Source organism: Streptomyces sp. NPDC033136 (assembly GCF_055578235.1).
Genome location: NZ_JBVIPD010000035.1, coordinates 1 through 55,901, shown reverse-complemented (window position 1 = coordinate 55,901; position 55,901 = coordinate 1). Strand labels below are relative to the sequence as shown.

Below are 55,901 nucleotides of genomic sequence, written 5' to 3'. Positions count from 1 at the left end.
GTCTCGACTGCCTTGCTCGCTCACCAAGCGCATCGGACATCGAGGCGCCCAGCGGGAGTTGTCAAGCGCCGGTCGCCTCGGAGCGGTGTCAGACCGGCGCGACAACTTGCCGACGGAGTCCCTCAAGCACACGCACGAGGAGTGTCACCTCCGGCTCCCTGCCCTCGACCGCCGCTCGGCCCTCCTCGTGCCAGCGGCTAAGTCGCCGCTGATACTCGGTCTCCGCCCTTGTGGCCTCGGCTCGGATTTCCCCGAGCGCAAGGTCCGACTCCATGTGCAGCCGGAGGAGATCCACGGGCGTGATGCGCAGGGGCGCGGCGAATATCTCGGTGCCGGGGTCGCTCGTGGCACGGAAGGGACCGAGGGTGAGTTCTACACACGCCTCTGGGCTGGGATCGTCCACCAGCTCGTCGGCATCCATCAGACGTAAGGACACCCGGGGCCTCAGCACTCGGCCGGCACTTCCAGCTCGGCCCACACGACCTTGCCCCAGCGCTTCCGGTCGTATCCCCATCTCCAGCTGAGGGCCTCCACCAGGAGCAGGCCGCGCCCCTCCTCGGCGTCGTCGTCGGGGCTGCCCAGCTCGGGGCCTTCCCTGCATGTGTCGGCGACGCCGATACGCACCACGCCCTGGGTTGGACGCGTGACCAGGACACGGACGTTCCGGCACCGAGTGTGGTCGATTGCGTTGTTGACCAGCTCGGCCACAATCTGCACCCCAGCCTCAGCCAACTCGCCTATGCCCCAAGTGCTTAGGGCTGCGGAGACGAGCAGGCGGGCCCGGCGAGCGGATTCCGGCTCGCACGGCATCGTCTCGGTGTAACCGGGGGCGCCGGTCGCAGTAGGTCGGGCTGCGGTCATGGTCACAGGAACATCCCTCCGGGGTGGACGCCCGCCCCCGCGACGGGGTGGCGCCGGGGGCGGGCTCTCCTCCAAGCCGTCGAGGAAGGGGGAATCAGGACCTCGACGGGCTGATACCGAGTCAACCGCCTGTGGCCCGAGAGGAACAGGAAAGGTCGTGCTCCCACCGCCGCCTCGAACCGGAAGACTTTGCATTCCCGTGACCTGGGGTCTGGTTCAGTCGGTGACTGCCGGTCTACGGTCGGTGGCATGGGAGCGAACGCCATCCTCAAGAGCCGGCTGGAGGAACTCGGCCTCACCCAGGATGAATTGGCTGGTCGGATGAACACTGCGCTGGCAGAGATCACCGGCAGACCCGGCGATGTCTCCGCCCGCACCGTCCGCAACCTGCTCAACGGAACGTCCCGCCGCCCCATCAGCCGTACATGCGCCGCGCTGGAGTGGGTGTTCGGGTGCCCCGTCGAGGACTTAGGGTTCAGCGCACCACGCACCATGCACCACCCGCAGGAGGACCCTGTGCGGCGTCGCACCTTCATCGCTTCGGCCACCGGGACCGCAGCCGCCGCGGTTCCCCAGATCGCCCAGCGCCGCGCGGTCGGCATGTCAGATGTGGCTCGAGCCGCCACCGGGATGAACGCCCTCGTCGCAGCCGACGACCGCCAGGGTGGTCACACGGAGTTGGAGAAGGCGGCAATGAAAGGCCGCGACGGCGTACTGGAGTTGCAGCAGCGCAACGCCGGCGAACGCGTCCGCCGAGCTCTGTACGCGCTGGCCGCTGAATACTCCACCATCGCGGCCTGGTCCTGCATCGACGCCCGCAACCTCGACCAGGCGCAACGGCACCTGAACGAATCCGCGACGTACGCCGGCCTATCCCAGGACGGCCCCACCGAAATGCGGGTGTGGGTCAACCTGTCCATGCTCGCCTACCAGCGCCAGAACTGGCCGGAAGCTCTCGCGGCAGCTCAGGCCGCACAAGCCTCCCCGGCCGCTCGACGTGACCCGTTCTTCGACTCCCTGGGTCGTATCCGCGCCGCCCTCGCCTACGCGGCACTCGGCGATGGCCGCATCGCTGGGCGATCCCTCGGATCGGCCCAGGACGCCTTCATCAAGACTCCGGAACGCGAGCGCCCGCGCTGGACAGCTTTCTACGGCCAGGCCGAACTCGATCACCTCGCCGCCATCGTCCACTACAACAGCGGACACCACGCCCACGCCGAAGCCATGGCTCACCGCGCCCTGGCCAAGATCCCGACAACCTTCCGGCGCAACAGGGCGCTCGCAACGGCCCAACTTGCTCTCGCGCAACTGCACCAGGGCGACGCCGAACAAGCCACAGTGACAGCCGCCGACGTCTTCACCATCATGGATGGCGATCCCCTGCCCGGCCGTATGCGCACGCTCATCGGCGACTTCCACCGGGGCCTGTTCGCCCTGTCCCCTTCCACCTCCTGCGCACGAGACTGGGCAGACCGAATGCGAACCGAATGGAGTCGAGCGTGACCGACCTACGTCACTTCCAGCACGGAAACCTCCCCGAAGGTTTCCGGCAGATGCTCATCGACGTACACGCCGACGCCTACGCCGACCAGATGGACGACCCCTTCCACCAGCGCTTCGCCTGGTTCGTCGACCACTGGAGCGGCATGGAGGGCTTCTCCTGTGTCGTGGCCTACGACGGAGAGGAACCCGTCGGCTTCGCCTACGGCGCCCAGCTCGCCCCTGGCCGGGAGTGGTGGCGCTCCACGGGTTACGAGCCGAACAACGGCTACACCTCTACCTATGCCGTGTCCGAGGTGATGGTCCGCCCCGGCTGGCGCAAGCAGGGCATCTCCGAGCGATTGCACGAGGCGCTGCTCAAGGAACGTACGGAAGAGCTCGCCGTGCTCCTGGTCGACGTCACCCACCCCAAGGTGCAGGAACTCTATGAGTCGTGGGGGTACTCCAAAGTCGGCGAGCAACAACCATTCGCCGACTCACCCGTGTACGCGGTGATGGTCCAAGACCTCCGGGACTGAACCACACTCAGAGAACGGCGAGTCGGCTGTCGAGCCGGCACGCACAAGTCGCTCGTATCGAGCCCGAGGGCACATCCAGGGCACATGAGCCCGGGAAACGGCGTAGACCAGTGAGAACTACGGAGAGACGTTTCCCCTGGTCAGCGCACACATCGCCAAGAAACCCCAGGCCAGCACCCTCCCGCCCTCAATCGGCTTCATGAGTGGCAGGACTTCTCGCATCGGCTGCATGAGGCGGGGCATCAGCCTTATTGCCTGGTGTGGCTCTGACCTGGGATTTCATGAGTAGCGGGCGGGGTTTCCGACCCCGCCCTCGTCATGTGATGGCCATGTAGCGGGTTCTGACCGCGTGTCCGGATGGGCGGCCAGCACCACGTAGCGCGCTCAGTCACATCAGGCCATGGTCACGACCAACTCCCCCGGTGGCGTCACCTGCGCTGCTCCGTCCGCTGTCACCGTGACGTCCAGTCGGTTCCCATCGACCTGGAACCCGTTCAGGGACAGCGGTCCGTAGTTCCGGGCGAACGTGGAGGCCACGGTGACCGTGCCGCCCGGGACGTCCGCGTTCAGGCCCAAGGCCGCTTGAAGCACGAGGACCGAGGACGCGGCCGCCCACGCCTGGGGACGGCAGGACGCTGGATAGGGGGCCGGGCCGGGGCCCGCCTCGGTGCCGTGGCCTGCGAAGAGTTCGGGCAGGCGGGCGTCGAATGCTGCCGACGCCGTCAACAGGCCGTCGGCCAGGGATGCCGCGGCGTCCGGGAAGCCGGCCCTGATCAGGCCGTGTACGGCGATCGCGGTGTCGTGCGGCCAGATCGAACCGACGTGATAGCCGTACGGGTTGTAGCCCACCGCGTCGCTGCTGTAAGTGCGCAGACCGTGCCCCGCGTCGAGGTCGGGCCCGGCGATCCGGGCGGCCAGCAGCGCACTCTCCTCCGCGTTGAGCAGGCCCGTGCCCAGGAGGTGGCCGAAGCCAGAGGTGACCGAGTCGACCGGCCTGCCGTCGCCGTCGAGCGCGACCGCCGGGTACGGACCCTTCTCGTCCTCCACCCAGAAACACGCCCGGAAGCGGGCGGCCAGCTGGTCCGCCCAGTCCTCCCAGGCGTCCGCGCCCGGGCGGCCGAACGCGCGCAGCAGCGCAGCTCCGGCGCGTGCGGCCTCGTAGGCGTACGCCTGGACCTCGCACAGCGCGATCGGAGCGTGGGCGCGGCGGCCGTCGCGGTAGCGGATGGAGTCGTCGGAGTCCTTCCAGCCCTGGTTGGACAGGCCGTGGCCGGTCTGGTCGACGTACTTGAGGAACCCGTCACCACTGGCGTCTGCCTGGTCACGCATCCACGCGAGCGCCAACTCGGCGTGGGACAGCAGTAGTTCGACTTCCTCCGGGGCCAGACCCCAGCGCCAGGCGTCGTGGAGCAGGGTGATCCACAGCGGTGTGGCGTCCACCGTGCCGTAGTACACCGGCGGGAGGGAGAGGCGGTCCGCGATCTGGAGGGTGTCGCGGCGCACTTCGTGAAGGATCTTGCCCGGCTGCTCCTCCGTGGCCGAGTCGGTGACCAGGCCCTGGCGCCGGGCGAGTGTCCGCAGGGTTCCGGCGGCGAGCTCGGTGCCGAGCGGGAGGAGCATGCGGGCGGCCCAGAGCGAGTCGCGGCCGAAGAGGGTCAGGAACCAGGGGGCGCCGGCGGCCAGGAACTGGTCCGGGCGGTCCGGGTCGGGCGACCGCGGGTCCGTCAGGCGCAGCCGGTCCAGGTCGGCGAGGGACTGCTCCAGCCACCGGTCGAAGCGACGGTCCGCGCTGCGCAGCACGGGGATGCGCCAGGGCAGTCGGCCCGCGGGCGGCGCCGGGAACTGGTCGCCGTCCGCGTAGGTGGCGGTGCAGGTCACTGTCGCCGTCCACGATGTGCCGGGCTTGAGGTCGATGTCGTAGGACAGTTCGCCCGTCGGCACCTGAAGCGCGTCCGGTGCGGGCTCGGCGGCCAGTCGTACGGTGAAGTCGTCCGTGGACCAGGCGAGGCCGACGGTGTCGCCGTCCGCGACCTGCGGCGACGCCTCCGCGATGACGTGTCCCGACTTGACCTGCTCCATGGTGGCGAGGTCCGTGCCCGCGCTCACCGTCAGCCGGAGGCGGACGTGCTCGCCGCCCGCGTTGGTGACCTCGAAGACCTCCTCGAAGCGGCCGTCGGAGGTGCTGCGGCGGCGGTGCAGGGCGACGGCCGGGTCCGGTGTCACCTCGCCGAGCCCGCGCAGGACCGCCCGGAAGCCGGCGCGGTCCGCGCCCCGCAGCCCGCCCTGAACGGGCGCCAGAGCGATGCCCTCGGCGGTGACGGTCAGCCGGGAAAGCGCCCGTCGGTCGCCGTGGTAGAAGCCGTCCGCACCCCCGCTGAGCTGCCCGTCTTCTCTCGAGATCACGAGGCTCGGCGCGTGCAGTGTGACGACCGCGTCATGCAGGAACGGCTGCAGGCCGCCGGTCGCGGAGGAGGGCGCCGTGACCGAGCCGTTGGTGTCCTGGGTCTTGACAGTGGTGTCCAAGGAAGTAGAACCTCTCAGCGTTAGATCGTTCAAAGGACACTAAGTCAAACGTCAGAGCGATGACAACGCTTTTGGAACGCTAAAACCGACCCACATCTCCTCAGCAAGCCGGAGAGCCGCATGCCCCGCGCCAAGAACACTGCCTCGGCCAAGAACGGCCCGGTGACCCTCGCGATGGTCGCCGCCCGGGCCGGGGTCTCCCCGCAGACCGTGTCGAACGCGATCAACTCGCCCGGCATGCTGCGCCCCGAGACCCTGGAGCGGGTGAGCCGCGTGATCGAGGAGATGGGCTACCGCCCCAGCCGCGCCGCGCAGACGCTCCGCACCCGCTCCAGCAAGCTGATCGGCTACGGCATCCTGCCCACACTGAGCAGCAACCCGGTCCTGGACCGGTTCCTGCACGCCTTGTCGCAGGCCGCCGATGAGGCCGGATACCGGATCCTGCTGTTCGCCTGCCCGCCCGGCGGCCCGACCCTTCAGGGGTACGAGGAACTGCTGGACCAGCACGAGGTCGACGGCTTCGTGCTCAGCGGCACCGCCCGCAACGACCCGCGCCAGGCGTGGCTCGCCAAGCGGGGTGTACCGTTCGTCGCCTTCGGCCGAATCTGGTCGGGGCGGCAGATCGGCGACTGGGTCGACGTCGACGGCGCCTCGGGCACGGACGCCGCGGTCGAGCACCTGGTCGCCCTCGGGCATCGCAAGATCGCCTTCCTGGGCTGGGAACGCGGCTCCGGCTCCGGTGACGACCGTGCCGAGGGCTGGCAGCGGGCCATGCGCCGGCACGGACTGCCGACCCGCGGGCGGCGCGCGCAGACGGTGGGTGACATCGACGCGGCCCGCACCGCCGTGAAACCGCTCCTGGACGCGGGCGCGACCGCCGTGATCGCGGCCAGCGACATGCTGGCCCTCGGCTGCTACCAGACGCTGCGCGAGCGCGGCGCCGCCCCCGGCCGCGATGTCGCCGTGGTCGGCTTCGACGACTCGCCGACCGCCGAGAACCTCTTCCCCGCACTGACCTCCGTCGCCCAGCCGCTGGAGGAGGTCGGCCGGGAGTGCGTACGGCTGCTGCTGGCGCGGATCGCCGCGCCAGACGCACCGCCGGAGCGCCTTCTGCTGGAGCCGTCCCTGGTCGTGCGCGACAGCAGCGGCGCACCGTGCGACGGCACCGCGGACACGACCGAGTTAGCCGAGTAGCAGCCGCTGGGCGCCCGGAGCCGAGTGCAGCCGCCCTGACCAGGCAGCCGCTCCGGCGCCCCCTCCCTTGCCCCGGACAGCAGCCGCCAGGCCGGGTGACCAGTCTGCCCGGCACCCCTTCATCTTCGAGACCTCTCCCTCTCCTCCCCCCCACCCCGGACCCGCATCCCGCGCGGACCGGGTGGAGCCGCACGTCACACCCGCATCCCACGGAGGATTTCCATGGTCAACCGAAAGGCCACCGCGGCCATCGTCACCTGCGCGGCGCTGCTGGCCGCCACGGGCTGCTCGTCGAGTTTCGGCGGCGGCAAGGAAGCACAGCAGGACACCGGCTCCGGCCAGAAACTGACGGTCCTCATCGGCACCTCGGGCGACGCCGAGACCAAGGCCGTCAGGGAGGCCGTGGCCGCGTACGCGAAGCAGTCCGGCAACACGGTGACCGTGGAGCTCGCCAAGGATCTCAACCAGCAGCTCACGCAGTCATTCGCCGGGGGCAATCCGCCGGACGTCTTCTACGTTCCGTCCGACCTGTTCGCCAACTACGCCAAGGGCGGCTCCCTCTACGCCTACGGCGACCAGGTGAAGGACGTCGACGACTTCGCCGCGCCGCTGCGGTCGTCCTTCACCTACGACGGGAAGCTGATGTGTCTGCCCAAGGACACCTCCACGCTCGCGCTGGCGATCAACACCGACCTGTGGAAGAAGGCCGGGCTGACGGACAAGGACTACCCGACCACCTGGGCCGAGCTGAAGACCGTCGCGGCCAAGCTCACCAGCGGTGATGTCACGGGCCTGGTGACCAACGACGAGTACGTGCGGCTCGGCGCCTTCATGAAGGAGGCCGGCGGTGCGATCACCAACGCCGACCAGACGAAGATGACCGCCGACAGCAGCCAGAACATCGAAGCGCTCACCTATGTGCAGTCGCTGCTGAAAGATGGCTCCCTGAAGTACGCCAAGCAGGTCGACACCGCATGGGGCGGTGAGGCGTTCGGCAAGGGCAAGGCCGCCATGACCATCGAGGGCAACTGGCTCACCGGCGCCATGAAGCTCGACTTCCCGAACATCAAGTACAAGGCCGTGCCCCTGCCCGAAGGACCAGCAGGGAAGGGCTCGCTCGCCTTCAGCACCTGCTGGGGTGTCGCCCAGGACAGCACGCACCGGGCCGCGTCCGTGGACCTGGTGAAGTATCTGACCTCCGCCACCCAGCAGCTGAAGTTCGCCGACGCCTTCGGCGTGATGCCCTCGCGCACCAGCGCCCAGGCCACCTACGCCGACAAGGTGCCCGCCGCAAAGGCATGGGTCGACGCGAACGCCTACGCCCAGGGCCCGGTGACCATACCCGGCTTCGAGAAGGTCCTCGGCCAGTTCAACACCGGCCTTCAGTCGCTGCGCACCGGCGATCCGGCGAAGATCCTCGCCGACCTGCAGCGCAACGGCGAACAAGCCCTGGCGAAGGGCGAATGAGCCGCCATGGTTTCCCGTCCGACGCGCCGCTCGAGCCGGGCGCCCGGCGGCGCCACCCCCACCGCCACCCCGGCGTCCGCAGCTGCGGACCCCCGAACGGCCGGCTCACCGGGCACACCTGACACGCCCGGTGGGACCGGTCCGCACGCGGCGCCCCGCGCACACCTCGCCCCGCGCGCGGGGCGCCGCCGGGAAGGACTCTGGGGCTGGCTGTTCGTCAGCCCCATGGTGATCATCCTCGGCCTGTTCCTGGTGCTGCCGATCCTGATGGCGGCTTGGGTGAGCCTGCTGAACTGGGACGGCCAGTCCAACCCGTTCAGCGGCCAGGCGACGTTCGTGGGCCTCGGCAACTACCGCGCACTCCTCACCGAGGACGGCCTGGACCGCACGCTGTTCACGACCTCGCTGCGCAACACCGCCTACTACGTGCTGCTCACCGTGCCGCTCCAGACCTGCCTCGCGCTGGGCCTGGCCATGATCGTCAACCAGCGGCTGCTGCGCGCCCGGGGCGCCCTGCGCACCACGTTCTACTTCCCGTCGGTCACCAGCTCCATCGCCGTCTCCACCATCTTCCTCTTCCTGTTCCAGGGCAGCGGCGCCGTCAACACGCTGCTGTCCTGGGCCGGGATCAAGGGACCCAACTGGTTCGCCGACTCGCGCGGCGTGCTCTCACTCCTGCTCGGCGCCCTCGGCATCGTCGACCCCGACAGGCCCTCGGGATTCCTGGCCGACCACTCCTTCATGGGCCTTTCGTGGTTCGAGTGGCTGTCCGGGCCGTCCGTCGCGATGTGCACGCTCATCGTGCTCGCCGTGTGGACGACGTCCGGCACCCTGATGCTGATCTTCCTGGCCGCCCTCCAGGACGTCCCCCGGGAACTGGAGGAATCGGCCGCCATCGAAGGCGTCAACCGTCTGCAGCTGCTGCGCCATGTGACGCTGCCCGCCCTGCGACCCGTACTCTTCTTCGTCCTCACACTCGGCATGATCGGCTCGTGGCAGGTCTTCGACCAGGTGTACGTCGTGAGTCAGGGCGGCCCGGCCAACACGACACTGACGCCCGCCTTCCTGTCCTACACGGCGGCTTTCGGTGACGGCGACTTCGGCCAGGGCGCGGCCATCGCCTTCATCCTGCTCGCCCTGATCCTGGCCATGACCGTGCTGCAGCGCTGGGCGCTGCGCGAGCGCGCCCCCCGGCCCAGCTCCCGTATCCGTCTCCGTCTCGGGAGGAACCGATGAAGGCCAAGGCCACGGCCGTCCGGGCCCAGGAACGCCCCGTGCTCGGACGGCACCCGACGCACCTGCGGATACTTGGATACACGCTCGTGCTGGGGCTCGGGCTGCTGTATCTGATGCCGTTCGTCATCCAGCTCGTTACCGGGTTCAAGACGGACCCGGACGCGGCGGCCCACCCCCTCGGACTGATCCCGTCCCCGCCGACGACCGCCTCCTACCAGCGACTGTTCGGGCTGAGCCAGAACGGGGACGGCGTCCCCTTCCTGCGCTGGCTGGGCAACTCGACGTTCATCGCCGTCGTGGCCACGGCCGGGCATGTGCTGTTCGACTCCATGGCCGGGTACGCGCTGGCCCGGCTGCGCTTCCGGGGACGCACGCTGCTGTTCGGCTTCGTCATCGCCGTGATGGCGGTGCCCGGCATCGCCCTGCTGATCCCGCGGTTCCTGGTGCTCAACACCCTCGGGCTCTTCGACACCTACACCGGCATGATCCTGCCGATGCTGGTGGGCGCGGGCGGCATCTTCATGATGAAGCAGTTCTTCGAGTCCATCCCGCGGGAAGTGGAGGAAGCCGCGCGGGTGGACGGCGCCGGGGTGTTCCGCACCTTCTGGTCGGTGGTCCTGCCGATGGCCCGGCCCGCCCTGATCACTCTGACCATCCTGTCGTTCCAGGGCTCCTGGAACGAGTTCACCCACTTCCTGGTCGCCACCCAGTCCGCCCAGTACGAGACGCTGACGACCGGACTGGCCCGGTTCGTCTCCGGTGGCCTGGGCAGCGGCACCCAGTACCCGCTGAAACTGGCGGCGGCCCTGCTGTCGACGCTGCCGGTGGCGGTGCTGTTCTTCTGCTTCCAGCGCTACTTCGTCCGGGGCGCCAACGCCGGAGCCGTCAAGGAGTAGCGGCGGGCGAACCCGTAGCGACCCGCACCGCGCCCCCACCGAAGGAGTGCACAACCGCATGCCGACAACCGGTAACACCGCACCGTGGTGGCGCAGCGCCGTCATCTACCAGGTCTATATCCGCAGCTTCGCCGACGGCAACGGTGACGGCGTCGGCGACATCGCCGGCCTCCGCTCCCGTCTGCCGTACCTCAAGTCGCTCGGTGTGGACGCCCTCTGGATCAACCCCTGGTACAAGTCCCCGATGGCGGACCACGGTTACGACGTGGCCGACTTCCGCGAGATCGACCCGCTGTTCGGCACCGTCGCCGAGGCCGAGCAACTCATCGAGGAGGCACACGGGTACGGAATCCGCGTCATCCCGGACATCGTCCCGAACCACACCTCGGACCAACACGCCTGGTTCCAGGCGGCACTGGCCGCCGGCCCCGGCACTCCGGAGCGGGAGCGCTACATCTTCCGCCCCGGCCGCGGTCCCGACGGCACTCAGCCGCCCAACAACTGGGTGTCGGTCTTCGGCGGCCCCGCCTGGACCCGGCTGCCCGACGGCGAGTGGTACCTGCACCTGTTCGCTCCGGAACAGCCCGACCTCAACTGGCAACACCCGGAAGTGCGGGAGGAGTTCGAGTCGATCCTGCGGTTCTGGTTCAGCCGGGGCGTGGACGGCTTCCGTATCGATGTGGCGCACGGCCTGATCAAGGACCCCGAACTGCCCGACCTGCCACCCCGCCAGGACACGGGACACCCGCACTGGGACCGCGACGGGGTCCACGACATCTTCCGGACCTGGCGCCGGCTGGCCGACGAGTACGGGGGCGACCGGGCGTTCGTGGCGGAAGCCTGGACGGACACCCCGGAGCGCCTCGCCGCCTACGTCCGCGGGGACGGCCTGCACACCGCCTTCAACTTCGATTTCCTGATGGCCAGTTGGGATCCGAAGGACCTACGTACGGTCATCGACGACTCGCTCACTCTCCTCAGCGCGGTCGACGCGCCGGCCACCTGGGTGCTCTCCAACCACGACGTCATGCGCCACGCCAGCCGCTACGCCCGCAAGACGGTCAGACGCTGGTCACCCACCGAGCCCTACCGACCCGACGGACCCCCCGACCCGGCCCTCGGCACCCGCCGCGCCCGCGCGGCGGCCCTGCTGATGCTCGGCCTCCCCGGCGGCGCCTACGTCTACCAGGGTGAGGAACTCGGCCTGCCCGAGGTCGAGGACCTCCCGGAATCCGTCCTCCAGGACCCCATCTGGGAACGCTCCGCCCACACCGACCGCGGCCGGGACGGCTGCCGGGTACCGATCCCCTGGTCCGGCCGGACCACCCCCTTCGGCTTCAGCCCCGACGGCGCCTCCGCCGCCCCCTGGCTCCCCCAACCCGCCAACTGGGGCGAGCGCACCGTGCAGGCACAGACCGGCGACAAGACGTCGATGCTGGAGCTCTACCGCACGGCCCTGCACCTGCGCCGCGAACACCCCGCCCTCGGCGACGGCACCCTCACCTGGCTGGACAGCCCCGAGGGAGTCCTCGCCTTCAGTCGCGGCCAAGGCTTCACCTGCGTGGTCAACCTCTCCGCCGAGCCGTACCCACTCCCCGAACACGCCTCGATCCTGCTCTCCAGCGGCCCCGTAGAAGACGACCTGCTGGCACCTGACCAGGCAGCCTGGCTCTCGGCATAGCCACCACAGGAAAGAACGTCGGACAACTGCCCGCCCCGATCCACCCCCTGAGACAGCCAGGGCCTGTCCGGTGCCCTCCCCGCCCACCGGACGGGCCCTGGCTCTTCCGCCCTTCCAAAGCGCGGCAACCTCTCGCCGCGCACAGTTGTGATCGTGAGGGAGATGCGGTGACTGCTGAGGTCCACAGCAACGCAAGCCGGTAGAGGTGCCCGAGGCCCTTCGGGGCTTCGACCGCCGGCAGCACCAGGGCGAGGCGGGGCGCCGGTGGCCGGCGGCCCTGCCGGACACCGGCGCCGAGTGGTGCGACCGGTGGAACCTGGAGGTCGACGGGCAGCCCATGCACGGTTACCACAGCCTCGTGGTGCCGGTCGGCCGAGACGGCGAGCCGCCGGCGCTGAAGCTGACCTGGCCCGACCGGCATACGGAGGAGCAGATGCCGGCGCTGCGTCTGTGGGACGGCCTCGGCGCGGTCCGGCTGGTCGACGCCGACATCGCGGCGGCCGTGGTCGGGGGCGTGGGCATCACCCTGCACGGCGTGTGGTGGTACACCGCACTCAACCACGCGTGCCCGCCGGACGCGCGGGGCAGGCTGCACGACGCCGCCGTCCCCGGATTGTGGAGCCCGTCGGGATGGCTGGGGCTGTGCCCGCTGCGGCGCTGGTCGGGGTGGGCGCCGTGGCCGGGCTGGGCGCTGGGGTGATCATGCTCGCCGGATCCCTTACGCGGCTCGTCCCCCGCTTCAGCCGCTACGGTGCGGCGGGACCCGTCCGCCGAAGGCACCCGCTTCGCCCGGCCGGCCGGAGCGGTCCCGGGGTTGCTGACCGACCGTGACCGGTACTCGACCCGTGACCAGTGATCGACGTGACCGATACCTCCGCAGGAGATCCCGCCATGAGCCCCAGCCAGGACAGTTCCGTGCCCACCGCCGAGCGGCCGGTGCCCGACCTGGACCTCGCGCGCCGGCTCGTGCGCGAGCAGTTCCCCCAGTGGGCCGAGCTGCCGCTTTGCCCGGTCGAGCCGCAGGGCTGGGACAACCGCACCTTCCGCCTTGGCTCCGACCTCGCGGTCCGGATACCCAGCGCGCGGGGTTACGACGCCCAGGTCGAGAAAGAGCACCGCTGGCTGCCGGTGCTCGCCGAAGTGCTGCCACTGCCGATCCCGAAGCCGGTCGCCAAGGGTGCGCCAGGCCCGCTGTTCGACGGTCCGTGGTCGGTGTACGCCTGGTACCCCGGGCAGACGCTGAACCGCGCCGGTGCCGGGGAAGCCGATCTGGCCGCTGTCGCGGTGGGCCTGGGCGAGTTCCTGACGGCCCTGCGCGCCACGCCGACGCAGGACGCCCCGCCGCCGGGGACGCACAACTCCTCGCGTGGCGCCGAATTCACGGTCTACGCCGACGAAGCCATCCTGGCTCTCGCCGGGCTCGTGCCCGAAGTGCGGGAGGTGGGCGAGCGGTGCGTCCGCCGCGCCACGGAGTCTTCGTGGATCGAGGCACCGGTGTGGCTGCACGGCGACATCGCACCCGGAAACCTGCTGCTGAGCGAGGGACGGCTCTCGGCGGTCATCGACTTCGGCTGCTCCGCCGTCGGGGACCCTGCCTGCGACCTGGTGGCCGCGTGGACGATGTTCGACCGCGAGACGCGTCCGCTGTTCGTCCGCGCGGCCGGTCTGGACCAGGACACCTGGCACCGCGCCCAGGGTTGGGCGGCCTGGAAGGCGGCGATCACCCTTGCCGGGGCCGACAGCACGCCGGAGGCGCGGTCGCTGGCGGAGCGAACCCTCGCCGAGCTGGCCGAGGACGTCGCGCAGCAAGCCTGAATCGGGCGGGAGTCAGGCCACCTGCACCACGATTCCCGACGCCTCGACAGTGCGGCTACGACAGCGACGACGGCTGTGAAGTGGCTGGTGCCGGGCTGCCGACAGGCAAGGTCGCGCGACAAGAAACAGGTTGCAGTTGGAGAACCTGACGCGGATGCTTTTCACCGTGAAGATGCACGCCAACCAGCTGACGGTGTCGCCTGAGACGGTGCGCACGTTGGTCGATCAGCAGTTTCCTGAGTGGCGGAGCCTGCCGGTCAGGAGCATCGCTGCGCAGGGTACGGTCAACGCCCTCTTCCGTATCGGTGACCGGTTCGCAGCTCGATTCCCTCTGGAGTCCGCAGAAGTCGAGCCGACCCGGCGCTGGCTGGAGTCCGAGGCGGAAGCAACTCAAATGCTGGCAGGTCGCACGCGTTTCCCCACGCCCGAGCCGGTCGCGCTCGGTGAACCCGGCGCAGGCTACCCGCTTCCGTGGTCTGTGCAGACGTGGCTGCCCGGGATCGTGGCCGCCGATGAGGACCCCGGCGAATCGGTGGCGTTTGCCCACGACTTGGCCGATCTCATCGGCGACCTGCGCGCTATCGACACGCGTGGCCGCACGTTTGCCGGTACAGGCCGAGGAGGCGACCTGCAAACCCATGACGCCTGGATGGAGACCTGTTTCAGGCACAGTGAGCAACTCCTGGACGTTCCTCGGCTTCGCCGTATATGGGCAACTTTGCGCGATCTGCCGCGAAGTGCGGCTGAGGACGTCATGGCCCATTGCGATCTGATTCCTGGCAACGTGCTCGTGTCCGCCGACCGTCTGGCGGGGATTCTCGACGTTGGCGGCTTCGGACCGGCTGACCCTTCTCTGGATCTCGTGAGCGCATGGCATCTGCTCGAGGCCGGACCGCGGCAGGTGCTCCGTGATCACCTGGGCAGCGACGACCTTGAATGGGAGCGAGGCAAGGCGTGGGCTTTCGTTCAAGCGATGGGGTTGGTCTGGTACTACGTCGAAAGCAACCCGGCCATGAGTCGGATGGGTCACCGATCCTTGGAGCGCATCCTGGCGGACAGTTCGCTTCGGTCATCGACGTGAGGACGATGGGCCGGCGATGAGATGGATGTCGGTCAGGCAGCAGCCTTCATCACGGCCGGGGCGATCGGTGCCCGTGCTGATCGTCGAGTCGGCTGCTTCTTCGCCCAGTCGACTATCCGGGCTCCCGGGACTTGAGATCCGGTCACAGCACCCGGAGTCCGCCGCGGGCCGCGATGCGTTCACGGATACGCGCGGCCATGTCGACGGACTCCTCGGGGCTCATGGCCAGCACACCGCCTTCGGCCACCAGGGCGTGGAACTGCTGCTGCTCATAGGGCACGTCCGGCGGCAGGCCGGCGATGTGCCAGTGCAGATGCGCGTTGCCCTGCTGGCTCCCCAGCGAGTACAGGTACGTCCGCTCGGCTCCCACGCAGTCCTCCACCGCGAGGGCGACCTCCCGAACGACGAGCATGAGCCGGACGTACGCCTCTTGGTCGAGATCACGAACGACATGCTCGACATGCCTCTTCGGCGCGACCAGGACCTTGCCGGCCAGGGTGGGCCACCGGTCGAGGAAGGCGACGTGGTCCTCGTCCTCGAAGACCGTGTGATGCCCGTAGTCGGGGTGCCCCGAGACAAAGGCACACACGAAGCACGGCCCACGACGCGCCCTGTCCTCGTAGGCGTCCAAGTCAGCTCGCTGCCGTTCCGTGGAGTTCCTCACGCGTTGATGCGAGGCACGGGGCGTGATCATCCACCGAGTATGGCGAGGCGGTAAATCCCGCACAAGGCGTCGTGGCCAGCCTCCAGATCAGCGTGGGCGGGGGGGCTGCGTCCCGACCGGCCGAAGGCACGTCCAGGGCACATCCAGGGCACATGAGCATGGGAAACGGCGTAGACCGATGAGAACTGCGGGGAGGTGTTCCCGCAGGTCAACGCACATCCCGCCAAAAACCCCAGGTCAGCACGCCACCTCTTCCAATCGCTGCACGAGTGGCAGGACTTCTCGCACCGGCTGCATGAGGCGGGGCATCAGCCCTATTGCCTGGTGTGGCCCTGAGCTGGGGTTTCGGTGGTCGTGGGCGGGGCCTTCGGGCCTCGCCCTTTTTGGTGCCGGGGAGGGGTCGTCGGGTGGCCACGGCACCTTGAGGGCACTTGGCTTCCGAGGACGCACCAATATGGCCCGGCACACCGGCCTTGCTCGGGGTTACCGCGAGGCCGGTGCCGCCGAGGACTTCGCGATTCACTGTGAGTCGGGGGTAGTTGACGAGGATGGTGGCGTTGGCGACGAAGGCGAGGAGTTCACCGCCGCAGGCGCTCGTCGCTCTCACCCGCAGCTGTCATGCCCCGGGATGCACGGCTCGGCTCCACCCTGGCTGGAGGCCACCAGAGTGTTCCCCACACGGGTACTTGCCGGTGCTCCGCTGGCTCCGGTGCTTCTCGTCAGAGCTGACCTTCGCGCGCGTGACCGATGACGAGCGGTTGCGGGCCTACGCGGACCTCAACTCGCGTGCGTACGGGTTCCGTCGGAGGACGGGTGGCACGGGATCGCCCGCTCCTCGTTCAGTCCGGCCCGCCGCCCACCGTGAACCCGATCACCGTCCCGCCCCCGTCCCGCCGGAGGGCGAACGGCGCTCCCCCGTGCGCGAGAGCCACCTCGCGGACGATGGACAGCCCCAGGCCGGAACCCGGCAGGGAGCGGGCGTCGGCGGCACGGTAGAAGCGGTCGAAGACGCGGTCGAGGTCACGCTCGGATATGCCGGGCCCGCGGTCGAGGACCTCGACCCGGATCGTGCCGGGCCGGGCGAGCCCGGACACGGCGATCTCGATCGGGGCCCTGCCGCCCTGGTCGAACTTCACCGCGTTCTCCACGAGGTTGGACAGCGCCCGGGTCAGCATCCCGGGACGCCCGTCGGTCGTGGTGTCGCCGCTCGAGCGCAGCACGAACTCCCGGCCGCTGCGGCGCCGGGCGAGCCCCGCCACCTCCTCCGCGATGCCGGCCAGGTCCACCCGCCGCGGCGGCTCGTTGTCGGACTGCCCGGCCGCGAGGTCGACCAGCTCGTTCACCAGGTCGGTCAGCTCCAGGGCCTCCTGGCCCAGGTCGGCGACCAGTTCATCCCGGGTGCCGGGCGGCAGCTCGTCGATCCGGCGGAGCAGGGAGATGTTCGTACGCAGCGAGGTCAGCGGCGTACGCAGTTCGTGGCCCGCGTCCTGGACCAGGCGGCGCTGGTCCTCCTCGGACTGGGCGAGCCGGCCCAGCATGCGGTCGAAGGCCCGGCCCAGCCGCCCCACCTCGTCGTGCCCGGCCACGGGCACCTGGATGCCCAGCCGGCGGGTACGGGCGACGTCCTCGGCTGCGTCGGTGAGCACGACCAGACGGCGCGTGATCCGCCGGGCCAGCCACCAGCCGAACAGGCCCGCGCCGACCACCACCGCGGCCATCAGAACCAGCGTCCGCTGCTGCAGCGCCCGCAGCAGATCCTCGACGTCGCTGAACTCCTGCGCGATCTGCACCGCGCCCCGGCCGCCGCCGAGGGAGACGGTCGCGACCCGGTAGACGTCGTCGCCCACGTCGACGTCCTTGTGCTGGACGACCCGCCCGGACGAGGCCGCCGCGGCGATCCGCACATCGGCACCGGTGACCGGCAGCCCCGGACTGCCCGGGTCGACGACATGCCCGTCCGGGCCGAGCACCTGTACGTCCGTCCGGGCGGGCCGCACCAGGTCGTGGCCCGGCGCGGCGGACGAGAAGTCGCCGGGCGTCATGTGGTTCTGCCGTACCTCGTCCCGCAGGTCCTGCACGACCTCGTCGAACACCGTCTGCTGGTCCACCCGCACCAGCCGCGCGGCCGCGCCGTAGGACAGGATGCCGACCAGGACCGTCACGGCCGCCGTCACCGCCGCGAACGACACCGCGAACGTGGTGCGCAGCGAGACCAGCTTCGGCCGCGGCCCGGCCAGCAGCCGGCGCGGGCGGCCCACTCAGCCCTCCCGCAGTACGTAACCCACGCCGCGCACCGTGTGGATCAGCTGCGGCGCGCCCGGCTCGTCGAGCTTGCGGCGCAGATAGCCGACGTAGACGGCGAGGTTCTTCGAGCCGGGGCCGAAGTCGTAGCCCCAGATGCGGTCGTAGATCGTCGAGTGGTCGAGGACGATGCCCGTGTTGCGGACCAGCAGCTCCAGCAGCTCGAACTCGGTGCGGGTCAGCTCCAGCTCGCGCGTGCCCCGCCAGGCCCGGCGGGCCTGCGGGTCCATGCGGATCCCGGCCGCCTCGACGAACCGCTCGGGCAGCGGCCCGGGCGCCTCGGCGGGCACGGCCGCGGTCCCGGCGCCGACCGGGCTGGTGCGGCGCAGCAGGGCGCGCAGCCGGGCGAATACCTCCTCCACGTCGAAGGGCTTCAGGACGTAGTCGTCGGCGCCCGCGTCCAGCCCGGCGATCCGGTCGGCGGTCTCCACGAGGGCCGTCAGCATCAGCACGGGCGTCCGGTTCCCCTCGGCGCGCAGCACCCGGCAGACCTGGAGCCCGTCGATGCCGGGCATCATCACGTCCAGGACGAGGACGTCCGGGCGGTTGCGGTGGGCCTGCGCCAGTGCCTCGACACCGTCGGCGACCGCCATGACCTGGTAGCCCTCCAGGGTCAGGGCGCGCTCCAGGGCGTTGCGGATGGCGCGGTCGTCTTCAGCGAGCAGCACGGTGTGGGGCACGCCGTCCAGTGTGCCAAGCCCCGGGGCCCCCGGGACCGTCCGCGCTGCGCCGGATCGTCCTTCTTACTGCCCTCTCACCAGGGCCCGCGGAGCCGGAAGCCGGGCCCTGCCGCCCTCTCACCCACGGGCCCCGGCGAGCCGGGACGCGTGCGTCGGGGCGTCCGGCACGTCCGCCGGGCGGCCGGCGGCGAACTCCTTGCGCAGCACCGGCACGACCTCCTCGCCCAGCAGGTCGATCTGCTCCAGCACCGTCTTCAGCGGCAGCCCGGCGTGGTCGACGAGGAACAGCTGGCGCTGGTAGTCGCCGGCGTAACTGCGGAAGGCCAGCGTCTTCTCGATGACCTGCTGCGGAGAGCCCACGGTCAGCGGCGTCTGCGCCATGAACTCCTCCAGCGACGGCCCGTGGCCGTACACGGGCGCGACGTCGAAGTAGGGCCGGAACTCCCGCACCGCGTCCTGCGCGTTCTTCCGCATGAACACATGCCCGCCGAGTCCGACGATCGCCTGCTCGGGCGTGCCGTGCCCGTAGTGGGCGTAGCGCGTCCGGTACAGCTCGACCATGCGCCGGGTGTGGTCGGCCGGCCAGAAGATGTTGTTGTGGAAGAAGCCGTCGCCGTAGTACGCGGCCTGCTCGGCGATCTCCGGCGAGCGGATCGACCCGTGCCAGACGAACGGCGGTACGCCGTCCAGCGGGCGGGGCGTGGCCGTGAAGCCCTGCAGGGGCGTGCGGAACTTCCCCTCCCAGTCGACGGCCTCCTCCCGCCACAGCCGGTGGAGGAGGGCGTAGTTCTCGACGGCGAGCGGGATGCCCTGCCGGATGTCCTGGCCGAACCAGGGGTAGACGGGGGCGGTGTTCCCGCGGCCCAGCATCACGTCGACCCGGCCGTCGGCCAGGTGCTGGAGCATCGCGAAGTCCTCGGCGATCTTCACCGGGTCGCTGGTGGTGATGAGGGTGGTGGCCGTGGAGAGGATCAGCCGCTCGGTGCGGGCGGCGACGTAGCCGAGCATCGTGGTCGGGGACGACGGCACGAAGGGCGGGTTGTGGTGCTCGCCGGTCGCGAAGACGTCGAGCCCGGCCTCCTCGGCCTTCAGCGCGATGGCGACCATGGCCTTGATCCGCTCGCGCTCGGTCGGCGTCCGGCCCGTGGTGGGGTCGGGTGTGACGTCGCCGACACTGAAGATCCCGAACTGCATGCTCGCTCACCCTCCAGGTTGTTTAGAGTTCAACCGTACAACGGGGTGGTATCCGGAGCACGGCCCCTCGGGAGCACGCCCCCGCGTGCACAGTCGTCCGCGTGCACAGTCGTCCACGTACGAAGCCGTCCACGTACGAAGCTGCCCGCGTGCGAAGCTGCCCGCGTGCGAAGCTGCCCGCATGTCGATCCTGCGTTCCGCCGCCCTCTTCGTCCTGGCCGCCCTGCTGGAGATCGGCGGCGCGTGGCTGGTCTGGCAGGGCGTGCGCGAGCACAAGGGATGGCTCTGGGCCGTCGGCGGCGTCCTCGCGCTCGGCGCGTACGGCTTCGTCGTCACGTTCCAGCCCGACGCCCACTTCGGCCGTGTCCTCGCCGCGTACGGCGGGATCTTCGTCGCCGGCTCGATCCTGTGGGGCGTGGTCGCGGACGGCTACCGCCCGGACCGCTGGGACATCGCGGGCGCGCTGATCTGCCTCACGGGCATGGCTGTCATCATGTACGCCCCTCGGGGAAACTGACCGGAGGCGCCTCAGAACGGCTCGTCGGGCAACAGCCCCAACTGCCCGAGGAATTCCATCTCGTCGAAGTACATCCGGTAGTCCACGATCCGCCCGTCCCGCACCGTGGCGATGTCCACCCCGCGGAGATGGATCTCCTTCTGCGTCGGGGGCAGTGTCTCGCCGTTGGGCAGCTCCAGCGGCCCGGTGTTCCGCCCGCTGTAGACCCCCTCGTCGATGGCCGTGTCACCGGCCTCGTAGGCGTGCAGCATCCGGAACGTCGCCTCGGGGACCGCCTCCGTCAGCGCCCGCCAGTACTCGACGATCGCGTCGCGCCCGCGCAGCTCGCCCTCGTCGGGCGTGAAGGCGACCGCGTCCTCGGCGTACAGCTCGCCGATGGCCTTCAGATCGGCGTGCGTGGTGACCGCGTCCGTGAGCCGGTCCATGATCTCGCGTGCCTCGCCCATGATCCACCTCCGGGGATACAGGGGATCGTCCACCCCCATTCTCCCACCGCGGAGCCCGCCTATCCTGGCCGGAAGCCTCCGCACACCAGCCGGCCCGCCCACCACGCCCGAGGAGCTCCCATGGCCACCGCCGCCCCGTCCGCAGCCTCCCGCATCGCCGTCGTCACGGGTGCGAGCAGCGGAATCGGCGCCGCCACGGCCCGGCAGCTCGCCGCCGCGGGGTACCGCGTCGTCCTCACCGCCCGCCGCAAGGACCGCATCGAGGCGCTGGCGGAGGAGATCACCAAGGCGGGCCACCAGGCCACGGCCTACCCCCTGGACGTCACCGACCGCACGGCCGTCGACGAGTTCGCCACGGCCTTCAAGACGATCGGCGTCCTGGTCAACAACGCGGGCGGCGCGCTGGGAGCCGACCCGGTCGCGACCGGCGACCCGGCCGACTGGCGCCAGATGTACGAGACGAACGTCATCGGCACCCTCAACCTCACCCAGGCCCTGCTGCCCAAGCTGATCGCGAGCGGCGACGGCACGGTGGTGGTCGTCTCCTCCACCGCCGGCCACGGCACCTACGAGGGCGGCGCGGGCTACGTCGCCGCCAAGCACGGCGCCCACGTCCTGGCCGAGACCCTTCGCCTGGAGATCGTCGGTCAGCCGGTCCGCGTCATCGAGGTCGCCCCCGGCATGGTCAGGACGGACGAGTTCGCCCTGACCCGCTTCGGCGGCGACGAGGACAAGGCGGCGAAGGTCTACGAGGGCGTCGCCGACCCCCTCACCGCCGACGACGTCGCCGACACCATCACCTGGGCGGTCACCCGCCCCGCCCACGTCAACGTCGACCTCCTGGTCCTGCGCCCCCGCGCCCAGGCGTCGAACACGAAGGTGCACCGGGACCTCTGATGCCGGACACCGAACAGGAACGGGAACAGGAACGGCAGCGGGACCGGGACCGGGAACAGCGGCGCCTCGCCCAGGAGACGAAGAACGAACGCCACATGTGGTGGTGGCTCGGCTACTTCCTCTTCGGCATCCACATCGTGGCGTTCGTCATGATCTACGCGGTGCTGCACGCCCCGAAGTAGCCGGGGGCGAGGAGCGTGTCACCTCGTCCCACGGTCCCGCTAACCCTTCACGCACACGACCTGCTTCAGCTTCGCGACGACCTCCACCAGGTCCCGCTGCTGGTCGATGACCTGCTCGATGGGCTTGTAGGCGCCCGGGATCTCGTCCACGACGCCGGAGTCCTTACGGCACTCCACGCCCCGCGTCTGCTCCTCCAGGTCCTTGGTCGAGAAACGGCGCTTCGCCGCGTTGCGGCTCATGCGCCGGCCCGCGCCGTGCGAGGCGGAGTTGAAGGACTTGGCGTTCCCGAGGCCCTTCACGATGTACGAACCCGTGCCCATGGAGCCCGGGATGATCCCGTACTCGCCGGAGCCCGCCCGGATCGCGCCCTTGCGGGTCACGAGCAAATCCATGCCGTCGTAGCGCTCCTCGGCGACGTAGTTGTGGTGCGCGCTGATCTCCGGCTCGAAGGCGGGCTTGGCCTTCTTGAACTCCTTGCGGATCACGTTCTTCAGGAGCGCCATCATCAGCGTGCGGTTGTACTTCGCGTACTCCTGCGCCCAGAACAGGTCGTTGCGGTAGGCCGCCATCTGCGGAGTGTCCGCGACGAAGACGGCCAGGTCGCGGTCGACCAGACCCTGGTTGTGCGAGAGCTTCTGGGCCACGCCGATGTGATGCTCGGCCAGTTCCTTGCCGATATTGCGGGAACCGGAATGGAGCATCAGCCAGACAGAACCGGTCGTATCGGTGCACACCTCGACAAAGTGGTTTCCCCCGCCAAGTGTTCCCATCTGCTTGGCAGCCCGCTCCCCACGGAACTTGACCGCCTCCGCCACCCCCTCGAACCGCCCCCAGAAGTCGTCCCACCCGGCAGTGGCCAGCCCGTGGAACCGCCCGGGGTCGACGGGATCGTCATGCATCCCCCGGCCCACCGGGATGGCCTGCTCGATCTTCGACCGCAGCCGCGACAGGTCCCCCGGCAGGTCGTTCGCCGTCAGGGACGTCTTCACCGCCGACATTCCGCAGCCGATGTCGACGCCCACCGCCGCCGGGCACACCGCACCCTTCATCGCGATGACCGAGCCGACCGTCGCGCCCTTGCCGTAGTGCACGTCGGGCATGACGGCCAGGCCCTCGATCCAGGGCAGCGTCGCGACGTTCCGGAGCTGCTGGAGCGCCGAGCCCTCGACCGTGGCCGGGTCGGTCCACATCCGGATCGGCACCTTCGCGCCAGGTATCTCTACATACGACATAGCGTCCTCAATCCCCCGTGAACAAACAGAAGCCTTCAAGAGCAAATACCGGAGCCAAGGTCGACGAAAGGGAAATCGGACCGGCGTCCACGGCAGTGCGTGCGATAGACATTGTGTTCATCGCCCGCCCCACGGCGGCAAGCCAATATCCGTGTCGAGAGGAGCCACCACGTGCAACGGAAGGCGTACGCACCCGGCGTCGCCGCGCTCCTCGCGGCGCTGCTGGCCGGCTGCACCGGCGGTTCGGGCGACGGCAGCCCGACGGACGACTCCAACCCGGGCGACGCCGGCACGGCGTCGGCCGCCGCCGAGCCCGGCCGCTACCGCACGCTCCCCGAGCCCTGCACGGCGGTCGGCCAGAGCACACTCGACGAACTCCTGCCCGGCATCCGGCAGATCGCCGACGAGGAGCAGCGCGAGAAGGCCTACGAGGGTGAGGCGACGACCACGTTCGACACCGACCGCAAGGTCGGGTGCCGTTGGAAGGTCGACTCCCCGGAGGCCACCAACCATCTGCTGATCGACTTCGAGCGGGTCGTCTCCTACGACAACGCCGTCAGCGACGACAGCAAGGCCGAGCAGGTCTTCGCGGAGCAGGAGGCGTCGGCCCACCTGCCCGAGCCGACCGCCACCGGGTCGGCGGTCACCGGCAGTACCCCGGCGGGCGGTTCGTCCGCGGCCCCGGCGGGCTCCTCCGCGAGCCCCTCTGTCTCCTCCTCGCCCTCGGCGTCCGCCTCGCCGGCCCCGACCGAGCTCCAGCCCCGCGTGCTGGAGGACCTCGGCGACGAGGCCTTCCTCGACGACGAGCTGAGCAGCTCCGGTTCGACGGCCAAGCAGCGGACGGTGACTGTGGCGTTCCGCACGTCCAACGTCATCGTGACCATCGAGTACGCGGAGCAGCCGGCGACCGTCGGTTTCGTCCCGGACAGCAAGGAAATGCAGGACAGGGCTCAGAAGCTGGCCTCCGGGCTGGCCGATTCGCTGGGCGACTGAGGCCCCTTCACGCTCCCTTCACCCCTGCCCGCAAAGCCCGCGAAGGAGGAACACACCGTTGCCTCACCGCGTACCGTGACCACTCGGACCCGTTCCGACCGCAGGGAACCACGAGCGTCATGAGTGAAGGAACCATGCAGCGACGAGCACAGCGAGAAGTGGGGGCACCTCCCAGGCCGTCCAGGCACTGGGGGAGAGAACAGCGAGCGAAGCGCCGCAACCGCGTCCTTGTCTGCGCGGCCGCCGTCCCCGTGATGCTGGTCGCCGCCGGCTGCTCCTCGGACTCCGGCTCCGGCGACAGCACGGACAAGGCCGCGAAGGCCGCCGCCTCGGCGTCCGCGAGCCCGTCGCCGACCGTGCAGGCGGCGAAGTACGGGAAGCTTCCGGAGCCGTGCAAGGTGCTCTCGAAGAAGACGCTGGAGGACCTCGCCCCGGAGAGCAAGTCCGGCAAGGAAGGCAAGTCGGACGATATCTCGACACGCGGTAACTGCTCCTGGAGCAGCCTCGACAACAACGGGGTGAAGGGCTCGCAGTTCCGCTGGCTGAACGTGTCGCTGCTGCGTTTCGAGTCGGACGTCACCCGCGGCCCGGCCGACAAGCTGGCCCAGGAGTACTACGAGAAGCAGATCCAGGACGCCCAGGCCGTGGAGGGCGCCAAGAGCGCCAAGTCGGAGCCGGTGACCGGTACGGGTGACCAGGCGACGGCCGTGCAGTACGACCTGAAGAAGAAGGAAGGCACCTTCAAGCAGCAGACGGTCGTGGCACGCGTCGAGAACGTCGTCGTCACCCTCGACTACAACGGCGCGGGCCTGGCGGGCGACAAGACCCCGAGCGCCGCCGATCTGCTGAAGGACGCGAAGAAGGCCGCCAAGGAGGTCGTGAACGCGGTGTCCGAGGCGAACGGCACGGGCGGTGGCAAGGCGACCGGCACGCCGTCGAAGTCCCCCTCGAAGTCGGCGTCCAAGGAAGCCGGTGACGAGCCCTCGAAGGGCGCGTCGACATCGCCGTCCGAGAAGCCCATAGCGAAGAGCTGAGCGAGACCGACGGGATCCGGCCACCCGTCCCCCGCACATGTGTGCCACTCTGTTGCGCGCAACAGCATGCAAGGGGAGGGGAGTACGGGTGGCCGCGCCACAGCTGACTCGGATGCACCGCGTTCTCATCGGCGTGGTCGTGGCCGGTGCCGTGATCATCGCCGGCATCGGCTTCGCCGGTTCGTACGCGGCGGTCCGCGAGTTGGCCCTCAAGAAGGGCTTCGGGAACTTCTCCTACGTCTTCCCGATCGGCATCGACGCGGGCATCTGCGTCCTGCTGGCCCTGGACCTGCTCCTCACCTGGATCAGGATCCCGTTCCCGCTGCTGCGCCAGACGGCGTGGCTCCTGACGGCGGCCACGATCGCGTTCAACGGCGCGGCGGCGTGGCCGGATCCGCTCGGTGTGGGCATGCACGCGGTGATCCCGATCCTGTTCGTGGTCGCGGTCGAGGCGGCCCGCCACGCGATCGGCCGCATCGCCGACATCACGGCCGACAAGCACATGGAGGGCGTCCGCCTCACCCGCTGGCTCCTCTCCCCCGTCCCCACGTTCCTCCTCTGGCGCCGCATGAAGCTGTGGGAGCTCCGCTCCTACGACCAGGTCATCAAGCTGGAGCAGGAACGTCTCGTCTATCAGGCGCGGCTGCGGTCGCGGTTCGGGCGGGCCTGGCGGCGCAAGGCTCCGGTGGAGTCCTTGATGCCGCTGCGGCTGGCGAAGTACGGGGTTCCGCTGGCGGAAACCGCCCCGGCGGGCCTGGCGGCGGCGGGTATCGAGCCCGCGCTGATCCCACCGGCGCCGCGGCAGGCTCTGGACGCGGCCGCTCCGGCGGCCGATGCGGCTGTGGCCGATGCGCCTGCGGGCGGTCGCGGCGCCGGGGCGGTGCCCGTCCCCCGGCAAGCGGCGCCGCGCGGGGAGCAGCGCCGGGAGCTCGACGGCGGCCCCGAGGCAGACCAGTTCGGCTACGAGCCCGAACCGGGCCCCGAGCAGAGCCCGTGGTTCAACGCCCCTCGTGAGGTCGCGTACCAGGGCGGCTACGACCCGGCCTACGACCCAGAGCGGTACGCCCAGTGGATCGCCGAAGAGCAAGAGGCCGAGCAGTACCAGCGGCCGTACGAGCCGGAGCCTTCCCCGGAGGACACCGGCAGCTTCCCCATCCCGGTCGGCCCCAACCGCACCCGCGAGCTCGGCGAAGGCGGCGGCACCCCGTCGGTCTCCGACCCTGCCTCAGTGCCTGGCTCCGCGCCCGCCTCCGAGCCGGACGAGGAGTCCTGCTACCAGGTCTTCAAGCAGTCGATCAACGGCAGCTACCCCACTCCGAACCAGCTCGTCGACAACCTGGAAGCGGAATACGGCATTCGCGTGGACACCACGGAAGCCAAGCGCATGGTCGACCGCTTCAGCAGCCGCCATTACAAGGAACTGGAAGAAGAGCACATCGCATGAGGAAGGGGCCCCGCGGACAGGGCCCCTTCTTCACGCCGACGGCTACTCCCCGAGCAGGGACCGCACCCGGTCCTGCCCCACCGCCAGCAGCAGCGTGGGCAGCCGCGGCCCGGTGTCCCGGCCCACCAGCAGGTGGTACAGCAGCGCGAAGAAGGACCGCTGGGCGGTCTTGATCTCCGGCGGCAGCTCCTTCGGTGTCGCGTCGGCGGAGAACCCGGCCTGCACCTTCGGCACGCCGTAGACGAGGTGGGTCAGCCCGTCCAGCGACCAGTGGCCGGCCAGTCCGTCGAGCAGCAGCCGCAGCGACTCGCGCCCCTGCTCGTCGAGCGACTTCAGCAGTTCGCCGTCGGGCTCGTCCCGCACGATGGTCCGCTGGTCGGCGGGCACGTGCGTGTTGATCCAGGCCTCGGCCTTGTCGTACCGGGGGCGGGCCTCGTCGAGCGCGCTCAGCGGCTGCTCCGGGTCGAGCTCGCTGAGGATGCGCAGCGCCTGGTCCTCGTGCCCGGCGGTGATGTCCGCGACGGACGCCAGCGTCCGGTACGGCAGCGGCCGGGGCGTGCGCGGCAGCTCACGGGTGGCCGTGCGCACCGCACGCGCGTGTGCGGCGACATCGCCCGGCAGCGCGCCACCGTCGGCGACCTTGGCGTCCAGCCGGTCCCACTCGTCGTAGAGCCGCTGGATCTCCTGGTCGAAAGCGACCTTGAAGGACTGGTTGGGCCGGCGCCGGGCGTAGAGCCAGCGCAGCAGTTGCGGCTCCATGATCTTCAGGGCGTCGGCCGGGGTGGGCACGCCGCCCTTGGAGGACGACATCTTCGCCATGCCGGAGATACCGACGAAGGCGTACATCGGGCCGATCGGCTGCTTGCCGCCGAAGATCCCGACGATCTGCCCGCCGACCTGGAAGGAGGACCCCGGGGAGGAGTGGTCGACACCGGAGGGCTCGAACACGACCCCCTCGTACGCCCAGCGCATCGGCCAGTCGACCTTCCAGACCAGCTTGCCGCGGTTGAACTCGCTGAGCCGGACCGTCTCCGAGAAGCCGCACGCGGTGCAGGCGTACGTCAGCTCGGTGGAGCCGTCGTCATAGGACGTGACGGTGGTGAGGTCCTTCTCGCAGTTGCCGCAGTACGGCTTGTACGGGAAGTACCCGGCGGAGGAGCTGCCGTCGTCCTCGCTCGCCGCGCCGGAGCCCTCCGCGGCGTCCAGCTCGGCCTCGTCGACCGGCTTCTGCCCCTGCTGCTTCTTGGCCGGGGCCTTCTTCGTCCGGTACTGGGCGAGGATCGCGTCGATGTCGCCGCGGTGCTTCATGGCGTGCAGGATCTGCTCGCGGTACACGCCGGAGGTGTACTGCGCGGTCTGGCTGATCCCGTCGAACTCCACGCCCAGCTCGGCCAGCGACTCGACCATCGCGGCCTTGAAGTGCTCGGCCCAGCTGGCGTGCGAGGAGCCCTTGGGCGCCGGGACGGACGTCAGCGGCTTGCCGATGTGCTCGGCCCACGACTCGTCGACACCGGGGACGCCGGCCGGCACCTTGCGGTAACGGTCGTAGTCGTCCCAGGAGATCAGGTGCCGCACCTGGTGGCCCCGGCGGCGGATCTCGTCGGCGACGAGATGCGGGGTCATGACCTCGCGCAGGTTCCCGAGGTGGATGGGGCCGGACGGTGAGAGGCCGGACGCGACGACGACGGGTTTGCCCGGGGCCCGGCGCTCCGACTCCTCGATGACCTCATCCGCGAAACGGGAGACCCAGTCGGTGGTCTCGGTGCTCTGAGCCACGATCGGCACGTCCTTCTTTCTGCATCGGGCAGCCGGTACGGTCGCACGGCTGACCGCACCATTGTCCCAGACCTGCGTGCGCCCGGAAAAACGGCTTTACCCGCATGGAATACTGGCCGTGTCTATCGATTCCCACGAGGAGAACGGCACCCTTACCTATGGCCTCGGTCACGTCCCTCAGCGACTCCGTCCACCAGCGCCTCGCGGCGGCCCTGTCGGCAGCTCTGCCGGAGGCCGGGTCCGCGGACCCGCTGCTGCGACGAAGCGACCGGGCAGACTTCCAGGCCAACGGGATCCTGGCCCTCGCGAAGAAGGCGAAGGCGAACCCGCGGGAGCTGGCCACGCAGGTCGTCTCCCGGGTCGAGTCGGGTGAGGTGATCAAGGACGTCGAGGTGTCCGGCCCCGGCTTCCTGAACATCACGGTCACCGACCGGGCGATCACCGAGAACCTCGCCGCGCGCTACGCGGACGACACGGGCCGCCTCGGTGTGCCGCGGGCCGGGCAGCCCGGCACCACGGTCATCGACTACGCCCAGCCGAACGTGGCGAAGGAGATGCACGTAGGCCATCTGCGCTCCGCGGTGATCGGCGACTCGGTGACGCAGCTGCTGGAGTTCACCGGCGAGAGCGTGGTCAGGCGCCACCACATCGGCGACTGGGGCACCCAGTTCGGCATGCTCATCCAGTACCTGGAGGAGCACCCGCACGAGCTGGACCACGAGGCCGGCGGGGACCTCCAGGCCTCCGGCGAGCAGGCGATGTCGAATCTCGACCGCCTCTACAAGGCCGCCCGCAAGGTCTTCGACGCCGACGAGGAGTTCAAGACCCGCGCCCGGCGCCGGGTGGTCGACCTCCAGGCGGGCGACCCGCAGACCCTCGCCATGTGGCAGAAGTTCGTCGACGAGTCGAAGATCTACTTCTTCTCCGTCTTCGAGAAGCTGGACATGGAGGTCCGCGACGCGGACATCGTCGGCGAGTCGGGTTACAACGACATGCTCGCCGAGACCTGCCGCCTGCTGGAGGAGTCGGGCGTCGCGGTCCGCTCCGAGGGCGCGCTGTGCGTGTTCTTCGACGACATCAAGGGCCCGGACGGCAAGCCGGTCCCGCTGATCGTGCAGAAGTCGGACGGCGGCTACGGCTACGCGGCGACCGACCTCTCGGCGATCCGCGACCGCGTCTTCCACCTCAAGGCGGACACGCTGCTGTACGTCGTGGACGCCCGCCAGTCGCTCCACTTCAAGATGGTCTTCGAGACGGCCCGCCGCGCCGGCTGGCTGAACGAGGACGTGCACGCGGTCCAGCTGGCCTTCGGCACGGTCCTCGGCAAGGACGGCAAGCCGTTCAAGACCCGTGAGGGCGAGACGGTCCGCCTGGTCGACCTGCTCGACGAGGCCATCGACCGCGCCTCGGCGGTGGTCCGGGAGAAGGCCCGGGACCTCTCCGAGGAGGAGATCGCCGAGCGCGGCACCCAGGTGGGCATCGGCGCGGTGAAGTACGCGGACCTGTCGACGTCGGCCAACCGCGACTACAAGTTCGACCTGGACCAGATGGTCTCGCTCAACGGCGACACCTCCGTCTACCTCCAGTACGCCTACGCCCGTATCCAGTCGATCCTGCGCAAGGCCGGCGCCTCCCGCCCCGCCGCGCACCCCGAGCTGGAGCTGCACGAGGCGGAGCGCGCGCTGGGCCTGCACGTGGACTCGTTCGCGGAGACGGTGGCGGAGGCGGCGAGGGAGTACGCCCCGCACAAGATGACGGCGTACCTGTACCAGCTGGCGTCCCTCTACACGACGTTCTACGACAAGTGCCCGGTCCTCAAGGCCGAGACGCCCGAGCAGATCGAGAACCGCCTGTTCCTCTGCGACGTCACGGCCCGCACGCTGCACCGGGGCATGGACCTGCTGGGCATCCGGACGCCTGAGCGGCTCTGAGCCCGGCCCTGCGTGACAGGCCGAGGGCGGCACTTCCCCTGGGAGGTGCCGCCCTCGGGCGTTGGGGCAGGCCGCTGCTCAGCGGCGGTCGACCCACTCGCGCGCCCCGGCGCGACGGTCCGGGCCCGCTTCCGCCGGGTGACGGGAGACACCCGCGAGTGCTGCGATGCCCTGGGCTGAGCGCGTCAGCGCTGGGCCGTCGTGCTCGCGCCGTCCAGGGCCTCGCGGATGAGGTCCGCGTGCCCGGCGTGCTGGGCCGTCTCCCTGATCAGGTGCAGCAGGATCCGGCGCGCCGACCAGTACTCGGGCTCCGGCGGCGACCACGGAGTCCTCGGCAGGGCCACGCTCCGGTCCAGGTCGGGCAACCCGGCAACGGCCTCGTCCGTCCCCCGCGCGGCCAGGGCGTAACGCTCCAGCAGCCCGGCGAGCGTGTCGTCCTCGGCCATGCGGTACTGGCCCATGTCGAGCATGCCGTCGGGCAGTTCACCGTCGCCCCTGACCATGATCTGCGCCCATACCTCCTCCCCCTGAGCGAGGTGCTTCACGATGCCGCCCAGGGTCAGTTCGCTCACGGTCGTGCGCCGCGCGGCCTGGGCGTCGCCGAGTCCGCGGACGGTGATCAGCAGCAACTCCCGCTGCTCCGCGAAGGCGTTCATCAGGTCCGTCTTCTCCGGGGAAGTGGTCATGGCAGGACCGTAGGGGGCGATTAGGTCAGTTCATGTCCTCTGTCAGTGGCCGGCTCTACAGTCACCACCATGGCGACTCTTCCCAACCCGCTGCCGGCGCTGGCGGCCGCCCCGGGCGGCCGCGCGCTCGGGATGCACCTGCCCGCCGGGACACTGGTCGACGCGACCGACGACGGCCCCTGGCACGAGCCGTTGCTGTGGTACGCGGACGAGCGGACCGTGCCGGGTGGCTGGACGGCGCTGGAGCCGGCGCGGCGGGTGGGGCTGCTGCCGGTTCTCCTCGACGTGGGCGGCGGCCATGGCGGGCCGGACCGCTGGGAGTTGCTGCCCGGCGAGGTGTCGTACCCCGGGGACCACGACGTCGAAGAGGTCCTCGCGGAGTACTGGGAGGAGTACGCCGCGGAAGGCGAGCCCTGGCCCGGACCGGCCCGGCCGCTTCCCCGGGCCGGGGACCCGGACGTGACAGCGGCACGCACCGCGGACGCCCTGCTCGACGGCGGCGGCCCCCTCAAGGACCCCCGCCTCGCCCTGGTCCCGGCCCGCCGCAGCGCCGACGTCCCCACGGCGATCGGCTGGACGGGCCCGGCACACCACGAGGGCGACACGGCCCGGCTCAGCGCGGTACTGCGCTCCTGGGAGGACCGCTTCGGCATACGGGTCGTGGCGCTCGGCTTCGATCACCTGCTGGTGTCGGTCGCCGCCCCGCCCACCACGACGGCCGACGCGGAGGCCGTGGCCGCCGAGCATTTCGCGTTCTGCCCGGACAACATCCGGCAGGGCGGCGACGCGGCCCTCAGGGAATACGCCGAGCGCCAGGTCCTCAACCAGCAGGCGTGGCACTTCTGGTGGGACTGAGCCCCTCCCCCAGCCTGCGCAGCCCCTCCGCGATCTCCTCCGGCGTCTGCGTCACGAAGCACAGCCGCAGGGTCGCACGGTCGGGGCTGCCGGCGTAGAAGGGGACGCCGGGCACGTAGGCCACGTTCTGCCGCACCACCTGCGGCAGCAGGGCCGTCGTGTCGTACGGCTCGGGCAGGCGGGCCCAGAGGAACATGCCGCCCTCGGGCCGGTTCCAGACCGACCCCTCGGGCAGCGCCCCGGCCAGCCCCGCGAGCATGGCGTCCCGGCGTTCGCGGTACACACGGGCGACGCGCGCGACATGGGCGTCGAGGTCGTGGTCGGCGAGGTAGCGGGCCGCGGCGAGCTGGTTGACGGTCGGGGTGTGCAGGTCGGCGGCCTGCTTGGCGACGGCACAGGCGCGCCGCAGTTCCCCGGGCGCCCGCAGCCAGCCCAGCCGCAGTCCGGGTGCCATGACCTTGGAGAAGCTGCCGAGCAGCACCGTCCGGTCCTCGGCACCCGGCTGGGAGGCGATCCACGGCACGCGCTCACCGTCGTAGCGCAGCTCTCCGTAGGGGTCGTCCTCGACGATCCAGAGCCCGAGCCGGGCGGCGATGGCGGCTACGGCGGTCCGCCGGCCGGCGGGCAGTGTCCGGCCGGTGGGGTTCTGGAAGGTGGGCACGGTGTAGAGCAGCTTGGGCCGCTCGCGCACGACGAGTTCCTCCAGCGCCTCGGGGTCGACGCCGTGCTCGTCGCCGGGCACGGCCACGACGCGCGCTCCGGCGAAGCCGAAGGCCTGAAGTGCCGCCAGATAGCAGGGGTTCTCGACGAGGACGGTGTCTCCGGGTTCGAGCAGTGCGGTGGCCAGGAGGGAGAGGGCCTGCTGGGAACCGGTGGTGACGAGCAGGTCGTCGGGGCCGGTCGGCAGGCCGCGCGCGGTCGTACGGGCGGCGAGCGCGTCCCGCAGCGTGGGCTCGCCCTCGGTCGTGGAGTACTGCAGGGCCCGCGCGGGCGCCTCGGTGAGCACCGTCCGGTACGCGGCCCCGATGCCCTCCGCGTCGAACAGCTCCGGCGCCGGCAGCCCGCCCGCGAAGTTGATCACCTCGGGGCGGGCGGTGACGGCCAGGATGTCCCGTACGGGCGAGCCGCCGACGGCCCGGGCCCGCGCGGCGAGCGGCGGCACGGCAGAGCGGTTGGGCAGGGGCTCGGCGACGGTCATGACACGGCTCCTTCGGCTGCGGTGACGCCTGGTGCCCCGCAGCCTAGGGAAATACTTGCCACCTACAAGAAGATTTCCGGGATCCGGACACCAGGGGGCACGGGGGCGCCGGTTGTGCTGATGGTGCCGGTGGTGCCGTTCTGCTGCTGGTGGTGCCGGTGGCCCGGACCGCGCTGATGGCCCTGATGGCCCCTGATGGCCCTGACGGCTCTGACGGCGCCGGTCAGCCCTTGGCTCCGATCGCGCCGTAGACGTTGATGTCCGCGTCCGTGACGTCGTTGATGTCGCGGTACCTCACCTTCTCGATCTCGTCGAGACCGGCGAGGAAGGACGCCTCGGGCTGCTCGGGGACAGGGGCCGCGTGGTCGGGCCGCCAGCGGTGCGCCGGGACGACGCCCGGGTCGGCGATCTCCAGCCGGCTCTCCGTGAAGAACCGCTCGACCTCCGCCCGGGAACGCAGCACGAAGGTGAACCCCCGCTCGGTGTAGGTCCGCTGGACCGCGCGGATGCTCTCGGGATTGAGGTCCTCGGTGAGATGACTGAGCACCAGCCGGCTGCCGGGGGGCAGCGCGTCGAGCAGCCCCCGCACCAGCGGGTACGCCTCCTCGTCCGCGACGAAGTGCAGGATCGCGACCAGGCAGAGCGCGACCGGCTGGTCGAAGTCCAGGGTCTTGGCGGCCTGTTCGAGAATGTGGGCCGGATCCCGCAGATCGGCGTCGATGTAGTCCGTACGCCCCTCGGGCCCGCTGGTCAGCAGGGCGCGTGCGTGCGCGAGCACGACCGGGTCGTTGTCGACATACACGACCCGTGCCGCGGGCGCGATCCGCTGCGCGATCTGGTGCACGTTCTCGGCGGTCGGCAGCCCGGTGCCGATGTCGAGGAACTGCCGGATGCCGTCCTGCTCCACCAGCGTGGTCACCGCGCGCCGCAGGAAGTCGCGGTTGTGCCGGACGTCGAGATACCCCCGCGGGTTGGCGGCGAGCGCGGCGGCGGCCGCGTCCCGGTCGGCGGGGTAGTGGTCCTTGCCGCCGAGGAAGACGTCGTAGACCCGCGCCGGATGCGCCTTGCTGCTGTCGATCCTCCTCCGCAGCTCGGCGGGATCCTGACTGAGCGCGTCACCGGACATGAACGTCTCCCTGAAGACTAGGTGGTTCAACAAGCAATCACATCGACGGTCAACAACCTAATGTCTCAAGCGACTTGATGGCGCCCGTTGCTCTATGACCGGCCCTTCAGGACTGGTCCGTGGTGCCCTCCTCGACCCACTTCTCGCCACCCAGCGGGAACTCGTACGCCGGGCGCCCGTTGTTGCCGCTCGTGCGGAAGGGCCGGCCCTTGTCGTTCACGATCAGCGTCCCGCTCCGGCTGCCACTGGACCAGCTCAGCTCCAGGTACCAGCTGACGTCGTACGCGGAGGCGTCGGCCGTGATGTAGTACGCCTCCGGGTCGGACTCGCTCACCTTGAACGGGAAGTCGGCGTGGCCCGCTTCGGGCACGAGGTCCGGGCGCGCGGCGTCGAGGGCCACCGTGAAGTACCGGGTCGGCATACCACCGCCGCAGCCCACGCCCGGATATCCCATCGCGTAGTCGTTCCAGGCGAGCGGCACCCGCTTCCCGGCCACACGGACCGTCAGGTCCTTGACGACCACGGTCTCCTTCCCGGTCCCCTGCACGGTGACCTTCAGGAACTGCTCCCCCGACGGCACCGCCCCCATCGCCGCCACCCAGCCGGGCGCGTCCTGCTCCAGCGGCGGCGGCACCACCCGCTCCGGCGGCAGATTCACCAAGTAGCGCTGGGAGCACGGATTCACCCAGGCGTGCGGTTGCGTGCTCACGGTGAGGGGGGCCGGGCCGGAGGCGGGCGCGGTGTCACGGCCCGGGCGGCCGGATCCGTGGGTGGGGGACGGCGACGCGGGGGACGCGGAGGCGGCACCCTTCGCCTTGTCCTTCCCCGCGTCCTTCTCCTTGCCGCCCTTGTTCTCGCTGCCGGCAGTGGAAGAACTTCCAGAGGGCGACACCGAGGCAGCCGTGTCACCGTCCGCGCGCCCGTCCCCGCCGGAGACCGCCGCCGGACCCCGACGCCCGTCGTCGTCCGCCCCGCCATCGGGAACGGCCACGGCGAGACCGACCCCGCCCAGCACCACGGCCATGGCGATACCGGCGAGGAGAGTACGGCGAGGGCGCCGGCCCGCGGACTCCCCGGCTTCGGCTCTCGCCGAGAGGGTCTCCGGCTCGGGCATGTCGTCGGCCGAGGCCTCCCCGCCCAAAGTAGGTGTGACGGCAGCAGAAGCCTCCGCACCCGAAGTCGGGGTGACGGCAGCAGAAGCCTCCGCGCCCGAAGTAGGTGTGACGGCAGCCGAGGCCTCCGCGCCCGCATCCGCAGAGACAGCGCCCGGAGACACCACGTCCGAAGCCGCAGGCTCAACCCCCGAAGACACCGCCTCCGAAGACCCACCGCCCCCCTTACGCCCCCGCCCGGCATCCGCCAGCACCCAACGCCGATGCAACTCGACGAGTTCCTCGCGCGACGCCTTGCACAATCGCGCGAGCCGCTCCACGGGCGCGTAGTCGGCCGGTACGGCATCCCCGTTGCAGTACCGGTGCAGCGTCGACGTACTCATGTGGAGCCGCTTGGCGAGCACCCCGTAGCTCAGCCCGGAGCGCTCCTTCAACTCCCCCAGCAACGCGGCGAATTCGGCCGCGGCCGTGCCTTCCGACACCTTTCCTCCATCCCCCATGCCCCGTTCCCCCGTTCCAGGGGACGGTCGTTTCCCCTGGTCAGCGCATATGTGGGCGTTCCAGCGTCCCTGATCGTCCGCCGGGTGTGGCGGCCGGGACGGATCACCGCACAAGCTCTGGTCATCAAAGCACGCCGCTCCCGGCACACCGGTCGAGCCACCCGCTCGGGCCTGCTTACCCACTGCCTTTGTCCGAAAGGAATCCCGCCATGCGCAAGCTCCACGCCCTCCCCGTAGCTCTCCTGGCCGCCCTCGCCCTCACGGCGTGCCAGGACGGCACGGGCACGAAAGACGAGGGCGCGGCCCAGTCGACGGGTTCGTCGGTCACGCCCGGCACGAGCGACGACGCCACCGCCCAGCCCACGCCCGCGCCCCCCGCCCGGTCCGCCACGGAGCCCATCAAGAACACCAACGGCGACACCGGCGGCTCCAAGAACACCGAGCAGGCCGGCACGCAGACCCGCGTCTCCTGCAACGGCTCGAACACCACCGTCACGGCCAAGCCGGTATCCCGGCCCCTCAACCACATGCTGATCACGGTCAGGAACACCGGCTCGAAGACGTGCGACCTCACCTACTACCCGGTGCTGCGCTTCGACGAGATGCAGTGGGTCCCGCAACCGATCGAGGAATCGAAGCCGCAGGCCGTGACGACCCTGGCTCCCGGGGAGTCCGGCTACGCGAGTGTCCTGCTGTCGGCGGCCGACGGCAGCGGCGACGGCGGCAGGACCGGCCGCAAGCTCACGGTCGGCTTCCAGGGCCGCACGCCGAACAGCAGCGGCGGCCCCTCCGCGATCCCGGCTCTGCCGGCCAAGGGCGTGTACTACGACAGTTCACTGTCGGCCACGTACTGGCTGCGGGACAGGGACCAGGCCCTGTCCTACTGAGCCGGGCCCACCGACCCGGCCTACTGATCCTTGAGCTTCTGGGCCACTTCGGTGGCCCAGTAGGTGAGGATGCTCCGCGCGCCGGCCCGCCGGATACCGGTGAGGCTCTCCATGATCGCCCGGTCCCGGTCGATCCAACCCTTCTCGGCGGCGGCCTCGATCATCGAGTACTCACCGGAGATCTGGTAGGCGGCGACGGGCACGTCCACGGCGTCCGCGACCCGGGCGAGGATGTCCAGGTAGGGCCCGGCCGGCTTGACCATCACCATGTCGGCGCCCTCCTCCAGGTCGAGGGCGAGCTCGCGCAGGGACTCGCGCACATTGGCGGGGTCCTGCTGGTAGGTCTTCCGGTCCCCCTGCAGGGAGGAGGCGACGGCCTCCCGGAACGGCCCGTAGAAGGCGGAGGCGTACTTCACGGTGTAGGCGAGGATGGCGACATCCTCCCGCCCGATCTGGTCCAGGGCGTCGCGGATGACCCCGACCTGCCCGTCCATCATCCCGCTGGGCCCGACCACGTGGGCCCCTGCGTCGGCCTGCACCTGGGCCATCTCCGCGTACCGCTCCAGGGTCGCGTCGTTGTCGACCCGGCCCTCCGCGTCGAGCACCCCGCAGTGCCCGTGATCGGTCGTCTCGTCGAGGCAGAGATCGGACATGACCAGCAGGTCGTCCCCGACCTCGGCCCGCACGTCCCGGAGGGCGACCTGGAGGATCCCGTCCGGATCGGTACCCGGCGTGCCGAGCGCGTCCTTCTTCGCGTCCTCGGGCACGCCGAACAGCATGATCCCGGAGATCCCCGCCGCGACGGCCTCCGCGGCGGCCTTCTTCAGACTGTCCCGGGTGTGTTGCACGACCCCCGGCATGGCCCCGATCGGCATGGGCTCGCTGACGCCCTCCCGCACGAAGGCCGGGAGGATGAGATCGGCGGGGTGCAGCCGGGTCTCGGCAACCATCCGACGCATGACGGGGTTGCTCCGCAAACGCCGCGGCCGGGAACCGGGGAAAGATCCGTACGTCGACATGACCTCTACGCTACGCCCGCCCGAAACCCACCGATACCGACGCACTGTCGGCGCACAGCGCCCCCGCCTGGCCACGCCCACCACCCCGCCATGCGCCCGCCACCCCCCGGGTTCATCCTGAGAACAAGAACAAGAACAAGAACGACGAACGACAAGAACAAGCACAGGGACAAGCACAGGGACAAGAGCAAGGACAAGCACCAGCACAAGGACCCCGACGGCCCTCCCTCCCCTCCCCTCGCCGCCGCCGTCCCTCCGTACCCGCCCCCACGGAGGACGCGATGACCGCCCCCCACCACACCCCCGACCTCTTCGCCCTCTCCGAGATGAACGGCCCCGTCCTGCGGCCCGGCGACCCCGCCTACGCCGACGAAGTCACCGGCTTCAACCTGGCCGCCCTCCACACCCCGGACGTGGTCGTGGGAGCCACCGGCCCCGACGACGTCGTCACAGCCATGCGCTGGGCGAACGCCACGCAGGCCCCCGTCGCCGTCCAGGCCACCGGCCACGGCGCCAACTTCCCCATCGAGCGGGGCCTTCTGATCAGCACGACCCGCATGACGGACGTCGAGGTGGACCCCACCACCCGCACCGCCAGGATCGCCGCGGGCGCGAAGTGGAGCCACGTCATGGCGGCCGGCACCCCCCACGGCCTGGCCGGTCTCTGCGGCACCTCGACGGACGCGGGGGTCATCGGCTACGTCCTCGGCGGCGGACTGCCGGTCCTCGGCCGCGCCTTCGGCTACGGCGCCGACCTGGTCCGCTCCTTCCAGGTCGTCACCCCGGACGGCCTCCTGCGCGAGACGGACCCCTGGCACGAGCCGGAACTGTTCTGGGCCCTGCGCGGCGGCAAGGGCAACGTGGGCGTGGTGACCTCACTGATCACCGAACTGCTCCCGCTCCCCCGCCTCTACGGCGGCGGCATCTACTGCCACGCCGCACACACGGAGGCCCTGCTGCACGCCTGGACGGACTGGACCCGCACCGTCCCGGACGAGATGTGCAGCATGTTCTCGGTCCTGCGCCTGCCGCCCATCCCCCAGATCCCGGAACCCCTGCGCGGCGGCTTCTGGGCCCGGGTCGCGATCGCCTGGCCGGGCGACACGGCCGAGGGCGAGGCACTGATCGCCCCGCTCCGGGAAGCCGCCCCGGTAGCCGTCGACCTGGTCGAGGAGATGGACCACGCGGCCCTGGACCGCATCCACATGGAACCCCAGGACCCGCTCCCGGCACGGGAGTGCTGCCTGCTCCTGCGCGACCTGCCTCCCGACGCCGTAGGCACGTTCCTGGAGCAGGTCGGTCCCTCGGCCGGCGTCGACCACCCACTGCTGGTCGCCTCGCTGCGCCACATGGGCGGCGCGCTGGCCCGCCCGGCCCCCGTCGAGGACGCCGTCTGCGCCCGCGACGCCCGGTACCTCATGGAGTCGGTCGGGATCATGCCCGCCCCACCCGTGGCCGAGGCGGTCGAACAGGCGACGCGCCGCCTCCACACCGCCATGGCCCCCTACGGCACCGGCCGCACCCTGGTCAACATCCACGGCACCCCGGGCGACGAACACGACATCGCCCGCGCCTGGACCCCGGAGGTCTACACCCGCCTACGCCACGACAAGGCCACCTACGACCCGGCGAACCTGCTCCGCTACGGCCACGCGGTGACTCCCGCGTGACCGCAGCCGGCAGGACTCGCCCGGATCTCAGGTCGTCGAACGCCTCCGCCGAGCCCCCGGCCGCCGCTCACTCGGCCGCGTCACCGGATCCCCGGCCTCCACAGCGGCGGCTCTCCGCTTCGCGCCGAAGTCGGCCAGCGCCTCGGCCAGCCTGTGCACGGACGGCTCCGGAGCCATCACGTCCACCCGGAGTCCGTGCTCCTCGGCGGTCTTCGCCGTGGCCGGGCCGATACACGCGATCACCGTCACGTTGTGCGGCTTGCCCGCGATGCCGACCAGGTTCCGCACGGTCGACGACGACGTGAACAGCACGGCGTCGAAGCCACCGCCCTTGATCGCCTCCCGGGTCTCCGCCGGCGGCGGCGAGGCCCGCACGGTCCGGTAGGCCGTGACGTCGTCGACCTCCCAGCCGAGCTCGATCAGCCCGGCGACCAGCGTCTCCGTGGCGATGTCGGCCCGCGGCAGGAACACCCGGTCGATCGGGTCGAAGACCGGGTCGTACGGCGGCCAGTCCTCCAGCAGCCCGGCGGCCGACTGCTCGCCGCTCGGCACCAGGTCCGGCTTCACGCCGAAGGCGATCAGCGCCTTGGCGGTCTGCTCGCCGACGGCCGCGACCTTGATGCCCGCGAAGGCACGCGCGTCGAGCCCGTACTCCTCGAACTTCTCCCGGACGGCCTTGACCGCGTTCACCGAGGTGAAGGCGATCCACTCGTAGCGGCCGGTCACCAGCCCCTTGACCGCCCGCTCCATCTGCTGGGGCGTGCGCGGCGGCTCGACGGCGATGGTCGGCACCTCGTGCGGCACGGCACCGTACGAGCGCAGTTGGTCGGAGAGCGACGCCGCCTGCTCCTTCGTGCGCGGCACGAGCACCTTCCAGCCGAACAGCGGCTTGGACTCGAACCACGCGAGCTGGTCGCGCTGGGCGGCGGCGGAACGCTCACCGACCACGACTATCACCGGCCGGCCGCCGTCGGGCGAGGGCAGCACCTTGGCCTGCTTCAGCGTCTGCGCGATCGTGCCGAGCGTGGCGGTCCAGGTGCGCTGCCGGGTGGTCGTACCGGCGACGGTGACCGTCATCGGGGTGTCCGGCTTGCGCCCGGCGGAGACGAGCTCGCCGGCCGCCGCGGCGACGGAGTCCAGCGTCGTGGACACGACGACCGTGCCGTCCGACGCCCCGACCTCCGTCCAGCAGCGGTCCGACGCCGTCCGCGCGTCCACGAACCGCACGTCCGCGCCCTGCGCGTCCCGCAGCGGCACACCGGCGTACGCGGGCACGCCGACCGCGCTCGCGATGCCGGGGACGACCTCGAAAGGCACCCCGGCGGCGGCGCACGCCAGCATCTCCTCGGCGGCGTACGTGTCGAGGCCCGGGTCCCCGGACACCGCACGCACGACCCGCCTGCCGCCCCGTGCGGCCTCCATGACAAGATGTGCGGCATCCCGCACCGCGGGGGCGGCGACGGCGGTTGACGTGCCGTCAACTACCGTCAGCTGGGGCGCTCCTGTGCCCGGCGCCGGCTCCTGGGAAGGATCCGTGTCGGTATGCACCTCGGAGACGCCCTGCCTGGCGTGCTGACGTACGACATCGAGCACTTCGTGCTCGGCGACGAGGACGTCCGCGGTCGCCAGCGCCTCGACAGCGCGCAGAGTCAGCAGTCCCGGATCTCCGGGTCCGGCACCGAGGAAGGTGACGTGCCCGTGTTCAGGACCGGCGGAAAGGGTGGTGGGGCTCAATGTGCTCGCTCCCCCATCAGACCGGCCGCGCCCTGGGCGAGCAACTCGGCCGCGAGTTCGCGACCGAGCGCCATTGCCCCGTCGTGCGTCTCGGGCACGGGACCGGTGGTGGACAACTGCACCGTCCGCGTGCCGTCGGTGGTACCGACGACGCCGCGCAGGCGCATTTCCTTGACAGTCTGCCCGCCGGCCTGGGGGTCCCCCCGCTCGAGCGGAGCCGAGGGTGGGGGAAGGTCGGCCAACGCCCCGACGGGGGCGCTGCAACCGGCTTCCAGGGCGGCGAGCAGTGACCGCTCGGCCGTTACGGCGATCCGCGTGAACGGGTCGTCGAGTTCGGCGAGCGCGGCGACGAGGTCCGCGTTGCCCGCGGCACACTCGATCGCCAGTGCCCCCTGGCCGGGGGCGGGCAAAACCGTGTCGACCGACAGGAAGTCGGTCACTTCGTCACCCCGGCCGATCCGGTTCAGTCCGGCGGCGGCGAGCACGACGGCGTCGAACTCACCGGACCGTACGTATCCGATCCGGGTGTCGACGTTGCCGCGGATCGGGACCGTAGCTATGTCCAGGCCGTGGCCGCGCGCGTACGCGTTGAGCTGGGCCATGCGGCGCGGCGAACCGGTGCCGATGCGGGAGCCGGAGGGCAGGTCGGTGAACTTCAGGGCGTCCCGGGCGACGATCACGTCCCGGGGGTCCTCCCGCATGGGCACGGCGGCCACGACCAGCTCGTCGGGCTGCGTGGTCGGCAGGTCCTTCAGGGAGTGCACCGCGAAGTCGACCTCGCCCTTGAGCAGCGCCTCGCGCAGGGCGGTCACGAACACGCCGGTGCCGCCGATCTGGGCGAGCGCCTCACGCGAGACATCGCCGTACGTCGTGATCTCCACGAGCTCGACGGGCCGTCCGGTCACCCGCCTCACGGCCTCGGCCACCTGTCCCGACTGGGCCATGGCGAGTTTGCTGCGCCGGGTACCCAGCCTCAGCGTCTTGTCGGTCATGCCGGGCCTCGGTCCTCTTGGGTGGTGCTGTCCTCGGCCCGGGAGACGGCGGCCACCGTCTCGGGGTCGAGGTCGAACAGGGTCCGCAGCGCGTCCGCGTACCCGGCGCCGCCGGGCTCGGCCGCGAGCTGCTTGACCCGTACGGTCGGCGCGTGGAGCAGCTTGTCCACCACGCGCCGGACGGTCTGGGTGATCTCCGCTCGGTGTTTGTCGTCGAGGCCGGGCAGCCGCCCGTCCAGCCGGGCGATCTCGCTGGCCACGACATCGGCGGCCATGGTGCGCAGGGCGACCACGGTCGGTGTGATGTGCGCGGCCCGCTGTGCCGCCCCGAAGGCGGCGACCTCGTCGGAGACGATACGCCTGACCTGGTCCACATCGGCAGCCATCGGAGCGCCCGCGGAGGCGTCCGCCAGCGACTCGATGTCCACCAGCCGTACCCCGGCCAGCCGGTGCGCGGCGGCGTCGATGTCCCGCGGCATCGCGAGGTCCAGCAGGAAGAGCACGGGGTCGGGGCGCTGCGGCTCCTCGGCCGGCTCGGGCCGGCGCCGCTCGGGGATGCGCCCGACGGTGGCGGCGGTCGCGGCGAGCGCGCCGATCAGCTCGGCATCGGCCCCGGGGCCGCGGCGGGCCGCGTCCCTGCGGTCGACACCGGTGCCCGCGGCCCAGGCGGCGTGCTGCTCCAGCGTGGCGGCGTCCATGCCGGCCACGGCGGCCTCGCCCATGACGGAAAAGCCGGGCTGTACGGCGGCCAGGTCGAGCGGGCAGTTCTCGTCGCTGCCGGCAGAGGCGGGCGCCTGCGGGGCCTGGCGGGGCTCCGCGGGCCGGTCGTCCTCGACTTCGGCGGCCCGCTGTCCGGTACGGCCCTCGATCGCGGTGGCGACCGACTCGGCCGTCAGGACCAGGCCCGTCGCGCCGGTGCAGGAGACGACGGCGTCGGCACGTGTCAGCTCGGCCGGCACCGCGTCCATCGGTACCGCGCGGGCCAGCACATCGGTGTCGTCGCCCTCGGAAAGGATCTGCGCCAGCCGCTCGGCGCGGTCGACGGTGCGGTTGGCGATCACGATCTCGGCGACCCCGGCCCGCGCGAGCGTCGCCGCGGCCAGGGAGGACATCGACCCGGCCCCGACGACCAGGGCCTTCTTGCCCCGGGACCACTCCTGTACGTCGCCGCCCCGCGCCAGCTGCTCCAGGCCGAAGGTGACCAGGGACTGACCGGCGCGGTCGATGCCGGTCTCGGAGTGCGCGCGCTTGCCGACCCGCAGGGCCTGCTGGAACAGGTCGTTCAGGAGGCGGCCCGCGGAGTTCAGCTCCTGCGCCCGGGCCAGGGAGTCCTTCATCTGGCCGAGGATCTGGCCCTCGCCGACGACCATCGAGTCCAGCCCGCACGCCACCGAGAACAGGTGGTGGACGGCCCGGTCCTCGTAATGCACGTAGAGATAGGGAGTGAGCTCCTCGAGGCCCACCCCGCTGTGCTGGGCGAGCAGCGTGGACAGCTCGGCGACACCGGCGTGGAACTTGTCCACGTCGGCGTAGAGCTCGATGCGGTTGCAGGTGGCGAGCACCGCCGCCTCGGTCGCCGGTTCGGCGGCGACTGTGTCCTGGGCCAGCTTGACCTGCGCGTCCGCGGTGAGCGAGGCCCGCTCCAGGACGCTGACCGGGGCGCTGCGGTGGCTGAGTCCGACGACGAGGAGGCTCATGCCGGCATCACGGCGGGCATGTCCCCGTCGGGCCCCTGGTCGGCGGAGTCGCTGCGGGCGGCGGTGGCCGGGACGCCGTCGGAGGCGGCGGCCCCCTCGCCGGCCTTGCGCTGCTCGTGGAAGGCGAGGATCTGCAGCTCGATGGAGAGGTCGACCTTGCGCACGTCGACGCCGTCGGGGACGGACAGCACGGTCGGCGCGAAGTTCAGGATGGAGGTGACACCGGCGGCCACGAGCCGGTCACAGACCGCCTGGGCGGCACCGGCGGGGGTGGCGATGACGCCGATGGACACGCCGTTGTCCTGGATGATCTTCTCCAGGTCGTCGGAGTGCTGCACGGGAATGCCGGCGACGGGCTTGCCCGCCATGGCCGGGTCGGCGTCGATCAGCGCGGCGACCCGGAAGCCGCGGGAGGCGAACCCGCCGTAGTTGGCGAGGGCGGCGCCGAGGTTGCCGATACCGACGATGACGACCGGCCAGTCCTGGGTGAGCCCCAGTTCGCGGGAGATCTGGTAGACGAGATACTCGACGTCGTAGCCGACACCCCTGGTCCCGTAGGAGCCGAGGTACGAGAAGTCCTTGCGCAGCTTCGCGGAGTTGACCCCCGCGGCGGCCGCGAGCTCTTCGGAGGAGACCGTGGGAACCGAACGCTCCGACAACGCGGTCAGAGCGCGGAGGTACAGCGGAAGCCGGGCGACGGTGGCCTCGGGAATCCCTCGGCTGCGGGTCGCCGGTCGGTGAGTTCGGCCAGTTGCCACGGTGCTCCTGCGGGTAGAGCGGGGCTGTAGGCGGTCATACGTCCCTACATGACCGCCCCGTCGAAAGCAGGCTATGTCTTTGTGAACGCGTGCACAAAGATGGTGTCCGATTTGCCCGCCCAACGTGACCGGGCTCACGCGCCCCCGGCGCACGCCCGGGGAACCGGCGCACAGGCGCCGCCGTTCCTTGCCTTCTGGGGGCAAAACCGCACCCTCTCCTCTGTGCATCCCGCCCCCGAGACCAGTCACCGTCGATCCTAAGCGACCCGGCGGCCGCTTTGGACTGGTCGGTCAGTCGTCTCGGCGGCCGGGATCAGTCGGTCAGGGCCTTGCGCAGGCGGTCCTCGTTCACGCGCCAGAACGTGTGCTGCCTGCCGTCGACCAGCACGACCGGGATCTGCTCCCAGTACTGGTCGTGCAGTTCCCGGTCCTCGGTGATGTCCTTCTGCTCCCAGGGGACTCCCAGATCGCCGCACACTTTCTCCACAACGACCTGTGCGTCATCACACAGATGACAGCCGGGTTTGCGGATCAGCGTGACGAGCCGGTCCCGAGGGGGCCTGCGACGGAAGAGAGGGCTCATGTCGGCCATTGTCGCGCGCTCGTGAACGAGGGGAACCCCCACGGAAGCGCCAGGGGACGCGTCGACCGCGTCCGTCCCGGCCGGCATCTTTAACGACACGCTCGCCGAGAGTTCACAGGCTCCGAACCTCTCCGCTCCGGAACCCCCGAACAGACTGGCTATGCTCACGCCATGGCCGCTCTAGGATGGCTCACTCCCCGTAGGCGCTCCGCCACGGCGCGGAGCGTATTGGCAGGCGAGGCCTCGGCGGAGGCAGCCCGCAAGTCCTCGCAGGAAGCCGCCGGCACGACCGAGGAACCGCAGTTCCCGGTGCACGGCGACGACCAGGCCGCTGCCTTCTTCGACCTGGACAACACCGTCATGCAGGGCGCCGCCCTCTTCCACTTCGGGCGCGGCCTGTACAAGCGGAAGTTCTTCGAGACACGCGAACTCGCGAGGTTCGCCTGGCAGCAGGCCTGGTTCCGGCTGGCCGGGGTCGAGGACCCCGAACACATGCAGGAGGCCCGCGACTCGGCCCTGTCCATCGTCCAGGGCCACCGCGTCGCCGAACTCCAGTCGATCGGCGAGGAGATCTACGACGAGTACATGGCGGAGCGCATCTGGCCCGGCACCCGCGCCCTCGCCCAGGCCCACCTGGACGCCGGCCAGAGGGTGTGGCTGGTGACGGCCGCCCCCGTGGAGATCGCCCAGGTCATCGCCCGCCGCCTCGGCCTGACCGGCGCCCTCGGCACGGTCGCCGAGTCCGTCGACGGCGTCTACACCGGCAAACTCGTCGGCGAGCCGCTGCACGGCCCCGCGAAGGCCGAGGCGGTCCGCGCCCTGGCCGCCGCCGAGGGTCTGGACCTCGGCCGCTGCGCCGCCTACAGCGACTCGCACAACGACATCCCGATGCTGTCCCTGGTCGGCCACCCCTACGCCATCAACCCGGACTCCAAGCTGCGCAAGCACGCCCGCCGGCTGGACTGGCGCCTGCGCGACTACCGCACCGGCCGCAAGGCGGCCAAGGTCGGCATCCCGGCCGCGGCGGGTGTCGGCGCGGTGGCCGGAGGCACGGCCGCCGCCATCGCCCTGCACCGCCGCCGCCGCTGACGCCGGCGTCAGCGGCGGCGGGCGGCGGGCGGCGGGCGGCGGTGCGGCGGCGCCGACGACCCGATCAAACCGGGACACCGATGTTTACGGGATGACAAACCCCGTAAATCCAACTGGCGTACCCCCACAACCCCGTATCCAGTCCTCTTGGCTGGACACGGCCACAACACGCCCCGGACCCCACCCCGAAGCGAACCTTTCCGATCAACAACCGTGCACGTTCCGGCACTTGATCCGGCGTCAATCGGTTACGGAAGCGACGTAATCGATGATTTGAGCAACTCGGTGTAGCAGTGCCTGTACGAAGCGTTATTCTCCTCAGACGCAATCCGGTACCCCTCCGTCGCTACGACGGGTGAAAGGTCCCGTACTGCACGTGATGGAAGCTCTGCCTCTGGGAGTCCCGTGTACCCACACGTCGGGGTTGACGCCTCGGGCCTGGCTACGCTGCGCGCAACGGTCCTCGACCTGTTGCGCGGCTTCGTCCCCACCGCGTACGCCGTCCCCGCCTTCGCCGCCGCCGCGCCCGTCGGCCCGTGCTACGCGCTGGCCGACGGCAGCGCCGCGGTCGGCAGACGAGGCCGCCCGTCCGGGGCGGCCACCGCCCGCCGGCCCGCGGCGGACAGCGACAGCGCCCGGATGATGGACCTCGTGGAGCGCGCCCAGGCCGGCGAGGCCGACGCCTTCGGCCGCCTCTATGACCAGTACAGCGACACCGTCTACCGGTACATCTACTACCGGGTCGGAGGAAAGGCGACCGCCGAGGACCTCACCAGCGAGACCTTTCTGCGTGCCCTGCGCCGCATCGGCACCTTCACCTGGCAGGGCCGCGACTTCGGCGCCTGGCTCGTGACCATCGCCCGCAACCTCGTCGCGGACCACTTCAAGTCCAGCCGCTTCCGCCTCGAGGTCACCACCGGCGAGATGCTCGACGCCAACGAGGTCGAGCGCTCCCCCGAGGACTCCGTCCTGGAGTCCCTCTCCAACGCCGCCCTGCTCGACGCCGTACGGCGGCTCAACCCTCAGCAGCAGGAGTGCGTGACGCTCCGCTTCCTCCAGGGCCTCTCCGTCGCCGAGACCGCCCGGGTGATGGGCAAGAACGAGGGCGCCATCAAGACCCTCCAGTACCGGGCCGTCCGCACCCTCGCCCGGCTCCTCCCGGAAGACGCCCGCTGACTCCCCGCACACTCGGCGACACTCAACTCACTTTCCGTGAAAGTCCGTTGACTTCGGCATCCGATCATCCGGCGTCCGTAACCCAAGTGCCGCGCCGCTCGTTGTGCGGGATGCAGGCTCCCTGTGGTCACCCCCTGGCCGACTTCGATCACTCGATCGTGTGCTTGTAGTCAGGGTGTGGAACCCTCAGGACCCCCTGGGGAGTCGACCGTCATGACGAGAGGAGGTGCCGCCAGTGATCGCGAACGTATCGGCGCACCGGCGGGCGAACGCCTTCGCCCAGGCCTTGGAGGAGCAGTCCGAGCAGGGCACGGCGGCCGAGCAGTCCGAAGGTTCGCCGCCGGCCCCGCCGGCCGCGGAACCGACCGAGGGAGCGCGCCTGCTGGTGCTCGCCTCCGGGCTCGGCGCGCTGCCCAAACCGGAGCTCGACCCGGAGGTCAAGGTCGTCCAGCGGGCCCAGCTGGTGGCCGCGTTCGAGGCCATGCTCCAGGAGGGCACCGCCGGAGGCGGGGCGACGGACCGTGCGGTCCCCGAGCAGCGCTCCCCCCGGGCCCGCGGCGCCCACCGCGCGAGCTCGCTGAAGAAGTTCCGGCCGCGATCCCGCCTGGCCAAGGGCCTCACCGCGGGCGGACTCAGCGTGGGCGTGGCCGCGAGCGCCTTCGGCGGGGTCTCCGCCGCCAGCTCGGAAGCCCTGCCCGGCGACTCGCTCTACGGCCTCAAGCGCGGCATCGAGGACGTCAAACTCGGCCTCGCCGACGGGGCCGACGAGCGCGGCCGGGTCTACCTCGACCACGCCTCCACGCGCCTCAGCGAAGCCCGCCGCCTGATGGAGCGCGGCCGCAGCGGCCCCCTGGACCACGAGTCCCTCGGCGAGATCCGCCGCGCCCTGTCCGGCATGCGGCACGACGCGTCCGAGGGCCACCGGCTGCTAAGCGAGGCGTACGAGCGCGACCCGGACTCGCTGGGCCCCATCCAGGCCCTGTCCGCGTTCTCCCGCTCCCACCGCGCGGCCTGGGGCGAACTGCGCGAAAGGCTCCCCGTCCAGCTCGGGGACGTCAGCGAGCAGGTGTCGTCGGTGTTCGACGCCATAGAGGAGGACGTCGCCCCGCTGCGTTCCCTGCTGCCCGAGCCCCCGGCCAGGGTCGGTGGCGACGGCAACCGGCAGGACGCCTCCGAGTCGGCTCCCGGCGGCTCCTCCGCCACCGACCGCTCGACCCGCCCCAGCGACAGCGGCGACAGACGCGGCGACGAGGGCAGCACCGGCAGCGGCAGCCCCAGCCGCTCGGCCGGCTCCGGCAGCGAGAGCGACGGCCTGCTCGGCGGCAACACCGGCGGACTCCTCGACCCGCCGAAGGACAGCGAGGCCAGCCCCTCCCCGTCGGCGGACGGCACCACACCCACCCCCGAGCCGGATGTGACGCTCCCGCCGCTCCTGCCGGGCCTGCTGCCCGGGCTGGGTATCGACAGCGAGGACGCCGACTAGGCGGACGGCGGTACGACAGTGGGGGCACCCCGAAAGGGTGCCCCCACTGTCGTACGCACGCGGGACGGGAATCAGAAGAAGACCGACCGCCGCTGCACCAGCAGCTTGTACAGGGTGTGCTGGATCTGCTCCCTGACCTGGTCGGTCAGGTTGAACATCAGCATGGGGTCCTCGGCCGCCTCCGGCGGATAGCCGTCCGTGGGGATGGGCTCGCCGAACTGGATCGTCCACTTGGTCGGCAACGGAACCGCGCCGAGCGGCCCGAGCCAGGGGAAGGTGGGCGTGAGCGGGAAGTAGGGGAAGCCCAGCAGCCGGGCGACCGTCTTGGCGTTGCCGATCATCGGGTAGATCTCCTCGGCCCCGACGATCGAGCAGGGGATGATCGGCGTCCCGGCGCGCAGGGCCGTGGAGACGAAACCGCCGCGGCCGAAGCGCTGCAGCTTGTAGCGGTCCGCGAAGGGCTTGCCGAGGCCCTTAAAGCCCTCCGGCATCACCCCGACCAGTTCGCCCTGCTCCAGCAGCCGGGACGCGTCCTCGGCACACGCCAGGGTGTGGCCGAGCTTGCGGGCCAGTTCGTTGACCACCGGCAGCATGAACACCAGGTCGGCGGCGAGCAGCCGCAGATGCCGCTCCGCCGGATGGTTGTCGTGCACGGCGACCTGCATCATCAGGCCGTCCATCGGCAGCGTCCCGGAGTGGTTGGCGACGATCAGGGCGCCGCCCTCGGACGGGATGTTCTCGATGCCCTTCACCTCGACCCGGAAGTACTTCTCGTACAGCGGGCGCAGCAGGGACATCAGGACCTGGTCGGTGAGCTCCTCGTCGTAACCGAAGTCGTCGACGTCGTAGTCACCGGTGAGACGGCGGCGCAGGAAGGCCAGGCCGCCCGCGATCCGCCGCTCCAGACCGTTCTGGCCGTCCTGGCCGTCCTGGGGCCGCTGCGGCGGCCGCTCCTCGGAAGTCACAGGAACATCATCCTGCGGAACGCCCCTGGTGGGCAGGGGCTGCACCTCGCCGACCGGCGCGGACTCCGTGCCCGGGCGCCGGTTTCCCGTGCTCCGCCGCCGCTGGGGACGCTGCGCCGCGCTCCCCCGGGACCGGTCGTCGTCGAACGGAATGACCTTGGCATCCGCCATCGTTGATGCGCTCCTCAGTTGGCGCTCTGCGTCGGGGGGTGGCCGCCACCCGCGAGGGGCAGCGCGGCGATCCGGTCGACGGCCCCCGCGAGGGCCTCCGGCGGAAGAAGCCCGGGCCCTTGGCTGCGGGCGAAGTCCGCGAACGTCTCCGCGGTCGTGTACTTGGGCTGGAATCCCAGCGTCTCGCGCATCTGGCCCGTCGCCACGACCCTGCCGTGGGTGAGCAGCCGGATCTGCTCGGGCGAGAAGTCCGTCATGCCCAGCGTACGCACCAGCGATCCGGCCCAGGTGACGGCCGGGAGCAGCAGCGGCACGGTGGGGCGACCGAGGCGCCGGGAGCACTGGGAGAGCAGCAGCACGCCGTCGCCGGCGATGTTGAAGGTGCCGCTGTTCAGCGTGCCCCGCCGGGGTTCGTGCGAGCCGATCCGCAGCACCTCGATCACGTCGTCCTCGTGCACGAACTGCAACCGTGGGTCGTAGCCGAACACGGTCGGCAGCACCGGCAGCGAGAAGTACGAGGCGAGCGGGGTCTCCGCCGTCGGGCCCAGGATGTTGGCGAACCGCAGCACGCACACGGCCACGTCGGGCCGGCGGCGCGCGAAGCCGCGGACATAGCCCTCGACCTCGACGGTGTCCTTGGCGAATCCGCCGCTGGGCAGGGACTTGGGCGGGGTCGTCTCGGTGAAGACGGCCGGGTCACGGGGCGCGGAGCCGTAGACGTTGGTGCTGGACTTCACGACCAGCCGCTGCACGGTCGGGGACTTCTGGCAGGCCCCGAGCAACTGCATGGTGCCGATGACGTTGGTCTCCTTCAGGGAGGCCCGGTTGCCGCTGCCCAGCGGCGTGCCCGTCACGTCCAGGTGGACGATCGTGTCGGCGCCGGTCTCGGCGAGCACCCGCGCGATCGTGGGCTGCCTGATGTCGGCCTGGACGAAGTCCGCACCGCCCAGATGGTGCTCGGGCGGCACCGCGTCCACGGCGACGACCCGGTCCACCTCGGGGTCTCGCTGGATCCGCCGGACGAACCGGCCACCCAGCTGACGGGCCACTCCGGTCACGAGCACGACCTTGCCCAAGATCAGCGCCTTCCTTCCCGAACCTCGTTCCCCGCCGCGTTCCCCCGTGGGGCCAACTTAGCGGGTTGCCGTCGCGCTGTGACGACCGCCCGAAGCGCGAAGTGACCGAAGCCGGCCGGACGCGGGAGCGGATACGCGTGTGGCCCCCCACCCGTGAGTGGAGGGCCACAGCAACGCTCTCGCGGCGTCCGCGTCGCGAACCTACTTCTTGTTGCGACGCTGAACGCGCGTGCGCTTGAGCAGCTTGCGGTGCTTCTTCTTCGCCATCCGCTTGCGCCGCTTCTTGATAACAGAGCCCACGACTACCCTCGCTCACTTCTCATCACTCGGTGCTGGGCGCCGGGGCCCACACGACCTACGAGGGGCCAGCCTACCCGCCCGAGCGCTGAGGTCGTAATCGAGGGGGCCAGGGTGATCCCGAGTGCCCTGTGAGGGATCACCCCGCCCCAGCCGTCAGGCGGTTTCCACCCCCACATAACTCTCGCGGAGGTACTCGTGAACCGCTTGCTCCGGGACGCGGAAGGACCGCCCCACACGGATCGCGGGCAGATGACCGCTGTGCACCAGCCGGTACACGGTCATCTTCGACACTCGCATCACCGAGGCGACTTCCGCCACGGTAAGGAACTGAACCTCGTTCAGAGGCCTCTCGCCAGCTGCAGCCATGACACACCTGAACCTTCCGCACTCGACGGCCACCGGCTTCCCCTTCCGGTGACGCTTCGTCGCTGCGTGCTCACTCCCCAATGTAGGGGCGGGTGATGCGAGTGGGGAAGAGGTGCACCCATCGGCGGCCTACTGTGACAGACACGCCCGATTGAGTACGTAGCGGGTAAGCGGCAGGTAGTAATCGGACCGCACACCGTCATCAAGTGGAACGGCGACGGACACGGCCCCCTCGGCCTCCCCCACGAACAGCGCCGGGTCGTCCGTATCCGCCGGCCCGATGGCCTCGAACCCCAGCTGACCTGCTCCGCAGACCCACCCGTGGTCCCCGATCACCAGCTCGGGAAGGGGCCCACCGGCCTCCGCGGCGGCGGCCAGCACGGTACGAACAGGGAGAGGTGAGTGCGTATGTGCGCCGGGCTCACAACCGGGGCGTTCCGTACCGGGGGACCGCACCAGCGCGACTCCTCGTACGTACTCGAGGTTGTACGTGCGTAGACCGAACCGGGTCGTTATGTCGACACAGCGACCCTGCGCGGGGGTGAGGACGGTACACCCCGCCGCCGACAGCGCGTCTGCCAGAGCGGCGTAGAAACCGAGCAGCCGGTGCGGGTGCCCGGTGCCGAGGAGCACGGGAGCACCCCGCCGGGCGGCAGCGCCGAGACGGTCCGCGAAGGCGTCGAGCGCGGCCACGGTCCGCCGCGGGTCGATCACGTCCTGTCCAGAGGTCCGCCGGGCATCGGCCGAGACCCCGCACCGGTCGGCCATCAGCTCGAGCAATTCCCGCTGGTTCCAGGCACCTTCGGGATCGATGCCGAGCAGCACCCGGGGGTCCCGGGCGGCGAAGAGCCGGTAGCTCCGCAGGCTCTCCTCCCGGGAGGTCGCCACGGTCCCGGCGAGCCGTGCGCCCACCAGGTGCGCACGCAGGGCTTCGGGGGTCAGCACGAGGAAATCGTGCGCGACGGGGGTCCCACCTGTCCCGGGAACGGGCGAACACCGCACAGTCGGCCTACGGCGGGCGTCGGGCAGGGGGCGGGCAGGCGTCTCGCGCCGAGGCGGGCAGGCGTCTCGCGCCGAGGCGGGCAGACGTCTCGCGCCGAGAGCGGGCCTCGCGCCGAGGCCCGGCGGCGCGCTCAAGACAGGCGTCGTACTCAAGACAGGTTCCCGCCCACGGCAGACGCAGGCCTCACTCAGGCCTCAGGCAGGCCTCAGGCAGGCCCGCGTCACGCCAGCAGCCCCCGCAGCGGGAACACCGCCCGCCGAGCCGCCAGCACCGCCTGGTCCAGCCGGTCCGCGGGGTCGTAGCCCTCCTCCCAGCCGGGGAAGGCCACCGGCCAGCGCCCGTCCGTCATCCGCGCCGGAGCCAACTGCCGGGTCCTGGCGAACACTTCCTGCCGCCACGCCTCGGGGATCACCGCCTCGGGCTCCACGGCCCGCCCGGCCGCGATCGCGACCAGATGCGTCCACGACCGCGGTACGACCTCCACCACGGCGTAGCCGCCCCCGCCCAGGGCCACCCACCGCCCGTCGGCGTACTCGTGCGCCAGGTCGTGACAGGCCAGCTGCACCGACCGCTGCGCGTCCAGCGACACCGCCAGGTGCGCCAGCGGATCCTCGAAGTGCGTGTCGGCCCCGTGCTGCGTCACCAGCACCTGCGGCCGGAAGTCCGCGATCAGCTCCGGCACGACCGCGTGGAACGCCCGCAGCCACCCGGCGTCCCCGGTCCCGGCCGGCAGCGCCACGTTCACCGCCGAGCCCTCCGCCGAGTCCGCCCCGGTCTCCTCCGGCCACCCGGTCTGCGGGAACAACGTCCGTGGATGCTCGTGCAGCGAGATCGTCAGCACCCGCGGGTCCTCCCAGAACGCCGCCTGCACCCCGTCCCCGTGATGCACGTCGACGTCGATGTACGCGACCCGCTCGGCCCCGAGCTCCAGCAGCCGGGCGATGGCGAGCGAGGCGTCGTTGTAGATGCAGAACCCGGACGCGCCGCCCGGCATCGCGTGGTGCAGCCCGCCCGCGAAGTTCACCGCGTGCAGCGCCTCACCCCGCCACACCGCCTCCGCCGCGCCCACCGACTGCCCAGCGATCAACGACGACGCCTCGTGCATCCCGGCGAACGCCGGATCGTCCATCGTTCCCAGCCCGTACGACTGGTCCGCCGCCCCCGGATCCGCCGACGCGGCCTTGACCGCCTCGATGTAGTCCTCCCGGTGGACGAGCCGCAGCGTCGACTCCCCGGCCGCCTTCGCGGCGACCACGTCCATCTCCCGGTCCAGTCCGAAGGCGTCGACCAGCCTCCGGGTCAGGGCGAGCCGGACGGGGTCCATCGGATGCCCCGGACCGAAGTCATAGCCCGTTACTGCCTCGTCCCACATCAGCTGTGCGCGGCCGCTCATGCCCGCCACCGTATCGGTCCGGTTGAGCCGCGAACGACCGGGCGTACACCAGCGTCACCAGCACCAACACCATCGGCACGAGCATGGCCCCGCGATAGCTCCACGTGTCCCCGAGCGCCCCGACCAAGGGCGAACCGATCAAAAAGCCCACATAGTTGAAGACATTCAGCCGCGCCACGGCGGCGTCCGAAGCCCCGGGGAACAGCCTCCCGGCCGCCGCGAACGTCTGCGGCACCAGCACACACAGCCCGAGCCCCAGCAGCGTGAACCCCAGCATCCCGACCCACGCCCCGGGCGCCGCCGCCACCACGGCGAACCCACCCGCCGCCACCAGCGCCCCGCCCCGCACGACCGCGACCGCCCCGAACCGGCGCACCCCGAAGTCCCCGATCGTCCGCCCCAGCAGCGTGGTGACCATGTACACGTTGTACGGCACCGTCGCCATCTGCTCCGAAGACCCGAGCACGTCCTGCAGGTACTTCGCGCTCCAGTTGGAGACCGTCGAGTCCCCGATGTAGGCGACCGTCATCACCAGGCACAACGGCAGCAGCAACTTGAAGGCGACGGCCTGGCCCTCGCCCGCCTTCTTCTCCACCACCGGCGCCGCATCCCCGTCGTCGGCGTACCACCGGCTGCCCACCAGCACCGCCGGCAGCAGTACCGCCACGACCGGCAGGTACGACACCCACAGCGCCAGCTCCCAGTGCGCCCCCACCCACGCCAGTGAGGCCCCGACGATCCCGCCCAGGCTGTAGGCCGCGTGGAAGCTGAGCATGATGCTGCGCCCGTATGCCCGCTGCAGGCTCACTCCGAGCATGTTCATCGACGCGTCCAGCACCCCGACGGCGACCCCGAACGCCGCGAGCGCGATGGCCAGTTCCACCATCCGCTCCCCGGCCCCGACCCCGAGCAGCGCCAGCAGCACCACGGGCTGCGACCACCGCAGCAGCCGGCTCGGCCGCACCCGCTTCACCAGCCGCTCGGTGGTCACACTCCCGACCCCGGCGAGGATCGGCACAGCGGCCAGGAAGGCCGGCAGCAGCGCGTCGGAGACCCCGTACCGGTCCTGGATGGCGGGAATCCGCGTCACGAGCAGAGCGAAGGCGACTCCCTGGACCAGGAAGCCGAACGCCAACGACGCTCTGCCGCGCCGCAGTACATCAGTCATGGCGGCGAGCGTAGAGCCCAGACCTACCCATGGGTAGATCCAGCCAAAGATGAATTTGGTTCAGCTTCTACGTACTCACATGAGCAGGCCGGGCAGTTCCGCCATGTCGGAGAAGAGCCGCCCGGCCCCGGCCAGCCGCTCCGCCGGCGTCATGGCGGTGAACCCGTACACGTCCATCCCCGCCGCGACCGCCGCCCGCACCCCCAGCGGACTGTCCTCGACGACGACACACCGCTCCGGCGCGACCCCCAACCGCTCGGCCGCGTACAGGAACAGATCGGGAGCCGGCTTCCCCCTCCCCACATCCTGCGAGCTGAAGATCCGCCGGTCGTCGAACCACCGGTCGAGCCCGGTCGCCCGATGCCCCACCCGGATCCGCTCATGACTCCCGGACGACGCCACGCAGTACGGCACGGAGTCGGCGGCGAGCTTCTGCAGGACCTCCTCGACGCCGGCCACCGGCTTCAAGTCCCGCTCGAAGGCCGCGAAGACCCGAGCGTGGAACACGTCGTCGAAGTCCACCGGCAGCCGCTGCCCGGTCCGCTCCGCCACGAGGTCGTGTACGCGGTGCATGGCGGCGCCCATGTAGTCGCGCAGGGACTCCTCGTAGGACGTCGGGTGCCCGAGCTCGGTCAGATAGGCGGCCAGGTGCCGGTTGGAAATGGGCTCACTGTCGACGAGGACACCGTCGTTGTCGAAGATCACGAGGTCATAGCGCATGGCTCGACCCTAAATGCAGAAAACCCCCGCATCCGAAGATGCGGGGGTTTTCCCAAAAATTGTTCGGCGGCGTCCTACTCTCCCACAGGGTCCCCCCTGCAGTACCATCG

The 55,901-nt window shown here is 70.7% G+C and carries 51 protein-coding genes; 23 read left to right on the top strand and 28 right to left on the bottom strand.

Annotated elements, in window-relative coordinates:
• Positions 1 to 88: 88 nt before the first annotated feature.
• Complete coding sequence (locus ACZ5TL_RS37450; RefSeq protein WP_246204293.1) at positions 89 to 421, bottom strand: hypothetical protein; 333 nt, start codon at positions 419 to 421, stop codon at positions 89 to 91.
• Between the two features lie 23 nt (positions 422 to 444).
• Entirely contained in the window at positions 445 to 810 is a 366-nt protein-coding gene (locus ACZ5TL_RS37445; protein ID WP_468595253.1) for an ATP-binding protein, read from the bottom strand.
• A gap of 300 nt (positions 811 to 1,110) precedes the next feature.
• Between ACZ5TL_RS37445 and ACZ5TL_RS37440 the strand changes: the two genes are divergently transcribed.
• Positions 1,111 to 2,364, top strand: coding sequence for an XRE family transcriptional regulator (locus ACZ5TL_RS37440; protein ID WP_468595249.1), 1,254 nt, complete (start codon positions 1,111 to 1,113; stop codon positions 2,362 to 2,364).
• Entirely contained in the window at positions 2,349 to 2,879 is a 531-nt protein-coding gene (locus tag ACZ5TL_RS37435; protein ID WP_468595248.1) for a GNAT family N-acetyltransferase, read from the top strand. The genes ACZ5TL_RS37440 and ACZ5TL_RS37435 overlap by 16 nt, the downstream gene beginning before the upstream one ends.
• 393 nt (positions 2,880 to 3,272) lie before the next feature.
• Here the strand turns inward: ACZ5TL_RS37435 and ACZ5TL_RS37430 are convergent, their stop codons facing one another.
• A complete protein-coding gene (locus tag ACZ5TL_RS37430; protein ID WP_468595247.1) occupies positions 3,273 to 5,402 on the bottom strand; it encodes an amylo-alpha-1,6-glucosidase in 2,130 nt (709 codons plus the stop codon).
• 120 nt (positions 5,403 to 5,522) lie between these two features.
• On the opposite strand from ACZ5TL_RS37430, the gene ACZ5TL_RS37425 reads away from it, so the two are divergent.
• The 8 genes from ACZ5TL_RS37425 (at position 5,523) to ACZ5TL_RS37390 (ending at position 14,772) form a co-directional block, all read left to right on the top strand.
• Positions 5,523 to 6,596, top strand: coding sequence for a LacI family DNA-binding transcriptional regulator (locus ACZ5TL_RS37425; protein ID WP_362934643.1), 1,074 nt, complete (start codon positions 5,523 to 5,525; stop codon positions 6,594 to 6,596).
• A 222-nt stretch (positions 6,597 to 6,818) separates the two neighbouring features.
• Positions 6,819 to 8,063, top strand: a complete 1,245-nt coding sequence (locus ACZ5TL_RS37420) for a sugar ABC transporter substrate-binding protein (RefSeq protein WP_149830124.1) — start codon at positions 6,819 to 6,821, stop codon at positions 8,061 to 8,063.
• Positions 8,064 to 8,288: 225 nt separating this feature from the next.
• Entirely contained in the window at positions 8,289 to 9,299 is a 1,011-nt protein-coding gene (locus ACZ5TL_RS37415) for a carbohydrate ABC transporter permease (protein WP_149830145.1), read from the top strand.
• Positions 9,296 to 10,195: a carbohydrate ABC transporter permease gene (locus tag ACZ5TL_RS37410; protein WP_149830125.1), complete on the top strand. Its 900-nt coding sequence runs from the start codon at positions 9,296 to 9,298 to the stop codon at positions 10,193 to 10,195. The genes ACZ5TL_RS37415 and ACZ5TL_RS37410 overlap by 4 nt, the downstream gene beginning before the upstream one ends.
• 58 nt (positions 10,196 to 10,253) lie before the next feature.
• Positions 10,254 to 11,876 (top strand): glycoside hydrolase family 13 protein, encoded by a 1,623-nt coding sequence (locus tag ACZ5TL_RS37405; protein WP_356925322.1) that lies wholly within the window; start codon positions 10,254 to 10,256, stop codon positions 11,874 to 11,876.
• 205 nt (positions 11,877 to 12,081) lie between these two features.
• The gene (locus tag ACZ5TL_RS37400) at positions 12,082 to 12,576 is read left to right on the top strand and encodes an aminoglycoside phosphotransferase family protein (RefSeq protein ID WP_356925323.1); all 495 of its coding nucleotides are present in this window, start codon (positions 12,082 to 12,084) and stop codon (positions 12,574 to 12,576) included.
• 191 nt (positions 12,577 to 12,767) lie between these two features.
• Positions 12,768 to 13,691 (top strand): aminoglycoside phosphotransferase family protein, encoded by a 924-nt coding sequence (locus ACZ5TL_RS37395; RefSeq protein ID WP_356925324.1) that lies wholly within the window; start codon positions 12,768 to 12,770, stop codon positions 13,689 to 13,691.
• Between the two features lie 172 nt (positions 13,692 to 13,863).
• On the top strand, positions 13,864 to 14,772 hold the full coding sequence (locus ACZ5TL_RS37390; protein WP_468595252.1) for an aminoglycoside phosphotransferase family protein: 909 nt from the start codon (positions 13,864 to 13,866) through the stop codon (positions 14,770 to 14,772).
• 142 nt (positions 14,773 to 14,914) lie between these two features.
• Here ACZ5TL_RS37390 and ACZ5TL_RS37385 read toward each other — a convergent pair whose 3' ends face one another.
• From ACZ5TL_RS37385 to ACZ5TL_RS37370, 4 genes are all read right to left on the bottom strand, one after another.
• The gene (locus ACZ5TL_RS37385) at positions 14,915 to 15,466 is read right to left on the bottom strand and encodes an HIT family protein (RefSeq protein WP_468595246.1); all 552 of its coding nucleotides are present in this window, start codon (positions 15,464 to 15,466) and stop codon (positions 14,915 to 14,917) included.
• Positions 15,467 to 16,275: 809 nt separating this feature from the next.
• A complete protein-coding gene (locus ACZ5TL_RS37380; RefSeq protein ID WP_468595245.1) occupies positions 16,276 to 17,694 on the bottom strand; it encodes a HAMP domain-containing sensor histidine kinase in 1,419 nt (472 codons plus the stop codon).
• Complete coding sequence (locus ACZ5TL_RS37375) at positions 17,695 to 18,417, bottom strand: response regulator transcription factor (protein ID WP_468595244.1); 723 nt, start codon at positions 18,415 to 18,417, stop codon at positions 17,695 to 17,697. It lies immediately after the preceding gene.
• A gap of 117 nt (positions 18,418 to 18,534) precedes the next feature.
• Entirely contained in the window at positions 18,535 to 19,611 is a 1,077-nt protein-coding gene (locus ACZ5TL_RS37370; RefSeq protein WP_468595243.1) for an LLM class flavin-dependent oxidoreductase, read from the bottom strand.
• A gap of 181 nt (positions 19,612 to 19,792) precedes the next feature.
• Here ACZ5TL_RS37370 and ACZ5TL_RS37365 point away from each other — a divergent pair, with 181 nt between their 5' ends.
• Positions 19,793 to 20,128, top strand: coding sequence for a YnfA family protein (locus ACZ5TL_RS37365; protein WP_468595242.1), 336 nt, complete (start codon positions 19,793 to 19,795; stop codon positions 20,126 to 20,128).
• Between the two features lie 11 nt (positions 20,129 to 20,139).
• Here ACZ5TL_RS37365 and ACZ5TL_RS37360 read toward each other — a convergent pair whose 3' ends face one another.
• A complete protein-coding gene (locus ACZ5TL_RS37360) occupies positions 20,140 to 20,574 on the bottom strand; it encodes an ester cyclase (protein ID WP_468595241.1) in 435 nt (144 codons plus the stop codon).
• Positions 20,575 to 20,694: 120 nt separating this feature from the next.
• Between ACZ5TL_RS37360 and ACZ5TL_RS37355 the strand changes: the two genes are divergently transcribed.
• Positions 20,695 to 21,471 carry an SDR family NAD(P)-dependent oxidoreductase gene (locus ACZ5TL_RS37355; protein ID WP_468595240.1) on the top strand — a complete coding sequence of 259 codons (777 nt, stop codon included), beginning with the start codon at positions 20,695 to 20,697 and terminating at the stop codon, positions 21,469 to 21,471.
• Positions 21,471 to 21,653, top strand: a complete 183-nt coding sequence (locus tag ACZ5TL_RS37350; RefSeq protein ID WP_468595239.1) for a hypothetical protein — start codon at positions 21,471 to 21,473, stop codon at positions 21,651 to 21,653. Before ACZ5TL_RS37355 ends, ACZ5TL_RS37350 begins: the two co-directional genes overlap by 1 nt.
• Positions 21,654 to 21,692: 39 nt before the next feature.
• On the opposite strand, the gene ACZ5TL_RS37345 is transcribed toward ACZ5TL_RS37350, so the two are convergent.
• Complete coding sequence (locus ACZ5TL_RS37345) at positions 21,693 to 22,886, bottom strand: RtcB family protein (protein WP_468595238.1); 1,194 nt, start codon at positions 22,884 to 22,886, stop codon at positions 21,693 to 21,695.
• Positions 22,887 to 23,057: 171 nt separating this feature from the next.
• Between ACZ5TL_RS37345 and ACZ5TL_RS37340 the strand changes: the two genes are divergently transcribed.
• From ACZ5TL_RS37340 to ACZ5TL_RS37330, 3 genes are all read left to right on the top strand, one after another.
• Positions 23,058 to 23,879 (top strand): DUF3558 domain-containing protein, encoded by an 822-nt coding sequence (locus ACZ5TL_RS37340; protein ID WP_468595237.1) that lies wholly within the window; start codon positions 23,058 to 23,060, stop codon positions 23,877 to 23,879.
• Positions 23,880 to 23,998: 119 nt separating this feature from the next.
• Positions 23,999 to 24,913, top strand: coding sequence for a DUF3558 family protein (locus ACZ5TL_RS37335; protein ID WP_468595236.1), 915 nt, complete (start codon positions 23,999 to 24,001; stop codon positions 24,911 to 24,913).
• 112 nt (positions 24,914 to 25,025) lie between these two features.
• Positions 25,026 to 26,357: a DUF2637 domain-containing protein gene (locus tag ACZ5TL_RS37330; protein WP_468595235.1), complete on the top strand. Its 1,332-nt coding sequence runs from the start codon at positions 25,026 to 25,028 to the stop codon at positions 26,355 to 26,357.
• A 42-nt stretch (positions 26,358 to 26,399) separates the two neighbouring features.
• Here ACZ5TL_RS37330 and lysS read toward each other — a convergent pair whose 3' ends face one another.
• Positions 26,400 to 28,142 (bottom strand): lysine--tRNA ligase, encoded by a 1,743-nt coding sequence (lysS, locus tag ACZ5TL_RS37325; RefSeq protein ID WP_468595234.1) that lies wholly within the window; start codon positions 28,140 to 28,142, stop codon positions 26,400 to 26,402.
• A gap of 149 nt (positions 28,143 to 28,291) precedes the next feature.
• Here lysS and argS point away from each other — a divergent pair, with 149 nt between their 5' ends.
• The gene (gene argS, locus ACZ5TL_RS37320) at positions 28,292 to 30,064 is read left to right on the top strand and encodes an arginine--tRNA ligase (RefSeq protein ID WP_468595233.1); all 1,773 of its coding nucleotides are present in this window, start codon (positions 28,292 to 28,294) and stop codon (positions 30,062 to 30,064) included.
• 185 nt (positions 30,065 to 30,249) lie between these two features.
• Here the strand turns inward: argS and ACZ5TL_RS37315 are convergent, their stop codons facing one another.
• Entirely contained in the window at positions 30,250 to 30,750 is a 501-nt protein-coding gene (locus ACZ5TL_RS37315; RefSeq protein WP_468595232.1) for a DinB family protein, read from the bottom strand.
• A gap of 69 nt (positions 30,751 to 30,819) precedes the next feature.
• Between ACZ5TL_RS37315 and ACZ5TL_RS37310 the strand changes: the two genes are divergently transcribed.
• Positions 30,820 to 31,605: a DUF4253 domain-containing protein gene (locus tag ACZ5TL_RS37310; RefSeq protein WP_468595231.1), complete on the top strand. Its 786-nt coding sequence runs from the start codon at positions 30,820 to 30,822 to the stop codon at positions 31,603 to 31,605.
• Here the strand turns inward: ACZ5TL_RS37310 and ACZ5TL_RS37305 are convergent.
• The 3 genes from ACZ5TL_RS37305 to ACZ5TL_RS37295 form a co-directional block, all read right to left on the bottom strand.
• On the bottom strand, positions 31,571 to 32,803 hold the full coding sequence (locus ACZ5TL_RS37305) for an aminotransferase-like domain-containing protein (protein WP_468595230.1): 1,233 nt from the start codon (positions 32,801 to 32,803) through the stop codon (positions 31,571 to 31,573). The genes ACZ5TL_RS37310 and ACZ5TL_RS37305 overlap by 35 nt on opposite strands.
• 223 nt (positions 32,804 to 33,026) lie before the next feature.
• Positions 33,027 to 33,929 (bottom strand): SAM-dependent methyltransferase, encoded by a 903-nt coding sequence (locus ACZ5TL_RS37300; protein ID WP_468595229.1) that lies wholly within the window; start codon positions 33,927 to 33,929, stop codon positions 33,027 to 33,029.
• 106 nt (positions 33,930 to 34,035) lie between these two features.
• On the bottom strand, positions 34,036 to 35,523 hold the full coding sequence (locus ACZ5TL_RS37295; RefSeq protein WP_468595228.1) for a helix-turn-helix domain-containing protein: 1,488 nt from the start codon (positions 35,521 to 35,523) through the stop codon (positions 34,036 to 34,038).
• Positions 35,524 to 35,750: 227 nt separating this feature from the next.
• Here ACZ5TL_RS37295 and ACZ5TL_RS37290 point away from each other — a divergent pair, with 227 nt between their 5' ends.
• Complete coding sequence (locus ACZ5TL_RS37290; protein WP_468595227.1) at positions 35,751 to 36,428, top strand: DUF4232 domain-containing protein; 678 nt, start codon at positions 35,751 to 35,753, stop codon at positions 36,426 to 36,428.
• 20 nt (positions 36,429 to 36,448) lie between these two features.
• Here ACZ5TL_RS37290 and hemB read toward each other — a convergent pair whose 3' ends face one another.
• Positions 36,449 to 37,447 carry a porphobilinogen synthase gene (gene hemB, locus ACZ5TL_RS37285; protein WP_468595226.1) on the bottom strand — a complete coding sequence of 333 codons (999 nt, stop codon included), beginning with the start codon at positions 37,445 to 37,447 and terminating at the stop codon, positions 36,449 to 36,451.
• 281 nt (positions 37,448 to 37,728) lie between these two features.
• Here hemB and ACZ5TL_RS37280 point away from each other — a divergent pair, with 281 nt between their 5' ends.
• The gene (locus ACZ5TL_RS37280) at positions 37,729 to 39,117 is read left to right on the top strand and encodes an FAD-binding oxidoreductase (protein ID WP_468595225.1); all 1,389 of its coding nucleotides are present in this window, start codon (positions 37,729 to 37,731) and stop codon (positions 39,115 to 39,117) included.
• Positions 39,118 to 39,144: 27 nt separating this feature from the next.
• On the opposite strand, the gene ACZ5TL_RS37275 is transcribed toward ACZ5TL_RS37280, so the two are convergent.
• The 5 genes from ACZ5TL_RS37275 to ACZ5TL_RS37255 form a co-directional block, all read right to left on the bottom strand.
• Positions 39,145 to 40,851 (bottom strand): bifunctional uroporphyrinogen-III C-methyltransferase/uroporphyrinogen-III synthase, encoded by a 1,707-nt coding sequence (locus tag ACZ5TL_RS37275; RefSeq protein ID WP_468595224.1) that lies wholly within the window; start codon positions 40,849 to 40,851, stop codon positions 39,145 to 39,147.
• The gene (gene hemC, locus ACZ5TL_RS37270; protein ID WP_468595223.1) at positions 40,848 to 41,843 is read right to left on the bottom strand and encodes a hydroxymethylbilane synthase; all 996 of its coding nucleotides are present in this window, start codon (positions 41,841 to 41,843) and stop codon (positions 40,848 to 40,850) included. Before hemC ends, ACZ5TL_RS37275 begins: the two co-directional genes overlap by 4 nt.
• On the bottom strand, positions 41,840 to 43,540 hold the full coding sequence (locus ACZ5TL_RS37265) for a glutamyl-tRNA reductase (protein ID WP_468595222.1): 1,701 nt from the start codon (positions 43,538 to 43,540) through the stop codon (positions 41,840 to 41,842). Before ACZ5TL_RS37265 ends, hemC begins: the two co-directional genes overlap by 4 nt.
• Positions 43,537 to 44,298, bottom strand: a complete 762-nt coding sequence (locus ACZ5TL_RS37260; protein ID WP_468595221.1) for a redox-sensing transcriptional repressor Rex — start codon at positions 44,296 to 44,298, stop codon at positions 43,537 to 43,539. Before ACZ5TL_RS37260 ends, ACZ5TL_RS37265 begins: the two co-directional genes overlap by 4 nt.
• 313 nt (positions 44,299 to 44,611) lie before the next feature.
• Complete coding sequence (locus ACZ5TL_RS37255; RefSeq protein ID WP_086603661.1) at positions 44,612 to 44,890, bottom strand: glutaredoxin family protein; 279 nt, start codon at positions 44,888 to 44,890, stop codon at positions 44,612 to 44,614.
• 162 nt (positions 44,891 to 45,052) lie between these two features.
• Here ACZ5TL_RS37255 and ACZ5TL_RS37250 point away from each other — a divergent pair, with 162 nt between their 5' ends.
• The 3 genes from ACZ5TL_RS37250 to ACZ5TL_RS37240 all read left to right on the top strand — a co-directional run bounded on the left by ACZ5TL_RS37250 (position 45,053) and on the right by ACZ5TL_RS37240 (position 48,629).
• A complete protein-coding gene (locus ACZ5TL_RS37250; protein ID WP_468595220.1) occupies positions 45,053 to 45,970 on the top strand; it encodes an HAD family hydrolase in 918 nt (305 codons plus the stop codon).
• A gap of 405 nt (positions 45,971 to 46,375) precedes the next feature.
• A complete protein-coding gene (locus ACZ5TL_RS37245; RefSeq protein ID WP_003992051.1) occupies positions 46,376 to 47,146 on the top strand; it encodes an ECF subfamily RNA polymerase sigma factor, BldN family in 771 nt (256 codons plus the stop codon).
• 235 nt (positions 47,147 to 47,381) lie between these two features.
• Positions 47,382 to 48,629 carry a DUF5667 domain-containing protein gene (locus ACZ5TL_RS37240; RefSeq protein ID WP_468595219.1) on the top strand — a complete coding sequence of 416 codons (1,248 nt, stop codon included), beginning with the start codon at positions 47,382 to 47,384 and terminating at the stop codon, positions 48,627 to 48,629.
• Between the two features lie 71 nt (positions 48,630 to 48,700).
• Here ACZ5TL_RS37240 and ACZ5TL_RS37235 read toward each other — a convergent pair whose 3' ends face one another.
• From ACZ5TL_RS37235 to ACZ5TL_RS37200, 8 genes are all read right to left on the bottom strand, one after another.
• A complete protein-coding gene (locus tag ACZ5TL_RS37235) occupies positions 48,701 to 49,765 on the bottom strand; it encodes a lysophospholipid acyltransferase family protein (protein ID WP_468595218.1) in 1,065 nt (354 codons plus the stop codon).
• A 14-nt stretch (positions 49,766 to 49,779) separates the two neighbouring features.
• Complete coding sequence (locus ACZ5TL_RS37230) at positions 49,780 to 50,841, bottom strand: NAD-dependent epimerase/dehydratase family protein (RefSeq protein WP_468595217.1); 1,062 nt, start codon at positions 50,839 to 50,841, stop codon at positions 49,780 to 49,782.
• Positions 50,842 to 51,042: 201 nt separating this feature from the next.
• Positions 51,043 to 51,141 carry a 30S ribosomal protein bS22 gene (locus ACZ5TL_RS37225; RefSeq protein WP_003948845.1) on the bottom strand — a complete coding sequence of 33 codons (99 nt, stop codon included), beginning with the start codon at positions 51,139 to 51,141 and terminating at the stop codon, positions 51,043 to 51,045.
• A 153-nt stretch (positions 51,142 to 51,294) separates the two neighbouring features.
• Positions 51,295 to 51,507 carry a helix-turn-helix domain-containing protein gene (locus ACZ5TL_RS37220; protein ID WP_004984898.1) on the bottom strand — a complete coding sequence of 71 codons (213 nt, stop codon included), beginning with the start codon at positions 51,505 to 51,507 and terminating at the stop codon, positions 51,295 to 51,297.
• Between the two features lie 129 nt (positions 51,508 to 51,636).
• The gene (locus ACZ5TL_RS37215) at positions 51,637 to 52,452 is read right to left on the bottom strand and encodes a phosphatase (RefSeq protein WP_468595216.1); all 816 of its coding nucleotides are present in this window, start codon (positions 52,450 to 52,452) and stop codon (positions 51,637 to 51,639) included.
• Positions 52,453 to 52,730: 278 nt separating this feature from the next.
• A complete protein-coding gene (locus ACZ5TL_RS37210; protein WP_468595215.1) occupies positions 52,731 to 53,903 on the bottom strand; it encodes an acetoin utilization protein AcuC in 1,173 nt (390 codons plus the stop codon).
• Positions 53,854 to 55,071, bottom strand: coding sequence for an MFS transporter (locus ACZ5TL_RS37205; protein WP_468595214.1), 1,218 nt, complete (start codon positions 55,069 to 55,071; stop codon positions 53,854 to 53,856). The genes ACZ5TL_RS37210 and ACZ5TL_RS37205 overlap by 50 nt, the downstream gene beginning before the upstream one ends.
• A 75-nt stretch (positions 55,072 to 55,146) precedes the next feature.
• A complete protein-coding gene (locus ACZ5TL_RS37200; RefSeq protein WP_468595213.1) occupies positions 55,147 to 55,791 on the bottom strand; it encodes an HAD family hydrolase in 645 nt (214 codons plus the stop codon).
• Between the last annotated feature and the right edge of the window lie 110 nt (positions 55,792 to 55,901).

What these genes read in the sequence shown, in the direction of transcription:
- ACZ5TL_RS37450 (WP_246204293.1), bottom strand. Translation starts at nt 421, where the DNA reads ATGGATGCCGACGAGCTGGTGGACGATCCCAGCCCAGAGGCGTGTGTA.
- ACZ5TL_RS37445 (WP_468595253.1), bottom strand. Translation starts at nt 810, where the DNA reads ATGCCGTGCGAGCCGGAATCCGCTCGCCGGGCCCGCCTGCTCGTCTCC.
- ACZ5TL_RS37440 (WP_468595249.1), top strand. Translation starts at nt 1,111, where the DNA reads ATGGGAGCGAACGCCATCCTCAAGAGCCGGCTGGAGGAACTCGGCCTC.
- ACZ5TL_RS37435 (WP_468595248.1), top strand. Translation starts at nt 2,349, where the DNA reads ATGGAGTCGAGCGTGACCGACCTACGTCACTTCCAGCACGGAAACCTC.
- ACZ5TL_RS37425 (WP_362934643.1), top strand. Translation starts at nt 5,523, where the DNA reads ATGCCCCGCGCCAAGAACACTGCCTCGGCCAAGAACGGCCCGGTGACC.
- ACZ5TL_RS37420 (WP_149830124.1), top strand. Translation starts at nt 6,819, where the DNA reads ATGGTCAACCGAAAGGCCACCGCGGCCATCGTCACCTGCGCGGCGCTG.
- ACZ5TL_RS37415 (WP_149830145.1), top strand. Translation starts at nt 8,289, where the DNA reads ATGGTGATCATCCTCGGCCTGTTCCTGGTGCTGCCGATCCTGATGGCG.
- ACZ5TL_RS37410 (WP_149830125.1), top strand. Translation starts at nt 9,296, where the DNA reads ATGAAGGCCAAGGCCACGGCCGTCCGGGCCCAGGAACGCCCCGTGCTC.
- ACZ5TL_RS37405 (WP_356925322.1), top strand. Translation starts at nt 10,254, where the DNA reads ATGCCGACAACCGGTAACACCGCACCGTGGTGGCGCAGCGCCGTCATC.
- ACZ5TL_RS37395 (WP_356925324.1), top strand. Translation starts at nt 12,768, where the DNA reads ATGAGCCCCAGCCAGGACAGTTCCGTGCCCACCGCCGAGCGGCCGGTG.
- ACZ5TL_RS37390 (WP_468595252.1), top strand. Translation starts at nt 13,864, where the DNA reads ATGCACGCCAACCAGCTGACGGTGTCGCCTGAGACGGTGCGCACGTTG.
- ACZ5TL_RS37385 (WP_468595246.1), bottom strand. Translation starts at nt 15,466, where the DNA reads ATGATCACGCCCCGTGCCTCGCATCAACGCGTGAGGAACTCCACGGAA.
- ACZ5TL_RS37370 (WP_468595243.1), bottom strand. Translation starts at nt 19,611, where the DNA reads ATGCAGTTCGGGATCTTCAGTGTCGGCGACGTCACACCCGACCCCACC.
- ACZ5TL_RS37365 (WP_468595242.1), top strand. Translation starts at nt 19,793, where the DNA reads ATGTCGATCCTGCGTTCCGCCGCCCTCTTCGTCCTGGCCGCCCTGCTG.
- ACZ5TL_RS37360 (WP_468595241.1), bottom strand. Translation starts at nt 20,574, where the DNA reads ATGGGCGAGGCACGCGAGATCATGGACCGGCTCACGGACGCGGTCACC.
- ACZ5TL_RS37355 (WP_468595240.1), top strand. Translation starts at nt 20,695, where the DNA reads ATGGCCACCGCCGCCCCGTCCGCAGCCTCCCGCATCGCCGTCGTCACG.
- ACZ5TL_RS37350 (WP_468595239.1), top strand. Translation starts at nt 21,471, where the DNA reads ATGCCGGACACCGAACAGGAACGGGAACAGGAACGGCAGCGGGACCGG.
- ACZ5TL_RS37345 (WP_468595238.1), bottom strand. Translation starts at nt 22,886, where the DNA reads ATGTCGTATGTAGAGATACCTGGCGCGAAGGTGCCGATCCGGATGTGG.
- ACZ5TL_RS37335 (WP_468595236.1), top strand. Translation starts at nt 23,999, where the DNA reads ATGAGTGAAGGAACCATGCAGCGACGAGCACAGCGAGAAGTGGGGGCA.
- ACZ5TL_RS37330 (WP_468595235.1), top strand. Translation starts at nt 25,026, where the DNA reads ATGCACCGCGTTCTCATCGGCGTGGTCGTGGCCGGTGCCGTGATCATC.
- argS (WP_468595233.1), top strand. Translation starts at nt 28,292, where the DNA reads ATGGCCTCGGTCACGTCCCTCAGCGACTCCGTCCACCAGCGCCTCGCG.
- ACZ5TL_RS37315 (WP_468595232.1), bottom strand. Translation starts at nt 30,750, where the DNA reads ATGACCACTTCCCCGGAGAAGACGGACCTGATGAACGCCTTCGCGGAG.
- ACZ5TL_RS37310 (WP_468595231.1), top strand. Translation starts at nt 30,820, where the DNA reads ATGGCGACTCTTCCCAACCCGCTGCCGGCGCTGGCGGCCGCCCCGGGC.
- ACZ5TL_RS37305 (WP_468595230.1), bottom strand. Translation starts at nt 32,803, where the DNA reads ATGACCGTCGCCGAGCCCCTGCCCAACCGCTCTGCCGTGCCGCCGCTC.
- ACZ5TL_RS37300 (WP_468595229.1), bottom strand. Translation starts at nt 33,929, where the DNA reads ATGTCCGGTGACGCGCTCAGTCAGGATCCCGCCGAGCTGCGGAGGAGG.
- ACZ5TL_RS37290 (WP_468595227.1), top strand. Translation starts at nt 35,751, where the DNA reads ATGCGCAAGCTCCACGCCCTCCCCGTAGCTCTCCTGGCCGCCCTCGCC.
- hemB (WP_468595226.1), bottom strand. Translation starts at nt 37,447, where the DNA reads ATGTCGACGTACGGATCTTTCCCCGGTTCCCGGCCGCGGCGTTTGCGG.
- ACZ5TL_RS37280 (WP_468595225.1), top strand. Translation starts at nt 37,729, where the DNA reads ATGACCGCCCCCCACCACACCCCCGACCTCTTCGCCCTCTCCGAGATG.
- hemC (WP_468595223.1), bottom strand. Translation starts at nt 41,843, where the DNA reads ATGACCGACAAGACGCTGAGGCTGGGTACCCGGCGCAGCAAACTCGCC.
- ACZ5TL_RS37265 (WP_468595222.1), bottom strand. Translation starts at nt 43,540, where the DNA reads ATGAGCCTCCTCGTCGTCGGACTCAGCCACCGCAGCGCCCCGGTCAGC.
- ACZ5TL_RS37255 (WP_086603661.1), bottom strand. Translation starts at nt 44,890, where the DNA reads ATGGCCGACATGAGCCCTCTCTTCCGTCGCAGGCCCCCTCGGGACCGG.
- ACZ5TL_RS37250 (WP_468595220.1), top strand. Translation starts at nt 45,053, where the DNA reads ATGGCCGCTCTAGGATGGCTCACTCCCCGTAGGCGCTCCGCCACGGCG.
- ACZ5TL_RS37235 (WP_468595218.1), bottom strand. Translation starts at nt 49,765, where the DNA reads ATGGCGGATGCCAAGGTCATTCCGTTCGACGACGACCGGTCCCGGGGG.
- ACZ5TL_RS37220 (WP_004984898.1), bottom strand. Translation starts at nt 51,507, where the DNA reads ATGGCTGCAGCTGGCGAGAGGCCTCTGAACGAGGTTCAGTTCCTTACC.
- ACZ5TL_RS37210 (WP_468595215.1), bottom strand. Translation starts at nt 53,903, where the DNA reads ATGAGCGGCCGCGCACAGCTGATGTGGGACGAGGCAGTAACGGGCTAT.
- ACZ5TL_RS37205 (WP_468595214.1), bottom strand. Translation starts at nt 55,071, where the DNA reads ATGACTGATGTACTGCGGCGCGGCAGAGCGTCGTTGGCGTTCGGCTTC.
- ACZ5TL_RS37200 (WP_468595213.1), bottom strand. Translation starts at nt 55,791, where the DNA reads ATGCGCTATGACCTCGTGATCTTCGACAACGACGGTGTCCTCGTCGAC.